Below are 55,772 nucleotides of genomic sequence, written 5' to 3' on the forward strand. Positions count from 1 at the left end.
CGACGGAGGGAGTTGCCGAGGGTGTAGCCGAAGCCCGGCTCCAGCGGCTCGATGACGAACCGGGAGCGGAACTCGTCGACGACCTCTTCGGTCAGTGACGGACGCTGAGCGATCAGCATGTGTGGATCAGATCCTTCATTCGTGGACGCCCGCTATGTGACGCCGTAGACACCACGAAGGGTACGGGCCTCTGCCGGCCGGTCGGCAGGCTCGGCTCTTGCTGGAGTGGAGTCCAATCTTGCAGGAATGGAGTCCAACGATCAGCGAGGCAGCCACCCGCGTGGTTCGTAGGCGCATACTAGGGGGCAATGACAAAGCCTGCTGCACCGAAGCGTCACTTGCCCACCAGTCCCTTCAAGGCCCCGGCGGCACCGGCTCCGAAGCACTTCGCCGTGGGTGACCAGGTCACACACGACGTGTACGGCCTCGGCCGGGTGATCGGCATCGAGGACGGAATCGCGGTACTCGTGGATTTCGGCTCGGAGCAAATGCGGATCTTGAGCCCGTACGCCAAGATGACCAAGTTGTAGTACCGCTGTGCCCGGTCACGGCACGCCAGGCCCCTTCGGGGACCTGCAACGAAAGCGAGACCTCTCATCGATCTGACATCGCTGTTCTCCGCCCTGGAAGGGCAACCCCGCCGCGACGCTCCGGCATCGCCGCCTCCGGCGACAAACCCCTTCCAGGCCCCGGACTTCGGGGAGGACGAGGCCTTCCCGCCTGAGGAGGCACAGGAGCCCGCCTGGGGCATACGTACGCCGCGGCCCAAGGCGGCCTAGCTCCCACGCGTCCGGTGGTCCGGACATGGACACGGACACCCGGACCTTGGACGATCCGGTCTGCCGTCTACCCCCCGAACGAGTCAGACACATCAGTCCAAGTGGCCCATAGCCATCCAGAGCGCCGCTCGTCCATCTTCGTGCGATGGAGTGGACCACCTTCTTAGCCGCAGCGGTAGGAGCCACCGCAGGCTCGTTAGGCACTGGGGTAGCCGAACGCTTCCGCTGGCACCGCGATGTCTCGGAGCAGGAGCGCCAGGCCCTGCAGGCCGCCTACGTGGACTTCCTGGATGCCGTGAAACGGACCAGCAGCGCCATCAGCCAGGTGGCGCACAACGGGACATTGCCGCTGGAAGATCGAGCAAGGCAAGCCCGCCTGGCCGTGGACCAGCACGGCCTGTACGAAAAGCAGGCCCACGTCGAACTGTGCGCGCCGCAATCGGTCCTTCCCTTGATGAACGAGCTTGTGCGCGCCCTGCTCTTCCTCCGCGACGAAGTCGGCTGCGGCGGCACCCCCGGAGCGCCGAAGTACGAGGGCGCATGGATGAAGATCCACGGGGACACCGCGCAACTGCGTGAAGCCATGCGCACCACGCTCAGCAGGAAGTAGCCCCACTGCCCGGGGGCGGAGTCAGCACTCTTCTTCGGGGTCGTTCCGGTTCAGTTTCTCCAGGTACTCGTGCGCCAGGGCCGTTGCCCGGGTGAACCAGTCGGTGATGACCGCCAGTTCCTCGGGGGCGTAGTCGGAGAACAGGTCCGTCAGGCGCTTGTAGTGGCCCGCGTACACCGCCGCGACGCGGGTGACGGCGGCGGGGACGGCCGCCACGCGGACCCGGCGGCGGTCCGCGGGGTCGGGGCGGCGGGTGACATAGCCGGCGCGTTCGAGGCGGTTGAGGATGCCGGTCACCGCACCGGTGGTGACGTGGGCGCGGGCGGCCAGGTCGCCGGCCGTCAGCAGGTCGTCACCGGCCTCCAGGACGAAGGCGAAACAGGTCAGGTCGGTGACGTTCAGCCCCAGTCGCCGGGCCAGCTCCTGCTGTCCGATCAGGTGGGCGGCGATGAGGTGGTCCATCGCCGACAGCGCCTGGGCCGGGGTGGCGGGCGGTCGCGGCGTGCCGTGCATCTTTCGGAATCCCTTAGCTCGTGAGATATTCGAGTTGTAACTTCTTAGCTCGTGAGGGAATCTCGTCCCCGGAGGCGCGGTATGAGTCTGTACGACGAGGGTCACACGATCGCCGGCTGGACTGGCTTCGGTATCGCGACCGTGGGCGGCGGTGTGGTCGGGCTGGGCGTGTGCGAGGCCTCGCTGCCGCTGGTCGCGGCCGGGCTCGCCGTCGTGGCCGTGAGCGTCCTTGTGACATGGGTCCTGCATCTGTCCGGCTGGGGCAAGCCGCCGGGCATACGGCCGCGAGACCAATGGGGGATGCGGATCCGGGACACCCAGGCCAGGGAGGGCCACACCGGCTGCGTCAGCTGTCGGCTGGCGGGGCGGGGGCGTACGGCTGCTCTGGTGGCTGCGACGCCGACGGCTGCCGAATCGGTATCTCTGTCACCTGTCGAGTGACTGTGCTTTCGGCGACGCAGTGGGTGATCGCCGTGCCGGTGTACGTCCTGCCGTAGGGCGCGTGTCGTGGCGCAGGCGTGCGAACAGGCCGCTCTGCGCCGCTCCGCCGCCCGGCACCGTTGTCAGACCCACCGCCTACCCTCACGAGTGATGGCACAGGTATGGAAGTGCGCGGGACTGCGCTGGTCGTCCGAGGGTCCCGTGCTGGTGTGGGACGGCGGGCGGCGCAGTGCGCTGCCCTGGGGGAAGCGGGTCGGCTTCGCGGTGCCGGAAGGGAGTGTGCGCACATGCGTGGGGGCGCGGGGACACGCGTGTCCGGTGCGGGCCGTGGTGCCGGGGCGGAGTACGGGGGCCCGGTGCGAGGAGTGCGCGCGGCTGGACCGGGCGCACTCGGTGGCCGCCGACACGATCGCCGACGACCCACGGCCGTACCGGGTGTATCTGGCGTGGTTCGGTCCCGGAATGGTCAAGGTCGGTATCACCGCCGTCGAGCGGGGCAGTGCGCGGCTGCTCGAACAGGGCGCCGTCTGTTTCAGCTGGCTCGGCACCGGCCCGCTGATGGCCGCCCGGCGCGCCGAAGAGCTGCTGCGGGCCGCGCTCCAGGTGCCGGACCGCATCCCGTACGCCGCGAAGCGGGCGGTGCGGTCGGCGCTGCCGGAGAGCGAGGCGGAGCGCGCCGCTGAGGTGCGGGAGCTGCACGCGCGGGCCGTGGCGCTCGCCGGATGGCCGGAGTCCCTGCATCCGGAGCCCTGTGAAGTGACCGATCACGTAGGGGCGTTCGGGCTCATCGGCGCTCCTTCTGCCGTCGGGGACGTGGTGGAGCTGGTCCCGGGCGGCGGCGTGAGCGGTGCGCTGGTCTCGGCCGCCGGGCCCGATCTGCATCTGGCGGTCGCGGGGCGCGGGGTCGTCGTCCTCGACACCCGGCTGATGACCGGCTGGGAGCTGGTGCCGTCGGCCGCTCCGGATGCGGAGGGACTCACCGGACTCACCTTCCCGCTGCGGGAGTTCGCACAGGAACAGGAGAGCTTGTTCTGAGGCGCGGGCAAAGACTCGGATCCCGTACGGATCCCTTTCGGCAAGGGCCATGGACGCCGGACGACCCCGCGGCCGACCGTGGTGGACATGAGTCATCGACTGAACGCAGCTGACCAGCCCGCGCCCGTCTCCCTCCCCGAACTCCCCGAACTGCCCGAACTGCCCGAACTCCCCGAGTTCCCTGAGGTCCCCGAACCCCCTTACTACGCCGCGATCTTCACCGCCATCCGCACCGACACCGACCCCGACGGATACCAGCGGACCGCCGCACGTCTCTCCCGGCTCGTCCGCGGAATCCCCGGTTTCCTCGGCGAGGACTTCGCCCACACCCCCGGCGGACTCGCCGTCAGTGTCGCCTACTTCCGTGATCTCGCCGGGATCGAGCGGTGGCGTGACCATCCCGAGCACCTCGCGGCCAAGCGGCGCGGGCTTGAGCGGTGGTACGAGCGGTACGCGCTCCACATCGCCCGGGTCGAGCACCATCACGAGTTCCGCCGCCCGGCCTGACCCCGATCCGCTTCCCCCGATCCGATTCGCCCAAATCGCCTCCTCCGATCCGGCCGCTGGTTCCGCCCTCGATTCCCAGCAGCCGCCTGAGAAGTGCCTGTGTGTTTCTCAGGCAAATCACAGATTGGGGAAAGCCTCCTCTCAGAGGGCCCCGACAGGGTGTCCACCATGACCACGACCTCGCCCCAGGGGCGCACCGAACTGCTGAGGCCGGACGGGAGCCCCGTCCGAGTGCTTGTGGTGGACGACGAGTTGTCGATCACCGAACTGCTGAGCATGGCCCTTCGTTACGAGGGCTGGCAGATCAGGAGTGCGGGGGATGGGCAGGGAGCCGTCCAGACCGCCCGTGACTTCCGGCCCGACGCCGTCGTGCTCGACATGATGCTGCCCGACATGGACGGGCTGGCCGTCCTCGGGCGGCTGCGGCGTGAACTGCCCGACGTGCCCGTGCTGTTCCTGACCGCCAAGGACGCCGTCGAGGACCGTATCGCCGGGCTCACCGCCGGTGGCGACGACTATGTCACCAAGCCGTTCAGCCTGGAGGAGGTCGTGGCGCGGCTGCGGGGGCTGATCCGCCGGTCCGGGGCGGCCGACCGGCGGTCCGACTCCGTGCTCGTCGTCGGGGACCTGACCCTGGACGAGGACAGTCACGAGGTCTCGCGGGCCGGGGAGTCCATCCACCTCACCGCCACCGAGTTCGAGCTGCTGCGCTTCCTGATGCGCAACCCGCGGCGCGTGCTCAGCAAGGCGCAGATCCTGGACCGCGTGTGGTCGTACGACTTCGGTGGCCAGGCCAACGTCGTCGAGCTGTACATCTCGTATCTGCGGCGGAAGATCGACGCGGGGCGCGAGCCGATGATCCACACCCGGCGTGGGGCCGGCTATCTGATCAAGCCCGCCGCGTCATGAGCCGGCGACGGCGGCCCGGTCCGCAGCGGCGGAAGAGGCCGCGACCGGGTCAGCCGCGCACCCTGCGAACCCGGCTCGTCGTCGCGTCGGTGGTGCTGATCGCCGTGGTGTGCGCGGTGATCGGCACGGTGACGACGCTGGCGCTGCGGACTCATCTGTATGACCAGCTCAACGGCCAGCTGCACGAGGTCGGCGCCCGCGCGTCCGGGCAGTTCGGTCCGCCCGGGCATGGCGGGGGTGCGGTCGGGCCCGACGGTCGGCCGGGCGGTCGGCACAGCGGTCATCCGGTCGATCTCACCGACTTCGTCAGCCGGAGCCCGCAGCCCTCGCCGTACACGCTCGTGGCCAAGGTGGAGAACGGCGAGACGACCGAGGGCAAGGTCGGCCACAAGTCCAGCAACGACTTCTCCACGAGCGCCACATCGCTGACCAAGGCGCAGCTCGCGGCGCTCGGCGCCGTTTCCCGCGACGGCATGTACACGGTGGACATCCCCGGCCTGGGGAGTTACCGCGTCCAATACGTCACCGGACCCAACGGCACCTACTACGTCGCCCTCCCGACCAAGGGCGTGGACGACAACATCAACGCCCTGATCCTCATCGAGGTCAGCGTCACCGTGGCCGGACTCGTCGCCGCCGGTATCGCCGGTTCGGTGCTCGTCGGCGTCGCCACCCGGCCCCTGCGCAAGGTCGCCCACACCGCCACCCGTGTCTCCGAACTCCCGCTGCACACCGGCGAGGTGAACCTCAGCGAGCGGGTCCCGGAGTCCGAGTGCGATCCGCACACCGAGGTCGGCCAGGTCGGCGCCGCGCTCAATCGCATGCTCGACCATGTGCACGGCGCCCTGCACGCCCGGCAGCAGAGCGAGATGCGGGTGCGGCAGTTCGTCGCCGACGCCAGCCATGAGCTGAGGACCCCGCTCGCCTCCATTCGCGGGTACGCGGAACTCACGCGACGAGGGCGGGAGCAGGTCGGGCCCGACACCCGGCACGCCCTCGGCCGGATCGAGTCCGAGGCGGGCCGTATGACCCTGCTCGTCGAGGACCTGCTCCTCCTCGCCCGCCTGGACGCCGGGCGGCCGCTGCAGTTCGAGCAGACCGACCTCATCCCGCTCGTCGTGGACACGGTCAGCGACTCCCGTGCGGCCGGCATGGACCACAACTGGCGGCTCGACCTGCCCGATGAGCCGGCGCTCGTGTCCGCGGATGCGGCCCGTGTCCAGCAGGTGCTCGTCAACCTGCTCGGCAACGCCCGCAAGCACACGCCACCGGGTACGACCGTCACCGCGCGCGTGCAGCGGCGCGGGGCGTGGATGTGCGTCGACGTCGAGGACAACGGACAGGGGATCCCGGCGGATCTGCTGCCGCATGTCTTCGAGCGGTTCGCGCGCGGGGACTCCGCGCGGTCGCGGGCCACCGGATCCACCGGGCTGGGGCTCGCCATCGTGCAGGCGGTGGCGGCGGCGCACGGGGGTGCCGTCACCGTCGACAGCGTTCCCGGGCGGACCGTGTTCACCGTGCATCTGCCCGCGCTCGCCCCCGCCGCCGCGCAGCCGGCGCCCGAGACCGGCCGGCAGTCGCACTCACAGGCACAGCACAGTGCCACCACATGGGTGCAACAGGGCGCTTGACGAGAGTCGGTCCATGCGAACCGACTCTTCTCCCGGCACTCTGCCGGCGCGGGAGCACCTCCCGGCCACAGACGCCGGTACGCCTGTTCTGGACGTAGTGATCCCCGTCTACAACGAGGAGAAGGACCTCCAGCCATGTGTGCTCAGACTGCATGAGCACCTCAAGCGCACCTTCCCGTACGCCTTCCGCATCACGATCGCGGACAACGCGTCCACGGACACCACCCCGCGGGTGGCGGCGCGGCTGGAGGCGGAGATCCCCGAGGTCACCAACTTCCGCCTGGAGCAGAAGGGCCGGGGACGGGCCCTCAGGACCGTGTGGTCGGCGTCGAACGCGCCGATCCTCGCCTATATGGACGTCGACCTGTCCACCGACCTCAACGCCCTGCTGCCGCTGGTGGCACCGCTGATCTCCGGGCACTCGGACCTCGCGATCGGCTCCCGGCTCGCCCGCGCCTCCCGGGTCGTGCGCGGCCCCAAGCGGGAGTTCATCAGCCGGGCCTACAACCTGATCCTGCGCGGTTCGCTCCAGGCTCGCTTCTCCGACGCGCAGTGCGGCTTCAAGGCGATCCGGCGGGATGTGGCGCAGGTGCTGCTGCCGCTGGTGGAGGACACCGGCTGGTTCTTCGACACCGAGATGCTGGTGCTCGCCGAGCGCGCGGGCCTCAGAATCCACGAGGTGCCGGTCGACTGGGTCGACGACCCGGACTCCACCGTGCACATCGTGAAGACGGCGACCGACGACCTGAAGGGTGTGTGGCGGGTCGGCAGGGCGCTGGCCACCGGTTCGCTCGCGCTGGACCGGCTCACCCGGCCCTTCGGCGACGATCCGCGCGACCGCGAACTGCCCGACGTGCCCAAGGGACTGGCTCGCCAGCTCGTCGGATTCTGCGTGGTCGGCGGCCTGTCCACCCTCTTCTACCTGGTCCTCTACAGCCTCTTCCGGCAGTTCGCCGGCTCCCAGCTCGCCAACGCGGTCGCGCTGCTGGTCTCGGCGGTCGCCAACACGGCCGCCAACCGCCGGCTCACCTTCGGGGTGCGCGGCCGGGGCGGTGCCGTACGGCACCAGGCGCAGGGCCTGGTCGTCTTCGGCATCGGACTCGCCCTGACCAGCGGCTCCCTGGCCGCCCTGAACGCGGCCAGCGACAACCCGGCGCACTCCACCGAGCTGGCGGTGCTCATCGCCGCCAACCTCGCCGCGACCGTACTGCGCTTCCTGCTCTTCCGCGCCTGGGTCTTCCCGGACCGCGGGGAGCCCGCCGCGGCCGTCCCGTCCACGGTCGCCGCCGCGCACACCCCGTCCTCGCCGACCTACGCCACGACGGCTCCATGCGCCCCGCTCCCGCAGCGACCGGTGGCGCACCAGTCGTACGACCCGCACCCGACCACCCAGTTCCGCGCCGGTGAAGCCGCGGACGGCAGCTGGAGGGACGCCACCATGCAACTGCAGCCGGTGCGCCCTCACGACACCGATCCGGGGGATCCCCGATGACCACCCACTACGATCCGCCGACCACCCAGCAGGGCGGTACGACCCTCTGGGGGACGCCGCCGGCCGGCGGCCCGAAGGCACCCGGGGCCGGTGAACCCCGGCAGCCGTTCCCGGGCAGACTGTGGCGCGGCCGGCCCGAGGATCCGCGCTGGGCCCGCCCGGCGTTCCTCGGCCTGCTGGCCGCCACCCTCGTGCTCTACCTCTGCAACCTCAGCGCCTCCGGCTACGCCAACTCCTTCTACTCGGCGGCCGTCCAGGCGGGCAGCAAGTCCTGGAAGGCGTTCTTCTTCGGTTCGCTGGACGCGGGCAACGCGATCACCGTCGACAAGCCGTCGGCCTTCCTGTGGCCGATGGAGCTGTCCGTCCGGATCTTCGGCCTGAACTCATGGGCGATCCTCACCCCCGAGGTCCTCATGGGCGTCGGCACGGTGGCGGTCGTCCACGCGGCCGTACGGCGCCGGTTCAGCCCGGTGGCCGGCCTGGTCGCGGGCGCGGTGCTCGCGCTCACCCCGGTCGCCGCGCTGATGTTCCGGTTCGACAACCCGGACGCGATGCTGGCCCTGTTGATGTCGCTGGCCTGCTACTTCGTCGTACGGGCGGTGGAGGACGGCCGGACGAGGTGGCTGGTCGCCGCCGGGGCCGCGATCGGCTTCGCCTTCCTCGCCAAGACGCTTCAGGCGTTCCTGATCCTGCCGCCGCTGGCGATCGTCTACGCCGTCTGCGGGCCGGTGAAGCTGAGGAGGCGGCTGGGCCAACTGGCGCTCGCGACGGTCGCGTTGGTGGTCTCCGGCGGCTGGTGGGTCGCGATCGTGGAGCTGTGGCCGGCCTCCTCCCGCCCCTACATCGGCGGTTCGCAGAACAACAGCTTCCTGGAGCTGACCTTCGGCTACAACGGCCTCGGGCGTCTCAGCGGTGACGAGACCGGCAGCGTCGGCGGCGGCGCGGGCGGCGCGGGCGGCACCGGCCGCTGGGGCGCCACCGGCTGGAACCGGATGTTCAACTCCGAGATCGGCAGCCAGATCTCCTGGCTGCTCCCGGCCGCGCTGATCCTGCTGGCCGCGGCACTGTGGGCGACGCGCAAGGCACGGCGTACGTCCGTCACCCGGGCCTCGTTCCTGGTGTGGGGCGGCTCGCTGCTCATCACCATGGTGGTCTTCAGCTACATGGCGGGCATCTTCCACCAGTACTACACGGTGGCCCTCGCGCCGTACCTGGCGGCGGTCGTCGGCATGGGTGCAGGGCTGCTGTGGGAGAGGCGCAAGGAGACCTGGGCGTCGATCGCCCTCGCCGCCTCCGTGGTCGCGTCGGCGGCGTGGGGCTACGTCCTGCTCAACCGCACCTCCACCTACCTCCCCTGGCTGAAGTGGCTGGTGCTGATCGGCGGTCTGGCGGCCGCGCTGGGCCTGGTCCTCGCCGGCCGGATCTCGCGGCAGCTGGCCCTCGGGGCGGCGGCGGTGGGCCTGGTGGCCGCGCTCGCCGGTCCGACGGCGTACACCCTCAGCACGGTGGACTCCGCACACACCGGCTCCATCCCGACGGCCGGTCCGGCGGGCGCCGGCATGATGGGCTTCGGCGGCGGCCGGGGTCCCGGCGGCGGAGGCGGCGGCATGCGCGGCGGCTTCGGCGGAGGCGGAACGCAGGGCCAGCAGGGCCAGCAGGGCCGGCAGAACGGCAACGGGAACATGCCGGGCGGCCAGGGTCAGGGTCAGGGCTTCCCCGGTGGTGGCATGCCGGGCCAGAACGGCAACAGCCAGGGCCAGGGTCAGGGCCAGAACCGGCAGAACGGCAACGGCTTCCCGGGCGGCGGTGCCATGGGCGAAGGCGGCCGTACGGGCGGCGGCGCCGGTGGCCTGCTGAACGGCGCGAACGTCTCGTCCTCCGCCAAGAAGCTGCTGGAGAAGGACGCGGCGAAGTACACCTGGGTCGCGGCATCCGTCGGCTCCCAGAACGCGGCCAGCTACCAGCTAGCCACCGGTGACGCGGTGATGGCGATCGGCGGCTTCAACGGCACCGACCCGTCTCCGACACTGGCGCGGTTCAAGAAGCACGTGGCGGAAGGGAAGATCCACTACTTCATCGCGGGCGGCGGCTTCGGCGCGGGGGGCGGCAGCGGCAGCGGCACGGCCTCCCGGATCAGCTCGTGGGTCCAGAGCACCTTCAAGAAGGTCACGGTCGGTTCGGCCACCTTCTACGACCTCACGCAGAAGAAGAGCGGCTGAGGGGAGGGCGGCAGAGCCGACCGGCCGAGGAAAGTCTGTCGTACACCGTATAGGAACTCCTATACGGTGTACGACATGCCTGCATCCCAAGGTCATCCCCAGCGCTGGCTGATCCTCGGCGTCATCTGTCTCGCCCAGCTCGCCGTGCTGCTCGACAACACCGTCCTGAACGTGGCCATCCCCTCGCTCACCCACGAGCTGCACGCGGCCACCGCCGACATCCAGTGGATGATCAACGCCTATTCGCTGGTCCAGTCCGGGCTGCTGCTCACCGCGGGCAGCGCCGCCGACCGCTACGGCCGCAAGAAGATGCTGATCGCGGGGCTCGCCCTGTTCGGCATCGGCTCGCTGGTGGCCGGACTCGCCGGTTCCACCGGCCAGTTGATCGCCGCGCGGGCCGGCATGGGCATCGGCGGCGCGCTGCTGCTGACCACCACCCTCGCCGTGGCCATGCAGATCTTCACGGCCGAGGAGCAGCCGAAGGCGATCGGGATCTGGAGCGCGGTCAACGCGCTCGGCTTCGCGGGCGGTCCGCTCATCGGCGGGTTCGTGCTCGGCCACTTCTGGTGGGGCGCGATCTTCCTGATCAACATCCCGGTCGCGGTGCTGGCCGTGGTCGCGGTGGTGGCCCTCGTGCCGGAGTCCAAGGCCGCATCCTCCCGGGGGACACTCCCCGGACCCCCGGGCCGGGGCGACCGCCCCGACCTGCTCGGCGCGGTGCTGTCGACGATCGGCATGGCCTCGCTGGTCTTCGCCATCATCTCCGGCCCCGGCCACGGCTGGACCTCCGCGCGCGTGCTCGGTACGGCGGCAGTGGCGGTGGTGGTGCTCGGTGCCTTCGCCTGGTGGGAGAACAGGGTCGCCGAGCCGATGCTCGACCTGCACTTCTTCCGGGACCGGCGGTTCACGGGCGCGGTCGCCGGGGCCGTGCTCCTCACGTTCGGGATGGGCGGGGCGCTGTTCCTGCTCACCCAGCATCTGCAGTTCGTGCTCGGGTACGGGCCGCTGGAGGCGGGACTGCGTACCGCTCCGCTGGCGCTGACGGTGGTGCTGCTCAACTTCACGGGGCTGTCGGCGAAGTGGTCCGGCCGGCTGGGTACGCCGGTGTCGATCGCGCTCGGGATGGTGCTGATGTCCGCCGGACTGGTGGCCATCGCGGAGCTGGACTCCGGGGGATACGCCGGGACCCTGCTGGGGCTGCTGCTGATCGGCGCGGGGTGCGCGGTCGCCAACCCCGCGATGGCCCACGCCATCATGAGCGCGATTCCTCCGGAGAAGGCGGGGGTGGGGGCCGGCGTCAACGGCACCCTTGCCGAATTCGGGAACGGTCTTGGTGTCGCCGTCCTCGGCGCTGTGCTCAGCTCTTCCGTGGCCTCGGGGGAGTCGTTGTCGGCCGGCCTTGGGGCCGGGCAGCTGGTGGGGGCCGTCGCCGTGCTGGCCGGGGGAATCCTGGCAGCGGTACTGCTTCGCCGGGCGGAGCGGACGGCCGCCTGAGCGGATACGGCCCCGCGCCCCTTTAGGTTGGACCAGTGGTCGGAATCGAGGAAGGTGCGCCGGTGGTGAAGGACGCAGCGCGGTCGGCGCGAGCCAGTGTCTGGCTGGAGGAGAAGGCCCGCCATGGTGGTCGTGGCGGCGGCAGCCAGCCCTCCGGGCTCGACCGGGCGCGGATCACCGGCGCGTCCGTGCGGCTGCTGGACGCGGAGGGGCTGGAGAAGTTCTCCATGCGGCGGCTGGCCGCGGAGCTGAACGTCACCGCGATGTCCCTGTACTGGTACGTCGACACCAAGGACGACCTGCTCGAACTGGCCCTGGACGCCGCCTTCGGCGAGCTGCGGCTGCCCGACCCGGAGGCCGAGGGCGAGGACTGGCGCGAGCAGCTGCGGGGGCTGGCCACCGAGTACCGGGCGCTGCTGGTGCGCCACCCCTGGCTGTCACCGCTGGCGGGGCGCTACCTCAACATCGGCCCGAACGCGCTGGCCTTCTCCCGTGCGGTCCAGCGGGTGGTCCGCCGGGCGGGGCTGCCCGCGCACGGGGTGATGGGGGCGATCGCGGCCGTCTTCCAGTTCGTGTACGGCTACGGCACGATCGAGGGCCACTTCTTCGACCGGATCGCGGGCACCGGGCTGAGCGCCGACGAGTACCACCAGCAGGCCATGGCCATGGTGGCGGAGGCCCCGGAGACCGCCGAGGCCGTCGAGGAGTCCAAGGACCTCCTGGCGGCGCGTGGCGGGGACACGGTCGCCGAGATGCTGGACCGCGACTTCACCTTCGCCCTGGACCTGCTGATCGCCGGCATCGAGGCGATGGTCAAGCGCGGCTGACGGCCCCCGGCCCTCTAGCCCCCGGACACCAGCCGCGCCGGGAACCCCCCGGTGGCCAGCGGCCCCCATCGCTCGGGTGTCACCCGGATGATCGACTTGCCCTGCTTGACCATCGCCTCCCGGTACTCGTCCCAGTCGGGGTGTTCGCCGGCGATGTTGCGGTAGTACTCGACCAGCGGTTCCACGGAGTCGGGGGTGTCGATGACCTCGGCCGTGCCGTCGATCTGTACCCAGGGGCCGTTCCAGTCGTCGCTCAGGACGAGCAGGCTGACCCGGGAGTCCCTCCCCCAGCGCCTTAAGGGCCTGGGAGGTGCCCCCAGGCGTTGCGGGTCTTGGCGCGCTCGGGGTAGGTCGAGACGACGATTCGGCCCGAGTCGTCGACTCCGCAGGTCAGCGGGGAGGCCTGTGGGCCGCCGTCGGCGCGGCGGGTGATGAGCAGGGCCCGGTGCCTGGGTTGTACGAAGTCCAGCAGCTCGTCCAGCGATACACGGGTGTTGGTAGCGATGTTCGGCGCCATGGGGGCAGCCTAGGGGCAGTGTGTGCCCCGGTGGCTGACCCTGTCGTGCCTACGCCTGGGGCAGCGAGTCGCCCTGCACCGCCTGGATGTCCAGCTCCACCCTCAGCGTCGTACCGATCGCGGCGATGCCCGCCTGCAGGACCTGGTTGTAGTTCATCGCGAAGTCCTCGCGGTGGAGTTCGGCGGTCGCGCGGAACGCGGCGCGGGTGCCGCCCCAGGGGTCGGCGCCGGTGCCGAGGTAGGCGAGGTCCAGGTCCACCGGCCGGACGATCCCGTGCATGGACAGCTCGCCGTGGACCGTCCAGCGGTCCGAGCCGGACACGGTCACACCCGTGGAGCGGTAGGTGATCTCCGGGTGCCGCTCGACGTCCAGGAAGTCGCCGGACTTCAGGTGCGTGTCGCGCATGCCGTTGCCCGTGTCGATGGACGCGGCCCTGATCACCGCTTCCACGCGGGACTTGGTGACGTCGGCGGGCGCGATCTCGATCGTGCCGCCGAACTCCGCGAACCGGCCGTGCACGCTGGAGATCCCCAGGTGCTGGGCGACCGCGGCGACGGAGGAGTGCACCGGGTCGATGGTCCAGGGCCCGGGCGGCGGCAGTTCGGTGCCGCCCTGCCGGGTCAGGGTGACCGTGCCGACCTCGGCCCGGCCGCTCGCGGTGACGATCGCGGAGGAGGCCGCGGGCGCGTACCCGACGGCCGTCACGATCACCGTGTACGCGCCCGGCGCCAGCTCGGTGGTGTCCCGTACGGCTCCCTCGGTGTCCGCCTCGGCGCGCAGCACCTGCGTACCGGTCATGTCGGTCACCGTGACGACCGCGTGCGACACGGCCCACCCGTCCCGCGTACGGATCTTCGCGGTCAGTCCCATCCCGTTTTCTCCCTGCAAAGCCTTACAAAATGGTCGTGTGAAGAACCGGCCCGTGGCGGGGCTTCTCCGGTCGGAGCGCCCCGCCACGGGCCGGACGGAACTACTCGCCGGGGTGGGCGAGCCGGATGTCGTGGCCGTCGGCTCCGACGCCGGCCACGGTCAGGGCCGTCGCCACCGGCGGGTAGCCCGTCGCGATGACGGTGTACTCGCCGCTGTCCAGGTCGGTGAAGGCGTACGCGCCGTCCGTGCCGGTGGTGGCCGTGCCGACCACGTTGCCCGCCTGGTCGACGAGGGTCACGCGGGCGTCGGCCAGCGGTCCGTGCGGGGCCTTGACGACACCCTGGAGGCGGGCGCCGGCGTCCAGGTCGATCTCGATCCGGGTGACCCCGGTGCCGCCGATCTCGACCGGCAGCGCACGCGGCCGGAAGCCGCTCGCGTTGACGGCCATGGTGACCGTGCCGGGCACCAGGTCGGTGAAGGCGAAGTCGCCCTGCTCGCCGGTGGTGGCGGTGGCCAGCAGATCACCGCGGACGTCGGTGACGATCACCATGGCGTCCTTCACCGGCAGCGTGCTCCCGGCGGCCCGGACCACACCGGTCAGCCCGCTGGTGCCGCTGAGCAGGATGTCGTACGACAGCGGCTCCTCGCCCACCACGACGGTGGAGGCCTGCGGCTGGTAGCCGTCGGCGGAGGCGATCAGGACGTAACTGCCGGTGCCGGGGGCGTCGAGGGAGTAGGCGCCGTCCGGCTGGGCCACCGCGCGGCCCAGCTGGCGTCCGGCCAGCGAGATCAGGGTGACGGCGGCCTGCGGGACCGGGGCGCTCTCGGCGCCGCGGACGAAGCCGTGCACCGGGGTGCCGCCACCGGTGGCGGGCTCGGCGATCGTGGCGACGGCGGTCAGCTGCCCGGTGGCGGTCGCGGTGGCCGGCGCCTCCTGGAAGCGGTCCGCCGAGACGACGGGCTCGGCCCAGCTGGGCACCCGCTCCTGGGCCGGAGCCTCGGCGGTGGCCTCGGTGGTGGCCTCGGTGGTGGCCTCAGCGGTGGCAGCGGCCTCGGCCGGAGCCTCGCTGGCGGTCTCGCCCTCGGCGGCCTGTGCCAGCGCACCCTTGGTCTTCAGCGGGACCTCCTTGATGAACAGCGTGATCAGGAAGGCGGCGGCGGCGAGGCAGCCGGCGATGAAGAACACGTCGGCGATGCCGTGGCCGTAGGCGCTCTCCAGGAGCGTGCGCAGCGGGGCCGGCAGCTTGCCCATGTCCGGGATGCTGTCGGTGGAGCTGGAGCCCGCCAGAGCCGCCTGGTACTTCGGGCTCAGGGCGGAGATGCCGTCCTGGACGTAGTGCGTGATCCGGTGGGACATCACCGCGCCGAGCGCGGAGACGCCGACCGCGCCGCCGAGGGAGCGGAAGAAGGTGACCGTGGAGCTGGCCGAGCCGAGGTCGGACGGGGCGACCTGGTTCTGCGTGGCGAGCACCAGGTTCTGCATCATCATGCCGATGCCGAGACCCAGCAGGGCCATGAAGATGGCCATCTTCCAGTACTCGGTGTCGTACCGGATGGAGCCGAGGAGGCACAGGCCGGCCGTCACCAGCACGCCACCGCTGACCAGCCACGCCTTCCAGCGGCCGGTGCGGGTGATGAACTGACCGGAGACGGTCGAGGAGATGAACAGGCCGCCGATCATGGGGATGGTCATGACGCCGGACATCGTCGGGGACTTGTCGCGGGCCAGCTGGAAGTACTGGCTGAAGAACACCGTGCCGGTGAACATCGCGACACCGACGAACAGCGAGGCGAGGGACGCCAGCGTGATGGTGCGGTTCCTGAACAGGCGCAGCGGGATGATCGGCTCGCTCGCCCTGGACTCGACCAGCACGAACAGCGCGCCGAGGACGATCGAACCAGCGACCATGGTGTACGTCTGCCAGGACAGCCAGTCGTACTTGTCACCGGCGAAGGTGACCCAGATCAGCAGCAGCGAGACAGCGGCCGAGATGAAGAACGCGCCGCCCCAGTCGACCTTGACCTCCCGCTTGACCACGGGCAGGTGCAGGGTCTTCTGCAGCACGATCAGCGCGATGATCGCGAAGGGGACACCGACGTAGAAGCACCAGCGCCAGCCGAGCCAGGAGGTGTCGGTGATGACACCGCCGAGCAGCGGGCCGCCGACGGTGGCGACGGCGAAGGTGGCGCCCAGGTAGCCGGAGTAGCGGCCCCGCTCACGCGGGGAGATCATCGCCGCCATGACGATCTGCGCCAGTGCGGACAGACCGCCGACGCCGATGCCCTGCACCACACGGCAGGCGATCAGCATGCCGGCGTTCTGCGACAGGCCGGCCGCCATCGAACCGAGGACATAGATGACCAGGGCTATCTGGACGAGAGCCTTCTTGCTGTACAGGTCGGCGAGCTTGCCCCACAGGGGGGTGGCCGCGGTCATCGACAGCAGGGCCGCGGTGACCACCCAGGTGTAGGCGGACTGGCCGCCGCCGAGGTCGCCGATGATGTGCGGCAGGGCGTTGGAGACGATCGTGGACGACAGGATCGCCACGAACATGCCGAGCAGCAGCCCGGAGAGGGCCTCCATGATCTGCCGGTGCGTCATCGGGGCGTCGCCCGCCGAGGGGCCTCCCCCGTGCTTGGCGTGAGCCCGCACACCGGCTGGTGTGGTCGTTGCCATGGGCTTCCTTTTCTTACGTGCTTGCGGGTGTACGGGTGGTCTCGTCGAATGCGGGAGTGGTCTGTACGGCCACGGGCGCGGTGTCTTCGGCCGGGTGCGCGGGGAGCCGGACCGGGGCGGACCGGCAGTCGCCGAAGGACGTGCGCAGGCGGGTCATCAGCCGGATCAGCTGGCTGACCTCGTCGTCGCTCCAGTCGGCGAGCCGCTCGGCGAGCAGATGCGTGGTCCGCCGGGACAGCTCGTCGAGCTGTGCCAGGCCCGCGGGCGTCAGGCGCAGGATGCGCGAGCGCCTGTCGGCCGGGTCCGGGTGCCGCTCGATCCAGCCGCGCGCGGCGACATGCGCGACATGCCGGCTGGTGACCGACATGTCCACGGAGAGCAGCTCGGCGAGCTTGCTCATGCGCATGTCCCCGTGGCGGCCGAGCAGAGTCAGCACGGCGGCCGAGCCGGCCGGGCAGTCCATCGGCAGGATCCGCCCCAGGTCCCGTTTCACGGCTCCGACGGCACTGAGCTGACGCGCCAGCTCTTCGAATTGCGCCTGCTCGGCCATCACACCTCCCACGTTCGTTGCTTGGGGCAACCATAGAGGTGTTTGGTTGCTGCAGGCAAATAAATCATGAGCCGAGAGGTGTAAAAACTTGGCAAAGGCAAGCATTGCGAACGTAAACATGCAGGTGGGTGCGGGTGAGGTGCCCCCGTCTGTCCCGGTGGCCCCGCACTTGGGTCGGTCACGTGGATTCGCTAGTGTCTCGGGCCATGGCTAACACCCAGGGCCCCCAGGGCAATTACGACCCCGCCGGCAGCACCCAGATGTTCCGCGCGTTCGTCGACGAGGCTCCCCAGGGGCGCCGGCAGCAGCAGCCGGCCGCTTCCTCCGGCCCCCGCATCGGCGTGATCATCGGTGTCATCGTGGCCCTCGCCGTGGTGGCCGGGGTCGCCTGGCTGGCGCTGAAGTAGCACCCGCCCGCGCGATCACTTCCACTGGACGGACACGTCCCGCGTCTCGATGTGCATGCCGAGCGGCACATTCCCCCACTCTCGGCTTCGCTCGAGCGGGGGGACCCCCATGGCGTCGACGCACACCGTCCACGTGGGGCTCTTGCGCGCGCCCGGCGCGATCGGCACCGGGAGGTCCACCGCCGAGTCGACCGTCCCCCAGTCGATGCCGAGCGCGCCGATGATGTGCGTCCCGAACGTCACCGAGCCCGAACGCACCGCCGTACCGCCCGAGTTGTGGAAGTCGACGGTCACCTTCTGGCACCAGCGCTGATCCGCGTCCTTCGTCCTCGGCCTGCTCCAGGCCAGATCGGCGGGGCCGGCGGCCGTGCCGCCGCCGGGAGTTGGCGTGGGGGAGCCGGATGGGGGCGGCGGCGCGGGTGCCGTGGGACCGGATGCGCCGCCGGTCGGGTTCGGTGTGTCCGGCGAGGGTGCGGTCCGCTCCGGGCCGCCGGGGTCGGACGAGCCGTCCGGCTGCCCTGAACCGGGCGTGCCCGCCGGGGATTTGCCCTGCCCCGGGCTGCCGCTCGGCGTACTTCCGCCGCCCTTTCCACCGTCGTCCAGCGGGACCAGTGACACCGAGCCCGTGGGGGCGGCGGCCGCCGTACTCCCTCTCTGCGGGCCGCCCGCCGCGCCGACCGCGACATAACCGCCGCCCGGACCATGGCCCCCGCACGCGGCCACCACCCCGCCGAGAACGACGACGGCCGCCGACGCTGCCGTAACGGCGCCTCGGCGGCCATGCGTCCATGTCGGGCGTGTCGCACGTGTCGTTCGCGCGGTCTCCTCCGGCCCTGTCGCTCGCAGCATCGGGCCAGTGTCGCTGACGAACCGTCAGAACTGAACCCTCGGAACCGATCCCTCGGAACCGATCCCTCGGAACCGGACCCTCAGTCGGAGATCAGGCCCTCCCGCAGCTGGGCCAGGGTTCGGGTGAGCAGGCGGGAGACGTGCATCTGGGAGATGCCGACCTCCTCGCCGATCTGCGACTGGGTCATGTTGGCGAAGAAGCGGAGCATGATGATCCGGCGCTCCCGGGGCGGGAGTTTGGCCAGCAGGGGCTTCAGCGACTCGCGGTACTCCACGCCCTCCAGGGCGGTGTCCTCGTAGCCGAGCCGGTCGGCCAGGGAGCCTTCGCCGCCGTCGTCCTCGGGGGCCGGGGAGTCCAGCGAGGAGGCGGTGTAGGCGTTGCCGACCGCGAGGCCGTCGACCACGTCCTCCTCGGAGACGCCGAGCACCGCGGCCAGCTCCGTCACCGTCGGGGAGCGGTCCAGCTTCTGGGAGAGTTCGTCGCTGGCCTTGGTGAGGGCCAGACGCAGCTCCTGGAGGCGGCGCGGGACGCGCACCGACCACGAGGTGTCGCGGAAGAAGCGCTTGATCTCGCCGACCACCGTCGGCATCGCGAACGTCGGGAACTCCACGCCCCGTTCGCAGTCGAAGCGGTCGATCGCCTTGATCAGGCCGATGGTGCCGACCTGGACGATGTCCTCCATCGGCTCGTTGCGGGAGCGGAAGCGCGCGGCCGCGTAGCGGACCAGCGGCAGGTTCAGCTCGATCAGCGTGTCCCGGACATAGGCCCGCTCCGGGCTGTCCTCGCCGAGGGCGGCGAGTCGCAGGAAGAGGGAGCGGGACAGGGTGCGGGTGTCGATATCCCCCGAGGCCCCCGAGGGCAGAGGTGCCGGAAGGTCGGCGGCCGCCGGGGCGGGCGGGGCCGGCACGGCGTCGAGGGCCGTGACGCCCTCGATGCCGTCGAGGACGTCGAGAGCGTCGAGCTCCTTGGGCGCTGCCTCGCTCTTCGCGGGCGTCAGCACCTTCGAGCTGCCCTGGTCTGCGGACATGCCACCCCCTTTGGGTCGCGGGACGGTCGGGGCGGCGCCGCCTTTCGAGCAACGCAGCCTTCACCTGAATACCGGAGCGGAAGGCCCGGCAAACGCGTCTCCCGCAGAATGTCACATGTCGGCAACACGCTGTAGTGACATGTCGACACGAGAGAGGCGAATCGGCCCTGGAAAGAAGGGGTCTGACGCTATTTCGGGGCACAACTGTCGGCATCAGTGCTGGTGAGCGATTCGCTCTCGGCGGTGAGGCATCGATCGGGCTTGCGATGCAGGGTACGTTCCGGTGCGTGCTTCCGTGCGCCTGCTGTGCTCCGTCTCAAGCGTTTCTATGCGTCGATGCGATTCGCGGAGCGCAGCCGCTGGAAGCTGCGGGCGAGGAGGCGGGAGACATGCATCTGGGAGACGCCGAGTTCCGCGCTGATCTGTGACTGGGTGAGATTGCTGTAGTAGCGCAGCAGAAGGATTCTCTGTTCGCGTTCGGGGAGTTGGACGAGCAGATGCCGGATCAGGTCGCGGTGCTCCACGCCGTCCAGGGCCGGGTCCTCGTAGCCGATGCGGTCCAGCAGGCCGGGCAGCCCGTCGCCCTCCTGCGCGGCCTCCAGCGAGGTGGCGTGGTACGACCGTCCCGCCTCGATGCAGCTGAGCACCTCGTCCTCGCTGATCCGCAGGCGCTCGGCGATCTCGGCGGTGGACGGGGAGCGGCCGTAGAGCGTGGTCAGGTCCTCGGTCGCGCTGTTGACCTGCACCCACAGCTCGTGCAGCCGGCGCGGTACGTGGACCGTGCGGACGTTGTCCCGGAAGTACCGCTTGATCTCGCCGACCACGGTCGGCATCGCGAAGGTCGGGAACTGCACGCCGCGCTCCGGGTCGAACCGGTCGATGGCGTTGATCAGGCCGATGGTGCCGACCTGGACCACGTCCTCCATCGGCTCGTTGCGGGAGCGGAATCGGGCGGCCGCGTAGCGCACGAGCGGGAGGTTCGCCTCGATCAGCGCTCCCCGTACCCGGTTGTGCTCCGGAGTGCCCGGCGTCAGGTCCTTCAGCTCGGCGAAGAGCACCTGGGTGAGGGCTCGGGTGTCGGCGCCGCGCCGCTTCTCGGGGGTCGCGGGAGCGGATGCGGGGGCAGGGGTGGTCGCCTCCTCCTGGGGCGGCGCAGTACTGGCCGACACGGTCAACGCCACCTCTTCATCGATCAATCATCCGTCAAAAGTGGTCATAGCATCACAAGAGATATGCACTGTGTGCAAGCACCGCATAACGCCGTGTTGTTGTAGCTTCGACAAGTTGGGGCGGAAGTTGGGGCGCGGGACAACAGGAAAGCCCCCCGCCGTTGCGGCGGAGGGCTGTCGAAAAGGGGTTCCGAGGGGCTCAGAACTCGTAGTCCGCGATCACCCACGTGGCGAACTCGCGCCACAGCGCGACACCCGCCTGATGGGCCGGGTGCTCCAGATAGCGCTTGAGGGCGTCGGTGTCCTCGACCGCGGAGTTGATCGCGAAGTCGTAGGCGATCGGACGGTCGCTGATGTTCCAGGCGCATTCCCAGTAGCTCAGCTCCTCGATCTGGCCGCCTAGGGCCCTGAAGGCCGCCACGCCCGCCACGACCCGCGGATCGTCGCGCTCGACGCCTTCGTTGAGCTTGAAGAGGACCAGATGGCGGATCATGGGGTGTACCTCAGCTCTTTCCTCCGTTGGCGACCCACGTCATGAAGTCGCCCACGGCCTTGGCCGCGTCCGATATGCCCTCGAAGACTATCTGGACGTAGTGGGCGGCCTTGGGCGGGTCCGTGATGATCACGTACAGCGCGAAGACCACGAGCACGTACACGGCGATCTTCTTGGCGTTCACCGCCACCGCGGCCTCCCCTGTGCTGTGTCCCCTGCTGCCGGCGGCGAGTGTAACCTTCGCGCCAGTTCCAGGGACCAACGGCCCGCCGTCCGAGGACTTTTGCCGGGCCCGTACGACCGCCGCGCGGTGCACGATGGAGATCAGCCCGGCGGGTCCGGCAGGAATCCGCGGGGCGGGGACAGGACCCCGACTGCGGGGTGCGGGCCGCCACATCCCCCCGAAGGCGGCGCGCACTTGGGGGTCCCCTCCCCATGCGTCCCATCCTCAGGACGTACGAAGGGCCCCGTCTTTCGACGGGGCCCTTCTTCAAGCGGTAGCGGAGGGATTTGAACCCTCGGTGACTTGCGCCACACTCGCTTTCGAGGCGAGCTCCTTCGGCCGCTCGGACACGCTACCGAGGGAGACCTTACAGCAAGGTGGGGCATGGTTTGAAATCGGAATTCGGCGACCCTGAGGACGGCCCCGAGGACGACCCCGAGGACGACCTCGCGATCGGTCCCGTCAGCGATCCTGTCAGTGGTCCTGTCAGTGGTCCTGTCAGCGGTCCCGGAAGAAATCGGTGAGGAGCCGGGCGCAGTCCGCCGCCAGTACGCCCTCGACGACCTCCGGACGGTGGTTGAGCCGCCGGTCGCGGATCACGTCCCACAGCGAGCCCGCCGCGCCCGCCTTCTCGTCCCGGGCGCCGTAGACGACCCGGTCGATCCGGGACTGGACGATCGCGCCCGCGCACATCGTGCACGGCTCCAGGGTGACCACGAGCGTGCAGCGGGACAGCCGCCACTCCCCGAGCCGCGCCGCGGCCCGCCGGATCGCGAGGACCTCCGCGTGGGCCGTGGGATCACCGGTGGCCTCGCGCTCGTTGTGCCCGGCAGCGAGCACCGTCGTACCGTCCGGGGACAGCACGACGGCACCGACGGGGACGTCCCCGCTCTGGACAGCCCGTTCGGCCTCGTCCAGGGCGAGCCGCATCGCCGCCCGCCAGGGGTCGCGTACCGGGTCCGGTGCGGCCGCCGTGTTCTCGGTGGTCAGCGGACGGTCTCCAGCACCTCCGAGGCACCCAGGGCCTCGGCGATCGAGCTGAGCGCGTCGTCGGCGTCCAGGGCGCGCAGTTCCTTCTCGCTGATGCCCAGGTCGTCGAGGATCTGGCTGTCGCCCACCGGGCTGTGCGGGACCGCGTCGGCGCCGCCCTCCTCGTCGTCCTCGTCGGACTCGGACTCGCCGTCCTCCGTGCCGTCGAGGTCCAGGGAGTCCAGGTCGTCGACGTCGTCGGCGCCGGGCTCCCGGCCGAGCAGCTCGTCGGTGAGCAGCAGCTCGCCGTACGCGCTGCGCTGGGCGGCGGCCGCGTCCGAGACGTAGATGCGGGGATCGTCCTCGCCGTCCACACGGACGACGCCGAACCAGGACTCCTCCTGCTCGATCAGGACGAGCACCGTGTCGTCGTCGGGAGAGGCTTCCCGGGCCAGGTCGGCCAGATCCGACAGGGTCTCCACATCGTCGAGCTCTGTATCGCTCGCTTCCCACCCGTCTTCGGTGCGCGCGAGCAGTGCGGCGAAGTACACCGTGACTCTCCCACTGGTCATAGGCGTGCCGGTTGGGGGTCCCCCCGGCGGAGGTACTTGGGCGGAGAGAGCTGGGCTCCGAGCCCCACCCACTCGGAATCGTGGCAGAAACAAGGCTTTCAGGGGACGTCTTCGGCACCCTGTGTCTGCTGTTTCGATCGTGGATCCGTCATCGACGCAACAGACCGCTCGTCACCGCCACCTGCGGATCGTACGCGGCTTTACCCGGCACTCACGCATGTCCACCACGCAAACGCCGCCGTCGGCGTGGATCTTCCTCACCCAGAATTTTCTTACCTGGCGTTACTCAAGGGCTTTCCCCCTCAGGGCGGTTCACCAGCGGAAGGTCCGCATGCGCATCTCGTGGCGCAACCGGGCGGCCTTGGCGCGTCGCGGCTGGACCCGGGCGCGCAGCTCACGGGCCTCGGCGAGATCGCGCAGGAACTGGGCGCGGCGCCGCCTGCGCTCGGCGTCCGTCTCGGGCACGGCGCCGCCGCGTATCGCGGGCTCGCCGGTGTCCCTGGAACCCTCGGTGTCCCCGGGCGCGTTCTCCGGAAGGTCAGGCAGGTCAGGCACGTCGCACCACCCCAGTCCGTCCCTCCCACTTTCCCTCGTTCGGGCGGTTTGACGCCAGCACCAGGGGGTCCGGAGCGCAGGTACCGTTATGGGCATGCGTCTCCACGTCGTCGACCACCCCCTGGTCGCCCACAAGCTCACCACGCTGCGCGACCAGCGCACCGACTCCGCGACCTTCCGCCGGCTCGCCGACGAACTGGTCACCCTGCTCGCCTACGAGGCCACGCGGGACGTGCGCACCGAGGCCGTCGACATCCAGACGCCGGTCGCCCGGACCACCGGCGTCAAGCTCGCCCGTCCGCGCCCGCTGGTCGTGCCGATCCTGCGCGCCGGCCTCGGCATGCTGGACGGCATGGTCCGGCTGCTGCCGACCGCCGAGGTCGGCTTCCTGGGCATGATCCGCAACGAGGAGACGCTGCAGGCCTCCACGTACGCCTCGCGCATGCCGGAGGACCTCTCGGGCCGCCAGGTGTACGTCCTGGACCCGATGCTGGCCACGGGCGGCACGCTGGTCGCGGCGATCCAGGAACTGATCAAGCGCGGGGCCGATGATGTGACGGCGGTCGTGCTGCTGGCCGCTCCCGAGGGCGTCGAGCTGATGGAGCGGGAGCTGGCGGGGACGCCGGTGACGGTGGTCACGGCGGCCGTCGACGACCTCCTCAACGAGCACGGGTACATCGTGCCGGGCCTCGGGGACGCCGGGGACCGGCTCTACGGCGCGGCCGAGTAGTTCTCGCGCCCGGGTCTTCGTTCAGCAGCTCTGCTGCGGGGAAGCCGTGGGTTCAGGGGCGGCCAGGGCCGTCAGCGCCTGGTTGGCGGCTGCCGGCTTGGACAGGCCCCTGAAGCCGTCGCCGAGGATGAGGTCGAGGTCGGTGCCCTTGCGGGTGTCGGTGCGCTGTTCGGCGCCGGCCAGCTGGGTGCCGAGGACCGCCAGTGAGGCGTTCTGGGCGGAGGCCGGGCCGAGGAGCATCCCCGCGGTCTTCACTTTCTTGTCGAAGTCCTTGCCGGCGTTGCCCACGTTGCCGATCTTGAAGCCGCGTTTCTTCAGCTCGTCCGCGGTGTCCTTGGCGAGGCCGGTGCGGTCGGTGGCGTTGTAGACGTTCACGGTGATCGCGCCCGGCTTGGGCAGGGCCCTGACCTGCGCCGCCGTAGCGGCCTTGGTCCGGCAGCGCTCCTTGGCGCCGGAGGCCGCCGGCTTCTCGGCGCTGCCGGTGAAGACGTCGATGAGCTGCAGGGTGCCCCAGCCGGTCAGGCCGAGCACGGCGACGGACGCCACCACGGCGGACACGAGCCTGCCGCGTCGGCGCGGCGGACGCATCCGAGGGTATTTGTCCCCCGTGATCCGGTACTGGCCGCCCATGCCGGGGGGAGTCAGCATGCTCATGGGCGCAGCGTAGTGCGCCCGAGCGACGATGCCTATTAGATGATCAGTCGATGCCGCTCAGCGGAACCCGAAAGGGTCAAGGCCCAACGGCCGTGTCGCGCCGGGTCAGTCGAGTTCGAGCACGCGCGCGTGCAGCACCTGGCGCTGCTGGAGGGCGGCGCGGACGGCGCGGTGGAGGCCGTCCTCCAGGTACAGATCGCCCTGCCACTTCACGACGTGTGCGAAGAGGTCGCCGTAGAACGTCGAGTCCTCGGCCAGCAGTGTCTCCAGGTCGAGCTGCCCCTTGGTCGTCACGAGCTGATCGAGGCGGACCGGGCGCGGCGCGACGTCCGCCCACTGCCGGGTGCTTTCCCGGCCGTGGTCGGGGTACGGCCGGCCGTTTCCGATGCGCTTGAAGATCACACGGAAAGCCTACCGGTCAAGACGTTCCGGGCGCAGCCATGGCGGCGGAGTGCGACGCTTGAAAAGATGCCGCAAAAGGGGTGTACAGGCTGCTACCGGGAGCAGACGGCCTCCTCCGGCGAGGGCAGGGCCGAGCTGAGGAACATCGGCACGGCGGACTTCTTCGGGGAGCAGGAGCGAGCCGGAGCGAGTCGGAGCCCGACACGGCGGAATTCCTCCGTACGGCCGAGGACGGGCGCGGGATCGTCTCGGTCCTCGAACTCCCGGCGGCGCCGTGCCCGACCTCGCCGCCACCTGGTTGCACGCGCCGGAGTCCCTGATGGGCCCGGCGGACGCGGCCGCGCGGCCGAACCGGACCGGGCGGCGCGCGCCTCCGAGCCCCGCTGCGGTTATGCACAGGCTGTGGACCGCGAGTCGCCGCAGGCTGGTCGGCGGTAGGGCCGCCGGAGGCGTGGGTTCGGCGGAGGCGGTGGAGCGCCTCCGCCGGGGGTGGGTTCAGCGGTTCTGTTGCTCGGGTGTCCGCTGCGGTTCTTCCTTCTGCTCCGGCCGGGGTGCCGCGGCACGCCTGGCCTCCGCGCGCAGCAGGGCGCGCAGGACGGCGTAGGGATCCATGGGCATGGCTGTGCTCCTTGCGTCCGACTGACCTTTCGCGGTGCCCTGTCGAGGGGCGCGGGTCTGTCAGCAGCGCAGGACCACCGTGCGCAGCAGGGGCGGGGCGCATGGCACCCGAAGCGCGCCGAGCCAGCTGCGGGCCGCCGGACTGGCGGGCGCCGGGTCGGAGAGAGGCGCGAGGCGGTCGGGTTCGTCGGCCTGGTGGACGACATGGGCGGGCGGCCGTACGAGCGAGTCGAGGTCGTCGTGCTCGAAGGTCTCGGCCGACAGGCCCAGCGCGGGAGCCGCCTGGGCCTGGGCATGGGCGCAGGGCACCCACAGGGCGAGGAGCAGCACGAGCACCCGCAGCCAGGTACGGCTGCGAGGGAGGCCCACGATCCCGCTCACGGCAGGTGTCTGCCCGGGACGGGCGGGGAGTGCAGCACGTTCGGCCCGAGATCCGCCCGCGCGGGGTACGCGCGCGTCGCGCGGTTGACGTCGGTGCTCACAGCGACCGGGGGATCGCCTTGGCGCGGCTGCGGATGCTGAACGCGGTGACGATCTCGGTGATGCCCACGACGACCAGCCAGATCCCGGCGACGAGGGTCAGCACGGCGACCGACCGGAACGGCGAGTCGATGAGCACGATTCCGGCGATGAACGTGATGATCCCGAGGAAGATCTGCCAGCCCCGGCCGGGCATCCGGGGGTCGTGCAGCGCGGCCAGGGTCTGGGTGATCCCGCGGATCAGCCAGCCGATGCCGATCCACAGGGCGAGCAGCAGGATCGACTGCATGGGCCCGCGGAAGCAGAACAGGCCGAGCATGATGGACAGGGCGCCGCTGATGAAGGCGAGCACCCGCAGCGAGGTCGCCATGTGCGTGCCGAAGGCGGAGGCCAGCTGGAAGATGCCGCTGATGACGAGGTAGAGCCCGAAGAGGACGCCGGCGGCGAGCAGGGAGGCGCCGGGCCAGACGAGCACCAGGACGCCGAGGATCAGCGAGGCGATCCCGGTGCCCAGGACCACCTGCCAGGCGGCCTTGGACAGGGCGTGCAGGGGGCCTTCGAACGGCGGCTCGGGCTCGTGCCGGCCGCCTGGCGGCGAGGCCGCGTGGACGTTCCGGTCGTCGTACTCACGGCCCCAGTCCGGACCGCTGTTCGGTGCCTCGGTCATGGTCCATGTTTTGACCGAGGGGGGTGGACGTGCCATTGGGGTGGGCCGGTCGGGTGACGCCGGGGGAACGGATGATGCGGGTGATGCGGGGGAGGGAGGGGAGGGGAGGCGACGTACCCGCGCCCATGCCCCCCTCACGCCTACCGCCCCGACTTGCCGGAGGCCTTCGCCTTCGCCGCCGCCTTCATCTCCTGCTTGTGGGCCCGGACCTTGGCCAGTGACTCGGGTCCGGTGATGTCGGCGACGGACCGGAAGGACTCCGGTTCGCCGTAGGCGCCCGCGGCCTCCCGCCAGCCCTGGGGCGTCACCCCGAGCTGCTTGCCGAGCAGCGCGAGGAAGATCTGTGCCTTCTGCTTGCCGAACCCGGGCAGGTCCTCCAGCCGCTTCAGCAGCTCGGCGCCGCCGGGCACGCCCCGCCAGACCGCCTCGGCGTCCCCGTCGTAGTGCTCGACGAGGTACTGGCACAGCTGCTGGATGCGCTTGGCCATCGAGCCCGGGTAGCGGTGCACGGCCGGCTTCTCGGAGAGCAGTGCGGCGAAGGCCTCCGGGTCCAGCGCGGCGATGTCGTGCGCGTCGAGATCTCCGGCGCCCCCGGTCGCGCCTGCCGCGTCGGCGCCGAGGCGGTCGGCGATGGTCCGGGGTCCCTTGAATGCCCACTCCATCGGGACCTGCTGGTCGAGCAGCATGCCCACCAGCGCGGCGAGCGGCGAGCGCCCGAGCAGCGCATCGGCCTCGGGGTCCTGGGCGAGGTGCAGGGTGACGTCCATGCGTCGATGATCGCCCGGCCGGGCAGGGAGCGCAGCCGCGCGCGAAGGTGTCGCGTACGATTCCCTCCCAAGTAAGTTAGGCAAGGCTAACCTAAAGTGAAGTGGGGCTTCCGGGTGACCACCGAGACGTACCGCGACGCCTGGGGCATCCCGCATCTGCGCGCCTCCAGTGCCCTCGAACTGGCCCGTGCGCAGGGCCGGGTGACCGCCCTGGACCGCGCCTGGCAGCTGGAGGTCGAGCGCCACCGCTCCCAGGGCACCTCGGCCTCCTTCCTCGGCGCCGACGCCCTCTCCTGGGACGTCCTCGCCCGCCGGGCCCGCCTCGACGACACCGCCCGCCGCTGCTTCGCCGCGCTGGAACGCCGGGCCCCCGAGACGGCCGACTGGGTGCGGGCGTACGTCGACGGCGTCAACGAGGGCCTGCCGGCCGGTGCCCGCCGGGCGCCCGAATTCGCCCGCGCGGGCCTCACCCCCGGCGCCTGGCAGCCCTGGACCCCGCTCGGCGTCTGGCTCGCCACCCACCTCCTGTTCGCCGGCTTCCCGGCCAAGCTCTGGCGCGAGCAGGCGATACGGCACCTCGGCCCCGATGCCGTGGCCCTGTTCGCCACGGACGGCCCCGGCACCGCCGGCAGCAACGGCTGGCTCGTCTCCGGCGCCCGCACCGCCACCGGGCACGCCCTGATCGCCGGCGACCCGCACCGCTTCATCGAGGACCCCGGCGTCTACCAGCAGATCCACCTCTCCTGCCCCGAGTTCGACGTCGTCGGCCTCGCCGTGCCCGGCGTCCCCGGCATCGCCCACTTCGGCCACACCGGCACGGTCGCCTGGGCCATCACCAACGCCATGGCCGACTACCAGGACCTGTACCGCGAACGCCTGCGGCGCACGGGCGCGGGCATCCAGGCCCTCGGCCCGGACGGACACTGGCACCGCGCCACCCGGCACACGGAAACCGTGGAGATCGCCGGAGAACCCCCCTTCGAGATCGAGGTGATCGAAACCCCACGGGGCCCAGTGATCGCAGGCGGCCCGGAGGGACTTGAGGCGGGGGTCGTCGCGGGAGAACGGGGTTCGGCGACCGCCGAGGAAGAGGCCGAGGAAGAGGCCGAGGAAGAGGAAGAGGGAGCGGAAGCCGAGGGTGCGGCGGCGGGGGCCGGTGCGGAGCCGTCGTACGACCCGCAGGCCGCCGACGGCGAAGCCGAGGCGCTCGCGCTCCGCTACCCGCCCCGCGTCACAGAAGACCTCGGCTTCAGCGCCCTGCTCCCCCTCCTCCGCGCCCGCACGGTCGCCGACATCGACCAAGCCCTGCACCACTGGACCGAGCCCGTCAACGTGGTCCAGGCGGCCGACACCGCCGGAGGCACCCTGCACCGCATCGCCGGCCGCGTCCCCGTCCGCGCCCGCGCCAACCGCCTCCACCCCGTGCCCGCCTGGCAGCCGGGCCACGAGTGGCACGGCACGCACGAGACGCCGTACGCCGACCCCGAACCGGCCGACGGCATCGCGGTGATGGCCAACCAGCGCGGCCTCGCCTCCCCTCTCGGCGTCGAGTTCGCCCCGCCGCACCGCGCCGACCGCATCCGTGCCCTCCTCGACGCGCGCCGCGGCTGGACCGCCGAGGCCATGCCGGCGATCCACACCGACACCCACCTAGGCTCCGCCGGGCCCCTCCTCGACCACCTCGCCGCCCTCGACAGCCTGACCTCGGACGCGGCCCTCCTGCGCGACCGCCTCCTCGCCTGGAACCGCCGCATGGACGCCGACAGCACCGACGCGGCCGCCTACGCCGCGCTGCGCACCGCGGTCGTACGCCGACTCGCCGCGCACCCGGTGTTCGCCCCGCTCACCGAGCCCCCGGCCTACCCGGAGGTCCTGCTCCCCTGGCTGGCCCTCGTTCCGCGCATCGGATACGCCCTCGAACACCTGCTGCGCGCCGATGAGTTGTACGGCATCGATCGTCCGGCCGTCGTCCGCGCGGCCCTGGAGGAGGTGGCCGTCGAGCCCCCGGCCGGCCCCTGGTCCGACACCCACCGCCTCGCCCCTTGGCGCGCGCTGCCGGGGGAGCCGTACGACGAACCCGGGCTCGCCGGTGACCACGACTGCGTGCTGTGCACCTCCGCCGTCCCCGGCCTCACCGACCGCGCGGCCCGTGGCCCGGCCGCCCGTTACGTCTGGGACCTGGCCGACCGCACGGCCAGCCGCTGGGTGGTCCCCCACGGCGCCGACGGCGTCCCCGGCTCCCGCCACCACCGCGACCAACTCCCCTTGTGGCTCAAGGGAGAACTGGCCCCCGTCATCACCGACTGGACCCTGCTGACCCTGCTGGAACGCACCGAGGAAACCCGATGACCGACCACCGCACCCATCCCTTCGAACAGCATGTCCCCGACTTCGGCGCCGTCCGTGTCCGCCCCCTCGACCCGGCGTCCGACGCGGACGTCGTCCACGGCTGGGTGAGCGAGGAACGCGCCGTCTTCTGGGGCATGAACGGCCTCACCCGGGACCAGGTCGCCGACATCTACACCCATATGGCCGGCCTCGACACCCACCACGCCCACCTCGTCACCAAGGACGGCGTACCGGTGGCCCTGCTGCAGACGTACGAGCCCGGCGCGGACCGGGTCGGCGAGTGCTACGACGTACTTCCCGGCGACCTCGGCGTCCATGTCCTCCTCGCCCCCGCCGACCCCGACGGCCCGCGCCCCGGCTGGACGTCCGCACTGCTGACCGCGATGACGACGTACGCGCTGCGGGCCCTTGACCGGCGCCGGCTCGTGGTCGACCCGGACGTACGCAACACCAGGGCGATCGCCCGCTTCGAACGCCAGGGCTTTGTGCGCGGCCCGGCGGTCGTCCTGCCCGAGGTGGACATCCCCGACGTGTACCTGCCGGAGAAGCACGCCCAACTCGCCTTCCTGGAGCGGACAGTGGCCCTGCCCGGCGACTAGCCCTTCCCGTTCCACGCATCTCGGCCCGCCCCGCCCGACCTGGTGAGCTGAGCAACGCAGCCGATCTCTCCGTACCTATACAGAAGTATTCGTACGGAGGCACTCGTACGGAGGCGCTGGGAGGGGACGAGGTGCTGCGCGACCGACACCGCCGGGCACGACGGCTGAGCCTGCTCTGCGCGGGCCTGTTCCTCCTCCTGCTCGGCACGGCGGCCCCCGCGTCGGCCCACGCGGCCCTGCGCGCCACCGACCCGGCCGACGGAACCGTGCTCCGCACGGCCCCCCGGCACCTCACCCTGACCTTCAGCGAGTCGGTCGGCCTGCTCACCGACACCTTCCGTGTCTACGACCCCCGCAACCACCGCCTGCGCACGGGCCCCGCCGAGCACGCCGCCGGCCACTCGGACACGGCCCGCGTCGCCCTCCCCGCCACGCTCGCCACCGGTACGTACACGGTGGCCTGGCGGGTGGTGTCGGCGGACAGCCACCCGGTCTCCGGCGCGCTCACCTTCTCGGTCGGCAGACGCACCGCGACGACGGCGACCCCGGCCCCCGACACCACGGAGAACCCGGCGACCGCGGCCCTGTACAACATCGCCCGCTACCTCGCCTACCTCTCCCTGGCCGTCCTGCTCGGCACGGCGGCGTTCGTGGCGTACTGCCGCCCGCCGACGGCCGCCCCGCTGCGCACCCCCGCCCTGGCCGCCGCCTGGACCCTGCTCGCCACGACGGCCGCCTCGTTCCTCCTGCGCACCCCGTACGAGGAAGGCACAGCCCCCGCACAGGCCCTCTCCCTCAGCGCCCTGACCCACACGGCCACGACCCGCCCCGGCGCCCTCCTGCTCGCCCGCCTGGCACTGCTGCTCCTCGCGGCGGCCGCCGTGGCGCTGCTGCGCTCCCGCCGCAGAAGGCTCCCGCGCCGTACGACGCTCACCGTGGCCGCGGCCCTCGCCCTGCCCCTCGCCCTGACCTGGACGGCGGCCGAACACGCCTCGGCGGGCATCCAGGTCCCCCTGGCGATCACCTCCGCCACCCTCCATCTGCTGGCCATGGCGGCCTGGCTCGGCGGCCTGGCATCCCTCCTGCGCACACTCCGCCACACACCGCTCCCCGTCCCTCTGTCGGTGCCGGCCCGCTTCTCCCGCCTGGCCTTCGCCTCGGTGACGGTCCTGGTCCTGACCGGCGTCTACCAGTCCTGGCGGGGTCTCGGTTCCTGGCAGGCGCTCACGGACACGACGTACGGCCGCACCCTGCTGGCCAAACTGGCGGCGGTCAGCGCGCTCCTGCTGGCGGCGGCCTGCTCGCGCACCTGGACGACCCGCGCGGTGCGGGCCGAGTCCCATGCGACGGCACTGGCGCCCGCGGCCCGCGTCCCCGAACCGGCCGCAGGCCCCCCGCTCCCCCCGGAACCGGCCACCCCACCCCCGCACCCGCCCTTCCACGCCGCCCTGCGCCGCTCGGTGCTGGCGGAGGCGGCCGTCGCCGTGCTGGTCCTGGCCCTGACCACCCTCCTGACCAGCACCGTGCCGGGCCGCGTGGCCACCGAGCCGGCGGTGCGGACGGATACCGCGACGGCCGGCATCCCGACGGCCTCGGTCACCACGATCCCCTTCGACGTGGGCACCCCCGGCGGCCACGGCAAGGTCCAGATCACCCTGGACCCGGGCCGCGTGGGCCGGACCTCCGTCCAGGCGGTCGTCTACGGCCCCGACGGCGGCCTGTCCACGGTCCCCGAACTCCGCGTCACCCTCACCCTCCCCGCCCAGCGGATCGGCCCCCTCGACACGAGGATCACCGACCGCGGCGGCTTCTGGGCCGCCGACTCCTTCGACCTCCCCCTCCCGGGAACCTGGACGATGAAGGCGACCGTACGGATCTCGGACCTGGACCAGGTGACGGTGTCGGCACCGGTACGGGTGACGCGGTAGGACGCGAGGGCTATGCGGGCATGACGCCGTGGATGCGGGAGAGGGTGAAGACCCGTTCGTCCTCGCGCAGGTGGCACCAGGCATACAGGTAGGGCGGGTCGAGATCGAGCCCGCTGAGGGTGCGTACGGTGCGGCTGCCCGAGGCGGCGACGTACTCGATGGTGACGGCCCGGCCCTCGTCGATGGCGTGGGCCAGCTGGCGCACATCGGCGAGGGAGAGCGAACGGGCGTACGCGCCGACGGTCTCCTCGGTGTCGGTGTCGGTGCCGGTGCCGGTGCCGAACGGGACGCCGTTTCCCGGGTCGGGTTCCGGTGGGTTCGTGGGGGCGGCTCGCAGCCGGCTGGCAAGGGCGCCCAGGTCAACGGTGGCCGGGGTCGCCGGGGTCTGGGCCATGGGGGCACCGGCGGTCCGGTGGCGCGCTGTGCCGCAGGCCTTGCGCGGGGGCGGTACCGGGGCCACGGCCCTACGCCGTCGGGCCTTGTCGACACGCACGGTCCCGTCGGCGCTCTCGGCGACGGGGGCGTAGCCCGCGGCCCGCAGCGCGGCGATGGTCTTGTCGAGCGGTGTCCGGCTGACGAGCACGGTCGGTGCCAGCAGCCGCAGACCGAGGGCGGCGAACTTCCGGTGTGCGGCCAGCTCTGCGAGGAGGGCGGGGTCCTCGCCGTGGATCACGCAGGCCGCTGAGGTGACACGCATTCGGCCATGGCGGCGCGCAGTGTCGTGGATCAGGTACGACAGCGGCTGCGGGAGGGCGCCGACGGCGACGGCGGCCAGGTCGGCCTCGATGGCATCGGCTGTGCGGCCCGCGTCCAGGGCTCGTCGGACGGTGCCCGGGCCGAGCCGCCACACCGATGCCGTGCCGCCGGCTTCCCGGTCCGCGACGGTGTCCAGCAGTGCGGCGAGGCGGGCGGTGGGTGTGCCGGTGACGACAGCGGTGAGATCGGCGCCGAAGCGGGCTGCCCGGGTGGCCGTGGGCAGCAGCCGCGCACAGGCCGCGGCCAGTGCTCCGGCATCGACGGCCCCACCGATGTCATCGGTCCGCAGGGCGGTTCCGATGGGGGACAGGGCACCGCGGGCGATGACGCCGAGCAGTTCCGCCTCGTGGATCACTGTGGCGAACGGGGTGGTGTCCTGGGCGGATTCATCGGCGAACGGCCGATACCAGCCGACCAGCGCCCCAAGTTCCGCGGGATTCTTCGCCCCCTGCCCTGCCGGGAGCCGTGCCGCGCCTGTGAGGAGGCCCTCCCGGGCCTGCACACAGCCTCGGTGCGGTGGGGTTCCGGCGAGCGCGGGAAGCGCTCTGCCGTCCGCGTCACGGGCCTGGGCCGGGGTGAGCGGCAGCCTCCGCCACGCCGTGAGCAGCACGGTGAGCTGCTCCGCGGGCTCTCGCTCCGCCCAGACGTCGTAGTCGCCCGTTGCCGCGACCTGGCCGCCGTCCCGGGCCAGCAGCCCGGCGTCGTACGCCGTCTCCAGGACCAGGCGTACGACGATGTCGTCGCACCGCGCCGCCTTGCCGACCCGGGACAGCTCACGTGCTCCGACCCCGCCGGATTTCAACAGGGCCGGCGGAGACACCGAGCACGCCGCGAGAACCGACGAGGCATGGGCGGCGAACGCCGTCGCCGAGGCCGCTGCCTCCTGGTCCACCTCCGCCGGGGGGACGGACACCGTCCGCACGGCGGGCGGGGCCGGATCGAACGGGGCGTGCCAGTCGGCCCCGCGCAGCGCGAGCGCCACCTCGGCCGGCATGCGGGCGGGTCCGTACCCGTACCTGCTCCGGACCAGCAGCCCTCGCTCCAGGGCCCAGCGCTCACCCGCCGCGTAGTCGGTACCGGGGGTCCCGAGGATAACGAACTCCGCTACCGGACCCGGCTGTTCAGACTGGTGACGGGCTCGCTGCTGAAGCAGTTTCCGCGTGGCCGTCGGCGCCGAAGCGGCCACCGCGGCAACCCGCTCCGCATCACTGTGGTGCGTAAGGAGGGCAGCCAGCCGCGGCTTCCTGCTGGTGCCGGGTGACGGAACGCCCAGGGCCACCAGCATGCGGCGCAGTTCCTCGGAGGTCGTGTCCGCCAGCAGCAGGGCGAGCGGCGCGTCCAGTCCCAGCGGTCGCTCCCACGCCTGCCGCAAAGGTGCCGCCATGCGCAGCAGCCCCTCGCCGTCCGGCCAGACCAACGCGTGCTCGGACAACGACGCCAGGGCCGCGTCCAGCCCGCGAGCGCTCTCCGCTCCGGTCGCGTCCAGCAGATCGGCCAGAGCGGCACGGGGCACCGGCCCCAGCGCCGCCAGCGCCTCGGCCACCTGCAGCTGGGGCAGTGAGAGCCGAGCCAGCGCCGGAGCCACCGACCCCGGGCGCTGAAGACGGTCCGCCAGTTCGCCGAACGATCGTGGCTCCGGCGGGCTCACTGCATCAGGGCGAGCAGCCAGGACCCGCTCGAGCCGGTTGTTCTCCAGACCGCTCAGCCACGAGGCCAGAGTGGATCCGCTGTGTTTGCTGATCGGGGCACCTCGCATGGACGAGCACCGTTGGTCTCCGGACCGGAACAGGTCCTGTGACAGTACCCAGAATGGCGCATCCCCGGGACGCCTGTGTCCCAGCGGCGACAGGAATCCCCTTCTGAGTGACGGCGCGTCCTGCGGCTCGGCAGGCTTCCGTGGGCCTCAGCCGCGCTATCGGGAGTTGCCGTCGACCAGAGCGACCCGCAACGGCCGAGCCGCGACGGTGCCACCGGATCCCTCAGCTGTGCGGGGCCGCGGTGTGAGGACCGCTGTCAGCAGACGGTTGGCCAGTGGGGTCGGTGCGCCGAAGTCGAGGCTCATGTTGGAGACCGAGTAGACGGCGCGTATGGACAGGTCGCGGGTGGCGAACACGCCGTTGGCGTAGCCGAGGTCGTGACCGGTCTTGCCCCAGAGCACGCCTCCGTCGGGCAGCGGCGTGGACATCAGGCCCGCGCCGAAGCAGGCCACCTTGTTGCAGTTGGAGCCGATGAACGGGACGAGCTTTCCCTCGTTGTCCTTGGGCAGGGTGAACATCTCGTTCAGCTGCGCGGCCGGCAGCAGGCGGCCCTGGAACAGAGCGCTTATGAACCGGTCCAGGTTCTCCGGGGTGGAGATCATGTTGGACGGGTCACCGCCCTGCTCGCTGACGTCCACCGCCTTGCCCTGGCTGTCGGTCACATAGCCGTGCAGATAGGGCCGCGGCATCACGGGGTCGTCCTCGGGCACGGTGGTCTGCTTGAGCTGCAGCGGCTTCAGGATGCGCTCGGTGACCTCCTCCTTGAACGAGTGGCCGGTGATCTGCTCGATCAGCTTGCCCGCGATGCGGAACCCGAGGGAGTTGTACTCCTGCTTGCTGCCCGGCGCGAAGTGCGGGCCGGGCCAAGGACGGTCGGCCGGGCGCAGGGTGGTCTGGATGATCTCGTCGAAGGTGCGGTAGTCGTAGCGGTTGGCGATCGTCTCATCGACGCTTTCGGCAGGCTTGCCCTCGTCCACGTTCGGAAGACCGCTTGTGTAGTTGACCAGTTCCCGGAGGGTGATCGGCTGGAACGTGTCCGGGAGCAGGCCGGGCATGTAGTACTGGACGGTCCGGTCGAGGTCGACGCGTCCTTCGGCTGCCAGTTGCAGCAGAACGGTGGTCTCGAAGACCTTGGAGATGCTGCCGATGTGGAAGTGCCCGTTCTCCGGGATCTTCCTGCCGGTCTGGCTGTCGACGGTGGAGCCCTGCCACAACTGTCCCGGCTCGCCGACCCGCGCGATGGCACCGGAGGTGCCGTCGGCGGGCTGGGTCTGGATGGCAGATCGGAGCGCGGTCGGATCCAGTGGCGGAAAGACCGTCGCCGTACTGACAGTCGTCGCCGTACTGACACTCGTGCCGCTCGCGGCGAAGGTCGGCGCGACTGCCCCGGCGGTCAGGCCTATGAGGGCGGTGCCGATCAGGCCGAGGGTGGCGGCGCGGCGATAGAGCGAGCGCATATGAGGCTCCGTTGGTTGACTGCGTCGGGGGCTCCTGTGAACGTGATCAATCGTGCCCAGCCGCCACCCGCCTCGGTATCAGGGAGAAACCCTGAGTCGGCCCTGAGCTACCCACCACGGCAACCCCGGGACCCAGCCCTGACGGCAGCGGGATGGGAGCCCCCCGCGCAAATCTCACGGATGAGTGAGGGCCCGCGTCCGAGATGACGGCAAGCCCGACCGCCGTCACACCGAGCGAAACGGTCCACCGGACCCGCTGGCTGGCGATCACGTCTGGAAACCAACTGAGAGGGAACCGAGACGGACGAACGCCAGAGGGCCGGGCCACTTTCGTGACCCGGCCCTCTGGGCTGGCGGAGGATACGAGATTCGAACTCGTGAGGGGTTGCCCCCAACACGCTTTCCAAGCGTGCGCCCTAGGCCTCTAGGCGAATCCTCCGCCGGAAACATTACATGACCGAGGGGAGTGCTCGCGAACCCGTTCCCGCAGGCCCGCATCGGGTGCGGCCGCGGAAGGTGATCGGGTACTGAATGCGGGCCGCGATCGGGTACTGTGGGGCGCAGCCCCTCACGTGGCGCTATCTGACTGAACTCCCCCAGGGCCGGAAGGCAGCAAGGGTAGGTCGGCTCTGGCGGGTGCGTGGGGGGCCCTTGAGTTTCCGGGGGCGTCGCGTTCCGTACGGCGCCGGAGGCGTTTCGCCTCCTGCCGGGGGCGCGGGCTCGGCGGGACCGGTTGTCAGCGGTCGCCTATAACCTCGTATGCGTGTCGTCTCTCGCGCTGTACCGCCGCTATCGCCCGGAGACCTTTGCCGAGGTCATCGGGCAGGAGCATGTCACCGACCCGCTGCAGCAGGCGCTGCGGAACAACCGGGTCAATCACGCGTACCTGTTCAGCGGTCCGCGCGGTTGCGGCAAGACGACCAGCGCGCGGATCCTCGCCCGCTGTCTGAACTGTGAGCAAGGTCCCACGCCCACGCCCTGCGGGGAGTGCCAGTCATGCCGCGACCTGGCCAGGAACGGTCCCGGGTCCATCGACGTCATCGAGATCGACGCGGCCTCGCACGGAGGCGTGGACGACGCCCGTGAGCTGCGTGAGAAGGCGTTCTTCGGCCCCGCCGGCAGCCGGTACAAGATCTACATCATCGACGAGGCCCACATGGTCACGTCGGCCGGCTTCAACGCGCTGCTGAAGGTCGTCGAGGAGCCGCCGGAGCACCTGAAGTTCATCTTCGCCACGACCGAGCCCGAGAAGGTCATCGGGACGATCCGGTCGCGGACCCATCACTACCCCTTCCGGCTCGTGCCACCCGGCACCCTGCGGGACTACCTCGCCGAGGTGTGCCAGAAGGAGGACATCCCGGTCGAGGACGGTGTGCTCCCGCTCGTCGTGCGCGCCGGCGCCGGCTCCGTGCGTGACTCCATGTCCGTCATGGACCAGCTCCTCGCCGGTGCCGGGGCGGAGGGTGTGACGTATGCCATGGCCACCTCCCTCCTCGGGTATACCGACGGCTCTCTTCTCGACTCCGTGGTCGAGTCCTTCGCCACCGGTGACGGGGCCGCCGCCTTCGAGGTCGTGGACCACGTCATCGAGGGCGGCAACGACCCGCGCCGCTTCGTCGCCGACCTGCTGGAGCGGCTGCGGGACCTGGTGATCCTCGCCGCCGTGCCGGACGCCGTGGAAAAGGGCCTCATCGACGCCCCGGGCGACGTCCTGGAGCGTATGCAGGCCCAGGCCTCCACCTTCGGCGCCGCCGAGCTGAGCCGCGCCGCCGACCTCGTCAACGAGGGCCTGACGGAGATGCGCGGCGCCACCGCGCCGCGCCTCCAGCTGGAACTGATCTGCGCGCGCGTGATGCTCCCCGCCGCCTATGGAGACGAGCGGTCGGTGATGGCCCGCCTGGACCGTCTCGAACGCGGCGTCAACTTCTCGGGCGGCGGCGGTGCCCCGGCGATGGGGTACGTCCCCGGACCCGAGGCCCATGGCGGCGGCGCTCCCCTGTCCTCCGTACAGCCCGGCGGCGGCCCGGCAGCGGCCCGCGCCGCCGTACGGGCGACCAACGGCCCGGCAGCGACTGCTGGCCCGGCTGTCGGTGGTCCGGCTGTCGGTGGCCCTGGCACTGGTGCCACTGGTGCCACGGGTGCCGGTGGTGCCGGTGGTCCGGCTCCGGCCACCCCCGCCCCCGCGGTCCCGCCGACGCCCGCACCCGAACCGACCCCGGCAGCAGCTGCTCCGGCCGCTCCCGCCGCCCCGGTCACCCCAGCGGCCCCCGCCGCCCAGGCCCCGGTGTCGCCGCCCCCGTCGTCCTCCGCCGCCCCGGCCGGTCCCGGCGCCTGGCCCACCGCCGCTGCCGCGGGAAGCGGCCGGCGTCCCGGTGGCTGGCCCACGGCCACCGCTCCGGCGGGCGCACCGCAGGGCCAGTCTCCCGCCCAGCCCCAGCCCCAGCCCCAGGCGGGCCCCGCGCCGGCGGTCCCCGCGCCGCTCGCGGCCGCCCCGGCCGGTGGCCTCGACCCGCGCATGCTCTGGCCGAACATCCTGGAGGCCGTCAAGAACCGCCGCCGATTCACCTGGATTCTGCTCAGCCAGAACGCCCAGGTCGTCGGCTTCGACGGCACCACCCTCCAGCTCGGCTTCGTCAACGCCGGTGCCCGTGACAACTTCGCCGGCAGCGGCAGCGAGGACGTGCTGCGGGCGGCGCTGGCCGAGCAGTTCAACGTGCAGTGGAAGATCGAGGCGGTCGTCGACCCGTCCGGCGGCGGCTCCGCATCCCCGTCGGCCGGAGGCTCGGGCTTCGGCGGCGGAGGCGGTTACGGCGGCGCTCCTGCCGGAGGCGGAGGAGGAGGCGGAGGCGGCGGTGGCTACGGCGCCCCGGCGGCCCCCCGCCCCGCCGCTCCCCAGCCGACCGCCCCGCAGGCATCCGCGTCCCCGCAGTCCGGCCCCGCGGCCGCTCCGTCGACGCCCGCCCCTGCCGCGCAGCGGCCCGCGGCCGCCCCTGAGCCGCCGCCTGTCGCCCCCGAGGACGACATCCCCGAGGACGACGACCCGGACCTGGACGAATCGGCCCTCTCCGGCCACGAACTGATCGTGCGGGAGCTGGGCGCGACGGTGGTGGAGGAGTTCTCCAACGAGTAGCCGACCGAGCCGAGGCGGCGCGCGGGCAGCCGACCGAGCCGGGAACGAGTAGCCGACCGAGTCGCCTCCACCCGCCTGGTTCGCACCACACCTTGGAGGAACGCCCAATAAACCCGGCCCCCGGCTTTCGGCGACCTTGCCATTAGGCTGACCCCCGTGAAGGTCCTCGTCATCGGCAGCGGCGCCCGCGAACACGCCCTGTGCCGCTCCCTGTCCCTCGACCCCGACGTCACCGCGCTGCACTGCGCCCCCGGCAACGCCGGCATCGCCGAGGTCGCCGAGCTGCACCCGGTCGACGCGCTCGACGGCCGCGCGGTCGCCGAGCTGGCCACCGGCCTCGGTGCCGACCTGGTCGTCGTCGGCCCGGAGGCCCCGCTGGTCGCCGGTGTGGCCGACGCCGTCCGCGCGGCGGGCATCCCGGTGTTCGGCCCGTCGCGGGAGGCCGCGCAACTGGAAGGTTCCAAGGCCTTCGCCAAGGACGTCATGGCGGCGGCCGGCGTGCCGACCGCCCGCTCCTACGTGTGCACGACGGCCGAGGAGGTCGCCGAGGCCCTCGACGCCTTCGGCGCGCCCTATGTCGTCAAGGACGACGGCCTCGCCGCCGGCAAGGGTGTCGTCGTCACCGAGGATTTCGGCCAGGCCGAGGAACACGCGGCCGGCTGCGACCGGGTGGTCATCGAGGAGTTCCTCGACGGCCCCGAAGTGTCGCTCTTCGCGATCACCGACGGGGAGACGGTCGTACCGCTCCAGCCCGCCCAGGACTTCAAGCGCGCCCTGGACGGCGACGAGGGCCCGAACACCGGTGGCATGGGCGCGTACTCGCCGCTGCCGTGGGCCGAGCCGAAGCTGGTCGACGAGGTGCTGGAGACGGTCCTGCAGCCGACCGTGGACGAACTGCGCCGCCGCGGCACCCCCTTCTCCGGCCTGCTCTACGCCGGTCTGGCGATCACGAGCCGCGGGGTCCGGGTGATCGAGTTCAACGCCCGCTTCGGCGACCCGGAGACCCAGGTCGTGCTGGCCCGGCTGCAGACCCCGCTGGCGGGTGTCCTGCTGGCCGCCGCGAACGGCACCCTCGCCGATCTGCCGCCCCTGCGCTGGAGCGAGGACGCGGCCGTCACGGTCGTCGTCGCATCGCACAACTACCCCGGCACCCCCCGCACCGGCGACCCCATCACCGGTCTGGACGAGGTGGCCGCCGCGGACGCCCCGCACGCGTACGTCCTGCACGCCGGGACCAAGCGGGACGGCGACGCGGTCGTCAGCGCGGGCGGGCGGGTGCTGTCCGTCACCGCCAGCGGCAAGGACCTGACCGAGGCGCGGGAGCGGGCGTACCGGGCGGTGGGCCGGATCCGCCTGGACGGCTCCCAGCACCGCACCGACATCGCCGCGAAGGCCGCGGCGCAGGCGGCGGGCGCCTGACCTGCCCCCTCCTGCCGCAGGCCCCGGGTTCCCGACCCGGGGCCTGATCTTTGCTGTCTGTCACCCACCTCTGACCAAAGCCATTCCATCGAGTGACCGATCGTCCATATGGCTGACGGGGGCCGGGGCCCCAACTAGGGTGCCGCGCAAGCGTTCCGGCACTTGGCCCACCGGCATTGCGATGTCAGTGGCGGGTGCCACAGTGGGGGAGTGAGCACCACCAGGACAGCACGGCTTCGGCGGCGAGGGGGTGAGGGCGGGACGTGACCGGAATCGGTGCGGAGGCGGGCGCGCAGGCCGCGCGCTCCCGGGCCCTCGCGGTACTGCGGGTCCGCGGCCGGGCGCTGGCCGTGGCCCTGCTGCCCGCTGCCGCCGCGGTGATCCTGCTCACCGGCGGTTCCACCGGCCACCTCGTGGGGGCGGGCTGGGACGCGGCCCGCTGGGTCGTGGGCGTGCTCGCCGTGCTGGTGCTGCTGGCCGCCGCCGGTATCGCCCTGGTCGTGGCCCGGGCCCGTCCCGCCGTCGTCCCGACGGTGCCGATCCCCGAGGAGTCCGCCCCGGACCTGTATCGGATGGTGCGTGACCTCGCCGACCGGCTGGACGTGCCCGCGCCCTCGGCCATAGCGCTCACCCCGGACTGCGACAGCTGGCTGGAGGACCGCGCGCAGGCGGCCCACGGCCCGCCCCCGCGCCCCGCGCCCGACGAGATAGCGGGACCGGGCCGCCGCCGGGTCCCTGCCGCGCCGGTGCTTGTCATCGGCTCCCCGTTCCTGTGGTGGATGCGGGTCGGTGAGCTGCGCGCGGTCCTCGCCCCGGTCATCGCCGGTACGGGCCCTTCGGCGCACCCGGACATAGCCGCCGCCCGGCGCTTCGTGCGCGGTCTGGACGCGGCGGTCGCGGTCGCGTCGACCCCGGGCCGCTGCCTGTTGACCCGCGGCGGGTGTGCGGCCCTCGGCTGGGTGTCCCGGCTGCTGCTGCGCGGCTGCCGGGAGCACGCGACGCAGATGGAGCGCGGGGTCGCCGCCGCGGCGGCCGAGCGGGCCCAGGCCGTGGACTACGGCCTGCGGATCGTCGCCCAGGAGCAGGTCGGCCTCGCCTACGCCGGCTGGGACCGGCTGCTGACCAGGGTCGCGCTGCCCGCCTGGCGCATGGGCCGCTGGCCCGCCCGGCTGGACGCGGGCGTGGTGGCGGCGCTCACCGAGCTGTCCCGGCGTGACCGGCTGGCCGAGGGCTTCACCTCCCGGCTGGGCGAGCGGCCCGCCTGTGACCTGCTGGAGGAGCCCGGCGTGATGGACGAGGCCGCCTCCCTGCTCGCCGCGCGCCTCTTCCACGGCGGCCCCGCGGAGTCCGGTCCGGACTGGGCCCCGGTGGACTGGCAGGCGTATCCGGAGGAGGTCGTGGACCGCACCTGGCGGGCCGGCGCCGCCCGGCTGCACCGCGTCCTGGACTCGCTCGGCGTCAGCCCCTCCCTCGACCCCGCGGCCCCCGACCCGGGCGGCCCCACCCTGGCCCGGGTCCTGGACCACCTGACCGAGCCCGGCAGAGAAGCACACGCACCGAAAGCCCCGGAGCACAACCCGCAAGCCGCCGATGGCGAGAACCCCCCACAGGGGCCACCCGCACCCGACGACGAAAGCGGTACGGGTGGTGCAGGTGATGCGGGTGGTACAGGTGGTGTTGGTGGGAGCTGCATCCCGGCCGACGGCGAAGCCGAGGCGGAGCCGCTGCCCGACGACCCCGGCACGGAACGCAGCGCCGCCCTCGCCGCAGGCCTCAGCGCCGAGCTGGCCCGCGAGGAGGCCGGCGGGCCGAGAACCGGCGCGACCGCCGCCGGCCGGAGTTCCGAGAGCGCCCTGTGGGACGACGGCGGGCTGCCGCTCTTCCCGCTGCAGCCCCCGCGCACCGCACGCGAGCTGCTCACCGAGCACGTCACGGCGATGGTGTGCTGCGCGGCCGTCGACACGGCCGGCGCGGTCCCCGCCCTGGACTGGCTGGACGGTCCCTCCCTGCTGCTCGGCGGTGAGCGCGCCGCCGACCTCGCACCCAGGGTGCTCAGCCTGATCGAGGAGGGCGACCCGGGGCCGCTGCGCGACTGGCTGGCCGCGTCCGGGATACGACCCGAGAAACCGGTTCGGCTCGTTTAACGGGAGCACTGACTTCCACTTCAGGTCAATTCGCAACGACTAGTGACCGAGCCCGTGCGTTATGTGATGTGCTGGGAGCGACCACGCACCTGGCAAAAGCGTGCGACATACGACAGCACGGCCGGGCACAGCGAGCACCATCGAGCATCACCGAGCACAGCGAGCACTACCGAGACAGGACGACACGGGGGCTGAGGGAGGGGAGCGATCATGGCCTCGGACCACATTCGCCGCTGGGAGTCCGGAGCGCTCGCGCACGCCGTCACCGATCCCTTCGGCCAGGGCCCGGTGCCCTGGCTGCGCGGCAGTGAGACCTACTTCGACGACACCGGTCATGTCGTGCCCTGGTACGTCGACCCGGGCCCGCAGCAGCTCGCCGACGAGGGGCGCCGGGTGCCCGCGCAGCGTTCGGCCGGTTCCGGACCCCGGGCGGCCGACGACGTGCACCGCCAGATCAAGGGCTTCACCTCCACCGGTGCGGTGTCGCCCGGCGAGGCGATCGACTTCCACATCACGGTCGACCCGCCGCAGGAGTTCAGCGTCGACATCTACCGCATCGGCCACTACGGGGGCGACGGCGCCGCCAAGATCACCACCAGCCCGCGGCTGTCCGGCATCGTGCAGCCCCCGCCGCTCGCCGCCGACCGCACGGTCTCCTGCCACCACTGGTGGCTGTCCTGGCGTCTGCAGGTGCCCCCGCACTGGCGCATCGGTGCCTATGTGGCCGTCCTCACCACCGCCGACGGCTACCGCTCCCATGTGCCGTTCACGGTCCGCGACGACCACCCCGCCGACCTGCTCCTGCTGCTGCCGGACATCACCTGGCAGGCGTACAACCTGTATCCGGAGGACGGCCGCACCGGCGCCAGCCTCTACCACGCCTGGGACGCGAAGGGCCGGCTGCTCGGCGAGGCCGACGCGGCCACCACGGTCTCCTTCGACCGCCCCTACGCGGGCGCGGGCCTGCCCCTGCACGTCGGCCACGCCTACGATTTCATCCGCTGGGCCGAGCGCTACGGCTACGACCTCGCCTACGCCGACGCCCGCGATCTGCACGCCGGCCGTGTCGACCCCACCCGGTACCGGGGCCTGGTCTTCCCCGGCCATGACGAGTACTGGTCGGTGCCGATGCGCCGGGCCGTCGAGGACGCCCGCGACGGCGGTGCCTCGCTGGTGTTCCTCTCCGCCAACACCATGTACTGGCAGGTGGATCTGGGCCCGTCCCCGTCCGGCGTCCCCAACCGGCTGCTGACCTGCCGCAAGCGCAAGGGTCCGGGAAAGCCGGTGCTGTGGCGCGAGATCGACCGGCCCGAGCAGCAGCTGGTCGGCATCCAGTACGCGGGCCGGGTGCCCGAGCCGCACCCGCTGATCGTCCGCAACGCCGGCCACTGGCTGTGGGAGGCGACCGGCGCGCACGAGGGCGAGGAGATCGAGGGCCTGGTCGCCGGCGAGGCCGACCGGTACTTCCCGCGCACCGCGCTGCCCGTGCACGAGGAGCGCGTCCTGCTCGCCCACTCCCCCTACACCGACAACGACGGCGTCCTGCGCCACCAGGAGACCTCGCTGTACCGCGCCCCCTCCGGCGCCTGGGTCTTCGCCTCCGGCACCTTCGCCTGGTCCCCGGCCCTGGACCGCCCCGGCCATGTGGACACCCGGATCCAGCGCGCCACGGCGAACCTCCTGGACCGGATCTGCAAACGCGACTGATCCAGGCGACCGACCCGGCCGCCGACCCCCCGAACGCAGTGGACCACCGCATACGGGAGAATCGAGGCACTTGGACAGAACCACGGGGAGGAACCGTGTCCGGATTCGTAGAAAAGCCCGAGCCGATTCAGGTTCCGGGCCTGGTGCACCTGCACACCGGAAAGGTGCGCGAGCTGTACCAGAACGAGGCGGGCGACCTCGTGATGGTCGCCAGCGACCGCATGTCCGCCTACGACTGGGTGCTGCCCACGGAGATCCCCGACAAGGGCCGCGTCCTCACCCAGCTCTCCCTGTGGTGGTTCGACCAGCTGCGCGACCTGGCCCCGAACCATGTGATCAGCACCGAGCTGCCCGAGGGCGCCCCGGCCGACTGGGCGGGCCGCACGCTGATCTGCAAGTCGCTGAAGATGGTCCCGGTCGAGTGCGTGGCCCGCGGCTATCTCACCGGCTCCGGCCTGCTGGAGTACGACGAGTCCCGTACGGTCTGCGGCCTCGCCCTGCCCGAGGGCCTCGTCGACGGCTCCGAGCTGCCCGCTCCGATCTTCACCCCGGCCACCAAGGCCGAGGTCGGCGAGCACGACGAGAACGTCTCCTACGAGGAGGTCGCCCGCCAGGTCGGCGCCGACACCGCCGCCCAGCTGCGCCAGGCCACCCTCGCCGTGTACGGACGGGCCCGGGACATCGCCCGCGACCGGGGGATCATCCTCGCGGACACCAAGTTCGAGTTCGGCTTCGACGGCGACACGCTCGTCCTCGCCGACGAGGTCCTCACCCCGGACTCCTCCCGCTTCTGGCCGGCCGATCAGTGGCAGCCGGGCCGCGCCCAGCCGTCGTACGACAAGCAGTTCGTGCGGGACTGGCTGACCTCCGCCGAGTCCGGGTGGGACCGCAGGAGCGAGCAGCCCCCGCCGCCGCTGCCGCAGCGGGTCGTGGCGGCGACCCGGCAGAAGTACGTGGAGGCGTACGAGCGCCTCACCGGCCTGAGCTGGGCCTGACGCAAGAAGGCCCCCGGAGAACCGGGGGCCTTCTGTATGGAGCGGACGACGAGGCTCGAACTCGCGACCTCAACCTTGGCAAGGTTGCGCTCTACCAACTGAGCTACGTCCGCATTGCGCCGTTGCGCGAGAGCAACTATACCCAACCTCGCTCGCGTGCGAGACGCACTGCCGCATGCCGATTCTCGGCGCCGAGTTTTGTGACGGCCGAGGAGAGGTAGTTCCGCACGGTCCCCGGCGACAGCGCGGCCCGCTCGGCGATCTCCGTGACCGGTGCCCCGCCGGCCGCCAGCTCCAGCACCTCGGCCTCCCGCGCGGTCAGCGGGGAGTCGCCGGCGGAGATCGCGTCGGCGGCCAACTCGGGGTCCACGTAACGGTTTCCGGCGTGCACGGTCCGGATGATCTCGGCGAGCCGCTGGGCGCTGACCGTCTTCGGCACGAACCCGCGCGCACCGGCCGCGAGCGCCCGTTTCAGGTGGCCGGGCCGCCCGTGGCCGGTGACGATCAGTACCTGGCAGCCGGGCAGTTCGGCACGCAGGGATGTGGCGACCTTCACACCGTCGGCGCCCGGCATCTGGAGATCCAGCACGGCCACATCGGGTTCATGGGCGCGCGCCATCGCCAGTGCCTCCGGCCCGCTGGCCGCCTCGGCGACGACGAGGAGATCGTCCTCCAGCGAGAGCAGCGCGGCCAGCGCGCCCCGGATCAGATGCTCGTCGTCGGCGAGCAACAGCCGTACCGGAGTGCTCATGATGTGACTCCACTCACTTTCTGCTCCAGTGGCACCTCGGCCACCAACCGGAACCGCTCCCCTGCGACGGCCCCGGCCTCCAGCGTCCCGGCCACGGCGGCCAGCCGTTCGCGCAGCCCGGCGAGCCCGGAACCCCCACCCCCGTCGAGGGTTCCGGGCACGCCGTCGTTCTCCACCGTCAGCACCACGCGCCCCTGAAGCACCTTCAGGCACAGCGTGCAGCGTCCGGCGTCCCCGTGCCGCAGCACGTTGGTGGTGGCCTCGCGCACCACCCAGCCGAGCGCGGACTGCACGTCGGCGGGCAGCCCCGCCGTCTCCGCGCTGACCTCGCAGTCGATCCCGGCGGCCGTCAACACGCCCTGCGCACCGGCGAGTTCGGCCCCGAGGTCGGCCTCCCGGTAGCCGCGTACGACGGCCCGCACCTCGCGCTGGGACTCCTGCGCGATGCGCTGCACCTCGATCATCTGCTCCACGGCCTCCGGTCGTCCGCGACGGGCCAGTTGCACCGCCAGCTCGCTCTTGAGGGAGATCACGGACAGGTTCCGGCCCAGCACGTCGTGCAGATCCCGCCCGAACCGCAGCCGCTCCTCGGCGACGGCGAGCCGGGCCTCCGCCTCGCGGGCCCGCTCCGCCTCCCAGAGCACGGCGAGCGTCCAGGCGCCGCAGCGGCCCGCGAGCAGCGCGAAGACCATCTGGAAGGCGACCATCGCGACGGTCGCCACCAGGCCGAAGCCGTCGCGGTCGGCGAGCCCGACGGCCGTCGTGAGCAGGACGGTGAACACCGCCGCCCGGCGCAGGAACACCCCGACCGGGACGGTGAGCCCGTACAGCAGCGCGAACGGCAGCACGACGCCACCGATCGTGAACCGGACCGCCATCCCGCTCGCCGCGTCCAGCCCGGCGAGCGCCACGATCAGTGCCAGCGCCAGCCCCAGCAGGACGGTCTGGGTGCGGTACGCGCCGGCCGGCAGCGGTGCGCGCCCGAGGTAGTGATCGAGCACGGGCCGAAGGAGCCGGTTCGTGAACGCGCACTGCAGGACCGCCACAAGGGCGAGGAGGGGGCCGAGGACGATCGCCACCGGCCGGTAGGCGAGACCGCCGGTCAGTGGCAGCAGCACCCAGCAGGCCATGATGAACCAGACCGTGCAGTGCCAGGTGAGGACGCTGAACAGCTCGACCCGCTCGGCCTTGCCGCGCCGCCCCCAGTACCGCTGCTGCCATCCCCGTATCCGGCTCAGCATGCGTGCCCGTCCCCCGTTGTTTCCCGTGCTCAGCGCCGCGGCTCCCACCGGAACCACTGTCGTACAGCAAACACGGCCAGGACCATCCAGGCCAGCGCGGTCGCCAGGGCGCCCAGTGCGTCGTACGCGCTCATCTGGCCGGTCCAGCCGGCGCGGACGAGCCGGATCGCCGGGGACAGCGGGAGCAGTTCGCAGACCGAGCCGAGCGTGTGGGGCATGGTCTCGGTCGGGAACATGATCCCGGAGCCGATCATCGACACGAACATCAGCGGCAGCGCGGTGACCTGCCCGCTCTCCACGGTCCTGGTGAAGGACGCGGTGAGCGCGGCGAGCGCGGCGCTGACCACGAGCCCGGCCAGCAGGCCCGGCAGGAGCAGATACGGCGCCCGGGGCGCCCCGGTGTGCAGCAGCGCGGCGCACCCGACGCACAGCAGCAGCGCCTGGGCGAGTCCGATGGCGACCGCGGGCAGGGCGGTGCCGGTGAGGATCTCCGTGTCGGAGAGTTCGCCGGTACGCAGCCGCTTGAGGACGAGTTCCTCGCGGCGGGCGACGTAGGTGTTGACCAGTGAGGTGTAGACGGCGAAGAGGAAGGAGAAGCCGATCGCGGCCGTCAGCAGGGTGGTGCCGATGGTCAGCCCCTGCTTCTTCAGATCCAGCTGGTCGATGGCCGGCCGCACGGCGAACGGCAGCGAGAGCGGCACGGTCAGCGCGGTGAACACGACACCCCGGTTACGGCCGAGGAGGGTCAGTTCCGCCTGCCCGAGCGCGCGCAGCCGCCGCACGGCGGGCGCCCAGCCGGCCCCGCGCCCTGCCTTTGCCCGTGTCCCCGCCGTTCCCGTCAAGGTCCCGCTCATGCCGCCACCCCCTGTGCCCATGCCTCCGCCCGTTCGCGGGCGATTCCCAGGAACGCCTCCTCCAGGGAGGCGGAGCGCATGTCCAGGCCGCGGAGTTCGACTCCGGTCCGCTCGGCCCAGGTCAGTACGCCGGTCGCCGTCCGCTGCAGCTGCGTCGTCCGCAGCCGTACGACCCTGCCGTCGCTCTCGTGGTCACAGACCCCGAGGTCGGCCAGCGGCGGAAGGTCGCCGAGGAAGTAGCCGTCGGGCAGTTCGAAGGACATCCGGGACGGCTGCCCCGCGGTGACCTCGGCCGGGGTTCCGGAGACGGCGATCCGGCCCTTGTGCAGGATGGCGAGCCGGTCGGCGAGGCCCTCGGCCTCCTCCAGATAGTGCGTGGTGAGCAGCACGGTCGTGCCCGCGTCGCGCAGGGCGCGGACCAACTCCCAGGTGTCCCGGCGGCCTTCCGCGTCCAGCCCGGTCGTCGGCTCGTCGAGGAAGAGCACCTCGGGGCCGCCGAGCAGGGCGAGCGCCAGATCGAGCCGGCGCCGCTCGCCGCCGGACAGCTGCTTGACCCGCACCTCGTGCTTGTCCGCGAGTCCCACCAGCCCCAGTACTTCCGCCTCGGGCCGTGCCCCGCTGGTGCACCCCGCCCACATCCGGGCGGTCTCGGCGACGGTCAGCTCGGCCGGGAAGCCGCCCTCCTGGAGCATCACGCCGGTGCGGGGCCGTACGGCGGCCCGCTCGCGGTAGGGATCGTGGCCGAGGACCCGGATCCGGCCCTCGGCGGGTGCGGCGAGGCCCTCCAGCAGTTCGACCGTCGATGTCTTGCCTGCCCCGTTCGTGCCGAGCAGGGCGAAGATCTCGCCGCGGGCCACGGAGAAGCTGATTCCGCGTACGGCCTCGAACCCGCCCCCGTAGACACGCCTGAGGTCGGTGACCTCAATCACGTCTTCGTGTTCGTCGTAGTGCATGGATCCAGCGTCGCGGCGGCCGGACCGGGTCGGCAGTGCGCGGTGTCATCGCTCGGCATGACAAATGTCAGAGACCCGCTGGGGCACACGAAAAAACCCCGGCCCATTGGGCCGGGGTCTCTTTCGTGGAGCGGACGACGAGGCTCGAACTCGCGACCTCAACCTTGGCAAGGTTGCGCTCTACCAACTGAGCTACGTCCGCACTGCTGCCGACCGGCTCCCACCGATCGGTGCGAGCACCAGCCTACCTGATCCACAGGAGTGGTCGGGACGACCGGTGCCAGAGCGGGTGACAGGAATCGCACACTGCGCCTTCCCCCTGGAAGGGGGATGTTCTGCTACTGAACTACACCCGCATGGTCCTCGGGGTTCCGGCCTTTCGGCCTCGCCCCTCGGCGTGTCCCAGACATTAGCTGATCAGCAGGGGGGTAGCGCAAGTCGGCTGCCCTGCGGCGCCGCAGTCACCCGCCGCCGGCCAAGTGCACAGCCCTCAGGGTCCGCTGACGAACCCTGAGGGCTGCCCCTTCGCGGGCTTCACTGCGCGGCGCCGAAGGCCTCGTAGACCTTCTTGGGGATGCGTCCGCGGGCCGGGACGTCCATCTTGTTGGCCTGGGCCCAGGCGCGGACGGCCGCCGGGTCGGGGGCGACCTCCGTCTGCTTGTACGCCTTGCCGGACCGCGACCGCTTGCGGCCGGCCTCGACGTAGGGCGCGAGCGCCTTGCGCAGTTTCTTGGCGTTGGATTCGTTCAGGTCGATCTCGTACGACTTGCCGTCCAGTCCGAAGGCGATCGTTTCCGCCGCTTCCGAGCCGTCGATGTCGTCAAAGAGAGTGACCACGACCTTTTGCGCCACGAATATCGGTCCCTTCGTGCGGCACGTCGATACAGCTCAACGGCGATGACGTGCCGAGTATCGGCTATTGCCAATTCATTTGTACAGTGCCCGGCATTGCAAAGTGAAGCCCGACTAAATCCGCCCGCGTGTCCGGACACAATAGGCGGGCGGCGCGGACCGTGGAACTTTCCCAGAACTTTTCGTGGAAGTACGGCTTCGACACCGTATCGTGATGCGTCTCACGTAGTTTCCTACAACTCTACTCGCGTAGAAATTTTGTACGGGTAGTCTGAAGGAACCTGCTCAGCACCACACATCGGGAGTGCCAGTGGCACGCGTCGTAGTCGACGTCATGCTCAAGCCGGAGATCCTCGACCCCCAGGGCCAGGCGGTCCAGCGTGCGCTGCCGCGCCTGGGTTTCGCAGGGATCTCGGACGTACGTCAGGGAAAGCGATTCGAACTGGAAGTTGACGGGCCTGTCGACGAGGCCGCGCTCGCCCGCATCCACGATCTTGCGGAATCCTTCCTCGCCAACACCGTGATCGAGGACTTCACCGTCAAGGTGGAAGAGGCGGCGGAAGTCGCGGAGGCGGCCAAGTGACCGCTCGTATTGGCGTCGTCACTTTCCCGGGGAGCCTCGACGACCGGGACACCCAGCGTGCGATCCGCCTCGCGGGTGCCGAACCGGTCGCCCTGTGGCACAAGGGCAAGGACCTCAAGCAGGTCGACGCCGTGGTGCTTCCCGGCGGTTTCTCGTACGGCGACTATCTGCGCGCCGGCGCCATCTCCCGCTTCTCGCCGGTGATGGAGTCCGTGATCGAGCAGGCGAAGGCCGGCCTGCCGGTCCTCGGCATCTGCAACGGCTTCCAGGTCCTCACCGAGGCCCACCTCCTCCCGGGCGGGATGCTCGGCAACGACCACCTCCACTTCATCTGCCGCGACCAGAAGCTGCGCGTGGAGAACGCGGAGACGGCCTGGACCGGTGACTACCGCGCCGGCCAGGAGATCCACATCCCGCTGAAGAACATGGACGGCCGGTACGTCGCCGACGAGTACACCCTCGACAAGCTGGAGGCCGAGGGGCGGGTCGTCTTCCGGTATGTCGACTTCAACCCGAACGGCTCGCTCCGTGACATCGCCGGCATCACCAACGAGGCCGGCAACGTCGTGGGCCTGATGCCGCACCCGGAGCACGCCGTGGAGCCGCTCATCGGCACCGGTCGCACCGACGGCCTCCCCTTCTTCACCTCGATCCTCAAGAAGCTGGTCAACGCATGAGCCGGACGCCTCTGGACACGGTCGAGCACGCGGCCGCGACCCCCGACGTCGAGCTGCCCTGGGCCGAACTCGGTCTGAAGAAGGACGAGTACGAGCGGGTGGTGGAGATCCTCGGCCGCCGCCCGACCGGCGCCGAACTCGCCATGTACTCGGTCATGTGGTCCGAGCACTGCTCGTACAAGTCCTCCAAGGTCCACCTCCGCCAGTTCGGCGAGAAGGCCCCCCGGTCCGACGCGCTGCTCGTCGGCATCGGCGAGAACGCGGGCGTGGTCGACGTCGGCCAGGGCTACGCGGTCACCTTCAAGGTCGAGTCGCACAACCACCCGTCGTACGTCGAGCCCTACCAGGGCGCGGCCACGGGCGTGGGCGGCATCGTCCGCGACATCATCGCGATGGGCGCGCGGCCGGTCGCCGTGGTCGACCCGCTGCGCTTCGGCGCCGCCGACCACCCGGACACCAAGCGCGTCCTGCCGGGCGTGGTCGCGGGCATCGGCGGCTACGGCAACTGCCTGGGGCTGCCGAACATCGGCGGCGAGGTCGTCTTCGACGCCTGCTACCAGGGAAATCCGCTGGTCAACGCCGGTGCCATCGGTGTGATGCGGCACGAGGACATCCACCTCGCCAAGGCCTCCGGCGCGGGCAACAAGGTCATCCTGTACGGCGCCCGGACCGGCGGCGACGGCATCGGCGGCGCCTCGATCCTGGCCTCCGAGACCTTCGACGACGCCAAGCCGTCCAAGCGCCCCGCCGTCCAGGTCGGCGACCCCTTCCAGGAGAAGCTCCTCATCGAGTGCACCCTGGAGGCCTTCAAGGAGAAGCTGGTCGTCGGCATCCAGGACCTCGGCGCGGCGGGCCTGTCCTGCGCCACGTCCGAGCTGGCCTCCAACGGCTCCGGCGGCATGCACGTGACCCTGGACGACGTACCGCTGCGCGACTCGACCCTCTCGCCCGAGGAGATCCTCATGAGCGAGTCGCAGGAACGCATGTGCGCGGTGGTCGAGCCGGAGAAGGTCGCCCGCTTCCTGGAGATCTGCGAGAAGTGGGACGTCATCGCCACGGTCATCGGTGAGGTGACCGACGGCGACCGGCTGGAGATCTTCTGGCACGGCGAGAAGATCGTCGACGTCGACCCGCGCACGGTCGCCCACGAGGGCCCCACGTACGAGCGCCCGTACGCCCGCCCCGAGTGGCAGGACGCCCTGCAGGCCGACGACGCGAACAAGCTCCCCCGCCCTCGGACGAGCGAGGAGCTGAAGAGCCAGGTCCTGAAGCTGGTCGCGTCGCCCAACCAGGCCTCCAAGAAGTGGATCACCCAGCAGTACGACCACTTCGTGCAGGGCAACACCGTCCTCGCCCAGCCGGAGGACTCCGGCATGATCCGCGTGGACGAGGAGACCGGCCTCGGCGTCGCGATCGCCACGGACGGCAACGGCCGTTACGCCAAGCTCGACCCGTACGCCGGCGCCCAGCTGGCGCTGGCGGAGGCGTACCGGAACGTGGCGACCACGGGCGCCAAGCCGCTCGCCGTGTCGGACTGCCTGAACTTCGGCTCGCCCGAGGACCCGGCGGTGATGTGGCAGTTCGCGGAGGCGGTGCGCGGTCTCGCCGACGCCTGCCTGCAGCTGGGCACGCCGGTGACCGGCGGCAACGTGTCTCTGTACAACCAGACGGGCGAGGTGGCCATCCACCCCACCCCGGTCGTCGCGGTCCTCGGCGTCATCGACGATGTCGCCCGCCGTACGCCGGTCGCCTTCCAGGAGGAGGGCCAGCTGGTCTACCTCCTCGGCGACACCCGCGAGGAGTTCGGCGGCTCGGCCTGGTCCCAGGTGGTCCACGACCACCTCGGCGGTCTGCCGCCGGCCGTGGACCTGGAGCGTGAGCGGCTGCTGGCCGAGATCCTGATCTCCGCCTCCCGCGACGGCATGATCGACTCCGCGCATGACCTGTCCGACGGCGGTCTGATCCAGGCTGTGGTCGAGTCCGCGCTGCTCGGCGGCAAGGGCGCGCGCCTGGTCGTCCCGGACGGCCTGGACGCCTTCACCTTCCTCTTCTCCGAGTCGGCCGGCCGCGCCGTCGTCGCCGTGCCGCGCTCGGAGGAGGTCCGCTTCAACGACATGTGCGGTGCGCGCGGCCTGCCGGCCACCCGCATCGGTGTCGTGGACGGTGACGCCGTGGAGATCCAGGGCGAGTTCGCGCTCACCCTCGCCGAACTGCGTGAGGCGCACGAGGGGACGATCCCGGCGCTGCTGGCGTAGCCGGCCGTACGACGACGAAGCCCCCGCCCGGGTGCACGTTCCGGGCGGGGGCTTCTCGGCTCATCGGACGTAGTTCTTGAGGATCTCCGTGTCGAGTTCGATGTTCATCGGGCCGGGGATGAGCACCTTCTCGCCGAACTTCGCGGTGTGGATGTCGCGGCAGCCGCCGATCTGCCAGTCCGGGCCGCTGTGCACCGTGACCGTGCAGGAGTCCCGGTCGCCGTCCGGGTCGGCCCAATCACCGTGTCCCGCGAAATGGGCCTCGGGCGCGAGCACCGCATCCGGTTTCGCTCTGCCCTCTCGGTACGCATCGACCCGGAGTCCCCGGGCCTGGTACAGGTCCAGGTCGGGCCTGGTCTGCATACAGCGCCGGGCCAGCCAGGACACGATGGTGCTGTGGTCTCCGTCCGTTGCCGTCATGTTGCACCCCCTTCCAGGCGACGGCCTCTGACGACGTACGGCCATGGGCCGCCTAACCCGACCCATCTGAAGGGCGGTGGGGGTGGTGGCGGATTCGGGGTGGGGACGGGCTCGGTCTCCGGCCGGAGCAGCAAGAAGACGGCGGGCAGGGCGAGCAGGCCGACGACAGAGTGGAGGAGCGGCTTCACTGTGCGACCTCCTTCGGCACCAACTCGGTGTCCGAGACCAGGGCTTGGCGCTCGGTGTGATCCGCGAGCCGCACCCAGAGGAAGGCCGTCTTCGCGTCCACCCCGGCGTATCCGGAGCCGACTTGGACCACGACGCCCTCGAAGCGTTCTGGGCGTTCGTGGCGGTGGTGGTCGGGCGGGACGTAGGTGGTGCCGCGGACTTGGTCGCCTACGCGGAAGGGGGCGCGGCGGGCGTTTTGGCTGGTCATGGGATCACTGTCCCGGCGGTGCCAAGGATGCGGCAATCGAACGTAGAAATTTCGCGAGAACTGGCAAATGCCTGGAAGTTGGCATAACCCTGCGGAAGGCAGGCTCTGGCTGTCACGCTCTGAGCATGGGTCGTCACTTGCCGGGCACGGGGCGTCAAGTGACGGGCATGGGCATACGGTTGGCGGGCATGACCGCAGAAGGGGCGGGCACGGTGGCTACGAAGACGGGACCGACGATCCGGCGTATGCAGCTGGGCCAGGAGCTGAGGCGCCTGCGCCAGAACGCTCCTCGGGACGACGAGGACGGTCATGGACTGACACTGGCGCAGGCCGTGACGGGGCTGGCGTTCACCGAATCGAAGCTCTACCGCGTCGAGAACGGACTGAGCGGCCTGCCCAAGGTCCAGGACCTGAAGGAACTGCTCGACCGGTACGGGGTCAATGACCCGGAGGACGTGGCGTTCCTGCTGGACGTTCACAAGAACTCGTTGCAGCGGGGGTGGTGGTCGCCTTACCGGAGCATGATGCCGTCCGGTTTCGGTATGCACGTCGGGCTGGAGGGCGACGCCAAGATCCTGCGGGTCTATCAACCGGACGTGATGTTCGGGTTGTTCCAGACCGAGGCGTACACCCGCGCACAGTTCGGGGTCGCCAAGCCGATCGATGAGCGCACCACGGAGTTCGTGGAACGGAACGTCGAGATCAGGATGCGCCGGAAGGAGGCGATCACCCGAAGCGAGCGCCCGGTCGAGGTCCATGTGATTCTCGAAGAGGCCGTTCTCAGGCGGGTGTTCGGCACCCCGGCGGTGATGTGTGAGCAATACGCTCACCTGGCCGAGCTTGCCGCCCTGGAC

General features: G+C 71.3%; 52 protein-coding genes, 5 tRNA genes, 1 other RNA gene and 2 pseudogenes (1 of these 60 running past the window's edge). 26 read left to right on the forward strand and 34 right to left on the reverse strand.

Annotation, left to right across the window (positions count from 1 at the left end; translation table 11 throughout):
* Positions 1-119: pseudogene (locus AB0L75_RS31655) on the reverse strand (DNA-directed RNA polymerase subunit alpha); the annotation flags it as partial.
* Positions 120-308: 189 nt separating this feature from the next.
* Between AB0L75_RS31655 and AB0L75_RS31660 the strand changes: the two are divergent.
* Complete coding sequence (locus AB0L75_RS31660; protein WP_365187860.1) at positions 309-530, forward strand: hypothetical protein; 222 nt, start codon at positions 309-311, stop codon at positions 528-530.
* A gap of 394 nt (positions 531-924) precedes the next feature.
* Positions 925-1,389, forward strand: a complete 465-nt coding sequence (locus tag AB0L75_RS31665; protein WP_365187863.1) for a hypothetical protein — start codon at positions 925-927, stop codon at positions 1,387-1,389.
* A gap of 21 nt (positions 1,390-1,410) precedes the next feature.
* On the opposite strand, the gene AB0L75_RS31670 is transcribed toward AB0L75_RS31665, so the two are convergent.
* Positions 1,411-1,902: a helix-turn-helix domain-containing protein gene (locus AB0L75_RS31670; RefSeq protein ID WP_365187866.1), complete on the reverse strand. Its 492-nt coding sequence runs from the start codon at positions 1,900-1,902 to the stop codon at positions 1,411-1,413.
* An 81-nt stretch (positions 1,903-1,983) separates the two neighbouring features.
* On the opposite strand from AB0L75_RS31670, the gene AB0L75_RS31675 reads away from it, so the two are divergent.
* The 9 genes from AB0L75_RS31675 (at position 1,984) to AB0L75_RS31715 (ending at position 12,457) form a co-directional block, all read left to right on the forward strand.
* Complete coding sequence (locus AB0L75_RS31675) at positions 1,984-2,343, forward strand: HGxxPAAW family protein (protein ID WP_365187868.1); 360 nt, start codon at positions 1,984-1,986, stop codon at positions 2,341-2,343.
* 150 nt (positions 2,344-2,493) lie between these two features.
* The gene (locus AB0L75_RS31680) at positions 2,494-3,378 is read left to right on the forward strand and encodes a DUF2797 domain-containing protein (RefSeq protein ID WP_365187871.1); all 885 of its coding nucleotides are present in this window, start codon (positions 2,494-2,496) and stop codon (positions 3,376-3,378) included.
* A gap of 87 nt (positions 3,379-3,465) precedes the next feature.
* A complete protein-coding gene (locus AB0L75_RS31685) occupies positions 3,466-3,885 on the forward strand; it encodes an antibiotic biosynthesis monooxygenase (RefSeq protein ID WP_365187873.1) in 420 nt (139 codons plus the stop codon).
* Between the two features lie 168 nt (positions 3,886-4,053).
* On the forward strand, positions 4,054-4,794 hold the full coding sequence (locus tag AB0L75_RS31690) for a response regulator transcription factor (RefSeq protein ID WP_365187876.1): 741 nt from the start codon (positions 4,054-4,056) through the stop codon (positions 4,792-4,794).
* The gene (locus tag AB0L75_RS31695; RefSeq protein WP_365187879.1) at positions 4,791-6,425 is read left to right on the forward strand and encodes a HAMP domain-containing sensor histidine kinase; all 1,635 of its coding nucleotides are present in this window, start codon (positions 4,791-4,793) and stop codon (positions 6,423-6,425) included. The genes AB0L75_RS31690 and AB0L75_RS31695 overlap by 4 nt, the downstream gene beginning before the upstream one ends.
* A 13-nt stretch (positions 6,426-6,438) precedes the next feature.
* A complete protein-coding gene (locus AB0L75_RS31700) occupies positions 6,439-7,917 on the forward strand; it encodes a bifunctional glycosyltransferase family 2/GtrA family protein (protein WP_365187882.1) in 1,479 nt (492 codons plus the stop codon).
* The gene (locus tag AB0L75_RS31705; RefSeq protein ID WP_365187884.1) at positions 7,914-10,136 is read left to right on the forward strand and encodes a glycosyltransferase family 39 protein; all 2,223 of its coding nucleotides are present in this window, start codon (positions 7,914-7,916) and stop codon (positions 10,134-10,136) included. Before AB0L75_RS31700 ends, AB0L75_RS31705 begins: the two co-directional genes overlap by 4 nt.
* 75 nt (positions 10,137-10,211) lie before the next feature.
* Positions 10,212-11,630: an MFS transporter gene (locus AB0L75_RS31710; protein WP_365187887.1), complete on the forward strand. Its 1,419-nt coding sequence runs from the start codon at positions 10,212-10,214 to the stop codon at positions 11,628-11,630.
* 62 nt (positions 11,631-11,692) lie between these two features.
* Complete coding sequence (locus AB0L75_RS31715; protein ID WP_365187889.1) at positions 11,693-12,457, forward strand: TetR/AcrR family transcriptional regulator; 765 nt, start codon at positions 11,693-11,695, stop codon at positions 12,455-12,457.
* Positions 12,458-12,471: 14 nt separating this feature from the next.
* On the opposite strand, the pseudogene AB0L75_RS31720 reads toward AB0L75_RS31715, so the two are convergent.
* The 4 genes and pseudogenes from AB0L75_RS31720 to AB0L75_RS31735 form a co-directional block, all read right to left on the reverse strand.
* Positions 12,472-12,974, reverse strand: a pseudogene (locus AB0L75_RS31720) (PPOX class F420-dependent oxidoreductase).
* Positions 12,975-13,023: 49 nt separating this feature from the next.
* On the reverse strand, positions 13,024-13,845 hold the full coding sequence (locus AB0L75_RS31725) for a YceI family protein (protein WP_365187892.1): 822 nt from the start codon (positions 13,843-13,845) through the stop codon (positions 13,024-13,026).
* Positions 13,846-13,945: 100 nt separating this feature from the next.
* Positions 13,946-16,522 carry a DHA2 family efflux MFS transporter permease subunit gene (locus AB0L75_RS31730; protein ID WP_365187895.1) on the reverse strand — a complete coding sequence of 859 codons (2,577 nt, stop codon included), beginning with the start codon at positions 16,520-16,522 and terminating at the stop codon, positions 13,946-13,948.
* A 13-nt stretch (positions 16,523-16,535) separates the two neighbouring features.
* Positions 16,536-17,072: a MarR family transcriptional regulator gene (locus AB0L75_RS31735; protein ID WP_365187898.1), complete on the reverse strand. Its 537-nt coding sequence runs from the start codon at positions 17,070-17,072 to the stop codon at positions 16,536-16,538.
* A 206-nt stretch (positions 17,073-17,278) separates the two neighbouring features.
* Between AB0L75_RS31735 and AB0L75_RS31740 the strand changes: the two genes are divergently transcribed.
* The gene (locus AB0L75_RS31740; RefSeq protein WP_365187901.1) at positions 17,279-17,479 is read left to right on the forward strand and encodes a hypothetical protein; all 201 of its coding nucleotides are present in this window, start codon (positions 17,279-17,281) and stop codon (positions 17,477-17,479) included.
* Positions 17,480-17,494: 15 nt separating this feature from the next.
* Here AB0L75_RS31740 and AB0L75_RS31745 read toward each other — a convergent pair whose 3' ends face one another.
* From AB0L75_RS31745 to AB0L75_RS31785, 9 genes are all read right to left on the reverse strand, one after another.
* The gene (locus tag AB0L75_RS31745; protein ID WP_365187904.1) at positions 17,495-18,328 is read right to left on the reverse strand and encodes a hypothetical protein; all 834 of its coding nucleotides are present in this window, start codon (positions 18,326-18,328) and stop codon (positions 17,495-17,497) included.
* An 80-nt stretch (positions 18,329-18,408) separates the two neighbouring features.
* A complete protein-coding gene (locus AB0L75_RS31750) occupies positions 18,409-19,356 on the reverse strand; it encodes an RNA polymerase sigma factor SigF (protein WP_365187906.1) in 948 nt (315 codons plus the stop codon).
* A 326-nt stretch (positions 19,357-19,682) separates the two neighbouring features.
* Entirely contained in the window at positions 19,683-20,531 is an 849-nt protein-coding gene (locus AB0L75_RS31755) for an RNA polymerase sigma factor SigF (protein ID WP_365187909.1), read from the reverse strand.
* 193 nt (positions 20,532-20,724) lie between these two features.
* On the reverse strand, positions 20,725-21,018 hold the full coding sequence (locus tag AB0L75_RS31760) for a Dabb family protein (RefSeq protein ID WP_365187910.1): 294 nt from the start codon (positions 21,016-21,018) through the stop codon (positions 20,725-20,727).
* A gap of 10 nt (positions 21,019-21,028) precedes the next feature.
* Positions 21,029-21,208 (reverse strand): hypothetical protein, encoded by a 180-nt coding sequence (locus AB0L75_RS31765; protein WP_055708362.1) that lies wholly within the window; start codon positions 21,206-21,208, stop codon positions 21,029-21,031.
* Between the two features lie 305 nt (positions 21,209-21,513).
* Positions 21,514-21,598: transfer RNA gene (locus AB0L75_RS31770), tRNA-Ser, on the reverse strand.
* Positions 21,599-21,739: 141 nt separating this feature from the next.
* Positions 21,740-22,171 carry a tRNA adenosine(34) deaminase TadA gene (gene tadA, locus AB0L75_RS31775; RefSeq protein ID WP_365187913.1) on the reverse strand — a complete coding sequence of 144 codons (432 nt, stop codon included), beginning with the start codon at positions 22,169-22,171 and terminating at the stop codon, positions 21,740-21,742.
* A gap of 56 nt (positions 22,172-22,227) precedes the next feature.
* Positions 22,228-22,761, reverse strand: a complete 534-nt coding sequence (locus AB0L75_RS31780; protein ID WP_365188095.1) for a hypothetical protein — start codon at positions 22,759-22,761, stop codon at positions 22,228-22,230.
* A gap of 333 nt (positions 22,762-23,094) precedes the next feature.
* A complete protein-coding gene (locus AB0L75_RS31785) occupies positions 23,095-23,337 on the reverse strand; it encodes a hypothetical protein (RefSeq protein WP_365188105.1) in 243 nt (80 codons plus the stop codon).
* Between the two features lie 94 nt (positions 23,338-23,431).
* On the opposite strand from AB0L75_RS31785, the gene upp reads away from it, so the two are divergent.
* On the forward strand, positions 23,432-24,067 hold the full coding sequence (gene upp / locus AB0L75_RS31790; RefSeq protein WP_365187916.1) for a uracil phosphoribosyltransferase: 636 nt from the start codon (positions 23,432-23,434) through the stop codon (positions 24,065-24,067).
* Between the two features lie 21 nt (positions 24,068-24,088).
* On the opposite strand, the gene AB0L75_RS31795 is transcribed toward upp, so the two are convergent.
* The 6 genes from AB0L75_RS31795 to AB0L75_RS31820 all read right to left on the reverse strand — a co-directional run bounded on the left by AB0L75_RS31795 (position 24,089) and on the right by AB0L75_RS31820 (position 27,655).
* On the reverse strand, positions 24,089-24,721 hold the full coding sequence (locus AB0L75_RS31795; RefSeq protein ID WP_365187919.1) for a LytR C-terminal domain-containing protein: 633 nt from the start codon (positions 24,719-24,721) through the stop codon (positions 24,089-24,091).
* A 105-nt stretch (positions 24,722-24,826) separates the two neighbouring features.
* Positions 24,827-25,123 (reverse strand): type II toxin-antitoxin system VapB family antitoxin, encoded by a 297-nt coding sequence (locus AB0L75_RS31800; RefSeq protein WP_003999914.1) that lies wholly within the window; start codon positions 25,121-25,123, stop codon positions 24,827-24,829.
* A gap of 495 nt (positions 25,124-25,618) precedes the next feature.
* Entirely contained in the window at positions 25,619-25,741 is a 123-nt protein-coding gene (locus AB0L75_RS31805) for a hypothetical protein (protein ID WP_365187922.1), read from the reverse strand.
* Between the two features lie 60 nt (positions 25,742-25,801).
* On the reverse strand, positions 25,802-26,122 hold the full coding sequence (locus AB0L75_RS31810; protein ID WP_365187925.1) for a hypothetical protein: 321 nt from the start codon (positions 26,120-26,122) through the stop codon (positions 25,802-25,804).
* Between the two features lie 97 nt (positions 26,123-26,219).
* Positions 26,220-26,888 carry an HdeD family acid-resistance protein gene (locus AB0L75_RS31815; RefSeq protein WP_365187927.1) on the reverse strand — a complete coding sequence of 223 codons (669 nt, stop codon included), beginning with the start codon at positions 26,886-26,888 and terminating at the stop codon, positions 26,220-26,222.
* 140 nt (positions 26,889-27,028) lie between these two features.
* Positions 27,029-27,655 (reverse strand): HhH-GPD-type base excision DNA repair protein, encoded by a 627-nt coding sequence (locus tag AB0L75_RS31820; protein ID WP_365187929.1) that lies wholly within the window; start codon positions 27,653-27,655, stop codon positions 27,029-27,031.
* Positions 27,656-27,769: 114 nt separating this feature from the next.
* On the opposite strand from AB0L75_RS31820, the gene AB0L75_RS31825 reads away from it, so the two are divergent.
* The 3 genes from AB0L75_RS31825 to AB0L75_RS31835 all read left to right on the forward strand — a co-directional run bounded on the left by AB0L75_RS31825 (position 27,770) and on the right by AB0L75_RS31835 (position 32,531).
* Positions 27,770-30,004: a penicillin acylase family protein gene (locus tag AB0L75_RS31825; RefSeq protein ID WP_365187932.1), complete on the forward strand. Its 2,235-nt coding sequence runs from the start codon at positions 27,770-27,772 to the stop codon at positions 30,002-30,004.
* Entirely contained in the window at positions 30,001-30,603 is a 603-nt protein-coding gene (locus AB0L75_RS31830; RefSeq protein WP_365187933.1) for a GNAT family N-acetyltransferase, read from the forward strand. The genes AB0L75_RS31825 and AB0L75_RS31830 overlap by 4 nt, the downstream gene beginning before the upstream one ends.
* Before the next feature lie 134 nt (positions 30,604-30,737).
* Entirely contained in the window at positions 30,738-32,531 is a 1,794-nt protein-coding gene (locus AB0L75_RS31835; RefSeq protein WP_365188097.1) for a copper resistance protein CopC, read from the forward strand.
* A 10-nt stretch (positions 32,532-32,541) separates the two neighbouring features.
* Here AB0L75_RS31835 and AB0L75_RS31840 read toward each other — a convergent pair whose 3' ends face one another.
* The 3 genes from AB0L75_RS31840 to AB0L75_RS31850 form a co-directional block, all read right to left on the reverse strand.
* A complete protein-coding gene (locus tag AB0L75_RS31840; protein WP_365187936.1) occupies positions 32,542-35,043 on the reverse strand; it encodes a helicase-associated domain-containing protein in 2,502 nt (833 codons plus the stop codon).
* Positions 35,044-35,199: 156 nt separating this feature from the next.
* A complete protein-coding gene (locus AB0L75_RS31845) occupies positions 35,200-36,501 on the reverse strand; it encodes a serine hydrolase domain-containing protein (RefSeq protein WP_365187939.1) in 1,302 nt (433 codons plus the stop codon).
* A gap of 351 nt (positions 36,502-36,852) precedes the next feature.
* Positions 36,853-36,940: transfer RNA gene (locus tag AB0L75_RS31850), tRNA-Ser, on the reverse strand.
* Positions 36,941-37,060: 120 nt separating this feature from the next.
* Between AB0L75_RS31850 and ffs the strand changes: the two genes are divergently transcribed.
* From ffs to AB0L75_RS31880, 6 genes are all read left to right on the forward strand, one after another.
* Positions 37,061-37,157: signal recognition particle sRNA small type (gene ffs / locus AB0L75_RS31855), an RNA gene on the forward strand.
* A 107-nt stretch (positions 37,158-37,264) separates the two neighbouring features.
* A complete protein-coding gene (locus AB0L75_RS31860; protein WP_365187942.1) occupies positions 37,265-39,631 on the forward strand; it encodes a DNA polymerase III subunit gamma and tau in 2,367 nt (788 codons plus the stop codon).
* A 156-nt stretch (positions 39,632-39,787) separates the two neighbouring features.
* Positions 39,788-41,050 carry a phosphoribosylamine--glycine ligase gene (gene purD / locus AB0L75_RS31865; protein ID WP_365187945.1) on the forward strand — a complete coding sequence of 421 codons (1,263 nt, stop codon included), beginning with the start codon at positions 39,788-39,790 and terminating at the stop codon, positions 41,048-41,050.
* Between the two features lie 263 nt (positions 41,051-41,313).
* Entirely contained in the window at positions 41,314-43,194 is a 1,881-nt protein-coding gene (locus AB0L75_RS31870) for a hypothetical protein (RefSeq protein ID WP_365187947.1), read from the forward strand.
* Positions 43,195-43,404: 210 nt separating this feature from the next.
* Positions 43,405-44,901: a N,N-dimethylformamidase beta subunit family domain-containing protein gene (locus tag AB0L75_RS31875; protein WP_365187950.1), complete on the forward strand. Its 1,497-nt coding sequence runs from the start codon at positions 43,405-43,407 to the stop codon at positions 44,899-44,901.
* A 95-nt stretch (positions 44,902-44,996) separates the two neighbouring features.
* Positions 44,997-45,896 (forward strand): phosphoribosylaminoimidazolesuccinocarboxamide synthase, encoded by a 900-nt coding sequence (locus AB0L75_RS31880; protein ID WP_365187953.1) that lies wholly within the window; start codon positions 44,997-44,999, stop codon positions 45,894-45,896.
* A gap of 37 nt (positions 45,897-45,933) precedes the next feature.
* Here AB0L75_RS31880 and AB0L75_RS31885 read toward each other — a convergent pair.
* The 8 genes from AB0L75_RS31885 to AB0L75_RS31920 all read right to left on the reverse strand — a co-directional run bounded on the left by AB0L75_RS31885 (position 45,934) and on the right by AB0L75_RS31920 (position 50,547).
* Positions 45,934-46,009: transfer RNA gene (locus AB0L75_RS31885), tRNA-Gly, on the reverse strand.
* Positions 46,010-46,032: 23 nt separating this feature from the next.
* Positions 46,033-46,647, reverse strand: coding sequence for a response regulator transcription factor (locus tag AB0L75_RS31890; protein WP_365187955.1), 615 nt, complete (start codon positions 46,645-46,647; stop codon positions 46,033-46,035).
* On the reverse strand, positions 46,644-47,888 hold the full coding sequence (locus AB0L75_RS31895) for a histidine kinase (RefSeq protein WP_365187958.1): 1,245 nt from the start codon (positions 47,886-47,888) through the stop codon (positions 46,644-46,646). The genes AB0L75_RS31890 and AB0L75_RS31895 overlap by 4 nt, the downstream gene beginning before the upstream one ends.
* A gap of 29 nt (positions 47,889-47,917) precedes the next feature.
* Positions 47,918-48,742: an ABC transporter permease gene (locus AB0L75_RS31900; RefSeq protein WP_365187960.1), complete on the reverse strand. Its 825-nt coding sequence runs from the start codon at positions 48,740-48,742 to the stop codon at positions 47,918-47,920.
* Positions 48,739-49,695: an ABC transporter ATP-binding protein gene (locus AB0L75_RS31905; RefSeq protein WP_365187963.1), complete on the reverse strand. Its 957-nt coding sequence runs from the start codon at positions 49,693-49,695 to the stop codon at positions 48,739-48,741. Before AB0L75_RS31905 ends, AB0L75_RS31900 begins: the two co-directional genes overlap by 4 nt.
* A gap of 126 nt (positions 49,696-49,821) precedes the next feature.
* Positions 49,822-49,897: transfer RNA gene (locus AB0L75_RS31910), tRNA-Gly, on the reverse strand.
* An 82-nt stretch (positions 49,898-49,979) separates the two neighbouring features.
* Positions 49,980-50,051: transfer RNA gene (locus AB0L75_RS31915), tRNA-Gly, on the reverse strand.
* A gap of 178 nt (positions 50,052-50,229) precedes the next feature.
* On the reverse strand, positions 50,230-50,547 hold the full coding sequence (locus AB0L75_RS31920; protein ID WP_365187966.1) for an Lsr2 family protein: 318 nt from the start codon (positions 50,545-50,547) through the stop codon (positions 50,230-50,232).
* 310 nt (positions 50,548-50,857) lie between these two features.
* Here AB0L75_RS31920 and purS point away from each other — a divergent pair, with 310 nt between their 5' ends.
* From purS to purL, 3 genes are read left to right on the forward strand one after another with little or no spacing between them, the layout of a single operon-like run.
* Positions 50,858-51,130 (forward strand): phosphoribosylformylglycinamidine synthase subunit PurS, encoded by a 273-nt coding sequence (gene purS / locus AB0L75_RS31925; RefSeq protein ID WP_208900012.1) that lies wholly within the window; start codon positions 50,858-50,860, stop codon positions 51,128-51,130.
* Positions 51,127-51,807, forward strand: a complete 681-nt coding sequence (gene purQ, locus AB0L75_RS31930; protein ID WP_365187969.1) for a phosphoribosylformylglycinamidine synthase subunit PurQ — start codon at positions 51,127-51,129, stop codon at positions 51,805-51,807. The genes purS and purQ overlap by 4 nt, the downstream gene beginning before the upstream one ends.
* Complete coding sequence (gene purL / locus AB0L75_RS31935; RefSeq protein ID WP_365187972.1) at positions 51,804-54,062, forward strand: phosphoribosylformylglycinamidine synthase subunit PurL; 2,259 nt, start codon at positions 51,804-51,806, stop codon at positions 54,060-54,062. Before purQ ends, purL begins: the two co-directional genes overlap by 4 nt.
* 60 nt (positions 54,063-54,122) lie before the next feature.
* On the opposite strand, the gene AB0L75_RS31940 is transcribed toward purL, so the two are convergent.
* Positions 54,123-54,482 (reverse strand): hypothetical protein, encoded by a 360-nt coding sequence (locus AB0L75_RS31940; RefSeq protein WP_365187974.1) that lies wholly within the window; start codon positions 54,480-54,482, stop codon positions 54,123-54,125.
* 184 nt (positions 54,483-54,666) lie between these two features.
* Complete coding sequence (locus AB0L75_RS31945) at positions 54,667-54,918, reverse strand: hypothetical protein (protein ID WP_365187976.1); 252 nt, start codon at positions 54,916-54,918, stop codon at positions 54,667-54,669.
* Positions 54,919-55,163: 245 nt separating this feature from the next.
* Here AB0L75_RS31945 and AB0L75_RS31950 point away from each other — a divergent pair, with 245 nt between their 5' ends.
* Positions 55,164-55,772: the 5' portion of a helix-turn-helix transcriptional regulator gene (locus AB0L75_RS31950; protein WP_365187978.1), read on the forward strand. 255 nt of this gene lie beyond the right edge of the window; 609 of the gene's 864 nt are visible here — the first part of the coding sequence; the start codon lies at positions 55,164-55,166; the stop codon falls past the right edge of the window.

The organism is Streptomyces sp. NPDC052101, from assembly GCF_040680235.1.
In the GTDB taxonomy this organism is placed as follows: domain Bacteria; phylum Actinomycetota; class Actinomycetes; order Streptomycetales; family Streptomycetaceae; genus Streptomyces.

Excerpts from the sequence above, each read along its gene's own strand:
- AB0L75_RS31660 (WP_365187860.1), top strand. The coding sequence starts at position 309 with ATGACAAAGCCTGCTGCACCGAAGCGTCACTTGCCCACCAGTCCCTTC.
- AB0L75_RS31665 (WP_365187863.1), top strand. The coding sequence starts at position 925 with ATGGAGTGGACCACCTTCTTAGCCGCAGCGGTAGGAGCCACCGCAGGC.
- AB0L75_RS31670 (WP_365187866.1), bottom strand. The coding sequence starts at position 1,902 with ATGCACGGCACGCCGCGACCGCCCGCCACCCCGGCCCAGGCGCTGTCG.
- AB0L75_RS31675 (WP_365187868.1), top strand. The coding sequence starts at position 1,984 with ATGAGTCTGTACGACGAGGGTCACACGATCGCCGGCTGGACTGGCTTC.
- AB0L75_RS31680 (WP_365187871.1), top strand. The coding sequence starts at position 2,494 with ATGGCACAGGTATGGAAGTGCGCGGGACTGCGCTGGTCGTCCGAGGGT.
- AB0L75_RS31685 (WP_365187873.1), top strand. The coding sequence starts at position 3,466 with ATGAGTCATCGACTGAACGCAGCTGACCAGCCCGCGCCCGTCTCCCTC.
- AB0L75_RS31690 (WP_365187876.1), top strand. The coding sequence starts at position 4,054 with ATGACCACGACCTCGCCCCAGGGGCGCACCGAACTGCTGAGGCCGGAC.
- AB0L75_RS31695 (WP_365187879.1), top strand. The coding sequence starts at position 4,791 with ATGAGCCGGCGACGGCGGCCCGGTCCGCAGCGGCGGAAGAGGCCGCGA.
- AB0L75_RS31700 (WP_365187882.1), top strand. The coding sequence starts at position 6,439 with ATGCGAACCGACTCTTCTCCCGGCACTCTGCCGGCGCGGGAGCACCTC.
- AB0L75_RS31705 (WP_365187884.1), top strand. The coding sequence starts at position 7,914 with ATGACCACCCACTACGATCCGCCGACCACCCAGCAGGGCGGTACGACC.
- AB0L75_RS31710 (WP_365187887.1), top strand. The coding sequence starts at position 10,212 with ATGCCTGCATCCCAAGGTCATCCCCAGCGCTGGCTGATCCTCGGCGTC.
- AB0L75_RS31725 (WP_365187892.1), bottom strand. The coding sequence starts at position 13,845 with ATGGGACTGACCGCGAAGATCCGTACGCGGGACGGGTGGGCCGTGTCG.
- AB0L75_RS31730 (WP_365187895.1), bottom strand. The coding sequence starts at position 16,522 with ATGGCAACGACCACACCAGCCGGTGTGCGGGCTCACGCCAAGCACGGG.
- AB0L75_RS31735 (WP_365187898.1), bottom strand. The coding sequence starts at position 17,072 with ATGGCCGAGCAGGCGCAATTCGAAGAGCTGGCGCGTCAGCTCAGTGCC.
- AB0L75_RS31740 (WP_365187901.1), top strand. The coding sequence starts at position 17,279 with ATGGCTAACACCCAGGGCCCCCAGGGCAATTACGACCCCGCCGGCAGC.
- AB0L75_RS31745 (WP_365187904.1), bottom strand. The coding sequence starts at position 18,328 with ATGCTGCGAGCGACAGGGCCGGAGGAGACCGCGCGAACGACACGTGCG.
- AB0L75_RS31750 (WP_365187906.1), bottom strand. The coding sequence starts at position 19,356 with ATGTCCGCAGACCAGGGCAGCTCGAAGGTGCTGACGCCCGCGAAGAGC.
- AB0L75_RS31760 (WP_365187910.1), bottom strand. The coding sequence starts at position 21,018 with ATGATCCGCCATCTGGTCCTCTTCAAGCTCAACGAAGGCGTCGAGCGC.
- tadA (WP_365187913.1), bottom strand. The coding sequence starts at position 22,171 with ATGCGGCTCGCCCTGGACGAGGCCGAACGGGCTGTCCAGAGCGGGGAC.
- upp (WP_365187916.1), top strand. The coding sequence starts at position 23,432 with ATGCGTCTCCACGTCGTCGACCACCCCCTGGTCGCCCACAAGCTCACC.
- AB0L75_RS31795 (WP_365187919.1), bottom strand. The coding sequence starts at position 24,721 with ATGAGCATGCTGACTCCCCCCGGCATGGGCGGCCAGTACCGGATCACG.
- AB0L75_RS31805 (WP_365187922.1), bottom strand. The coding sequence starts at position 25,741 with ATGCCCATGGATCCCTACGCCGTCCTGCGCGCCCTGCTGCGCGCGGAG.
- AB0L75_RS31815 (WP_365187927.1), bottom strand. The coding sequence starts at position 26,888 with ATGACCGAGGCACCGAACAGCGGTCCGGACTGGGGCCGTGAGTACGAC.
- AB0L75_RS31820 (WP_365187929.1), bottom strand. The coding sequence starts at position 27,655 with ATGGACGTCACCCTGCACCTCGCCCAGGACCCCGAGGCCGATGCGCTG.
- AB0L75_RS31830 (WP_365187933.1), top strand. The coding sequence starts at position 30,001 with ATGACCGACCACCGCACCCATCCCTTCGAACAGCATGTCCCCGACTTC.
- AB0L75_RS31840 (WP_365187936.1), bottom strand. The coding sequence starts at position 35,043 with ATGCGAGGTGCCCCGATCAGCAAACACAGCGGATCCACTCTGGCCTCG.
- AB0L75_RS31845 (WP_365187939.1), bottom strand. The coding sequence starts at position 36,501 with ATGCGCTCGCTCTATCGCCGCGCCGCCACCCTCGGCCTGATCGGCACC.
- AB0L75_RS31875 (WP_365187950.1), top strand. The coding sequence starts at position 43,405 with ATGGCCTCGGACCACATTCGCCGCTGGGAGTCCGGAGCGCTCGCGCAC.
- AB0L75_RS31890 (WP_365187955.1), bottom strand. The coding sequence starts at position 46,647 with ATGAGCACTCCGGTACGGCTGTTGCTCGCCGACGACGAGCATCTGATC.
- AB0L75_RS31895 (WP_365187958.1), bottom strand. The coding sequence starts at position 47,888 with ATGCTGAGCCGGATACGGGGATGGCAGCAGCGGTACTGGGGGCGGCGC.
- AB0L75_RS31900 (WP_365187960.1), bottom strand. The coding sequence starts at position 48,742 with ATGAGCGGGACCTTGACGGGAACGGCGGGGACACGGGCAAAGGCAGGG.
- AB0L75_RS31905 (WP_365187963.1), bottom strand. The coding sequence starts at position 49,695 with ATGCACTACGACGAACACGAAGACGTGATTGAGGTCACCGACCTCAGG.
- purL (WP_365187972.1), top strand. The coding sequence starts at position 51,804 with ATGAGCCGGACGCCTCTGGACACGGTCGAGCACGCGGCCGCGACCCCC.
- AB0L75_RS31940 (WP_365187974.1), bottom strand. The coding sequence starts at position 54,482 with ATGACGGCAACGGACGGAGACCACAGCACCATCGTGTCCTGGCTGGCC.
- AB0L75_RS31945 (WP_365187976.1), bottom strand. The coding sequence starts at position 54,918 with ATGACCAGCCAAAACGCCCGCCGCGCCCCCTTCCGCGTAGGCGACCAA.